Source organism: Solibacillus cecembensis, from assembly GCF_050272495.1.
Lineage (GTDB): Bacteria > Bacillota > Bacilli > Bacillales_A > Planococcaceae > Solibacillus > Solibacillus cecembensis.
In genome coordinates this window covers 57,672-115,342 of record NZ_JBNNMF010000005.1, presented here as the reverse complement: position 1 = coordinate 115,342, position 57,671 = coordinate 57,672, and the positions used below count along the sequence as shown (strand labels likewise).

Below are 57,671 nucleotides of genomic sequence, written 5' to 3'. Positions count from 1 at the left end.
GTGTAAAGCAAATCCGTTGTTGTGACGATACCTACGAGCTCACCTGCTGTCACAATCGGCATGCAACTGATTTTGGACTCATAAAAAGTCAAAGCAATTTCCTCGACAAAATCTAAAGGATGCCCAACAATTGGATTTTTTGTCATTATGCTGTCAATTGGTGCATCAAATAATGAAGAATTTGGCTCCTCACGAGTGGGTAAAACATTTTTAATATCGCGTTCTGTAATAATACCGATTACGCATTTTTTCTCGTCAATAATCGGTAAATGGCGGATTTTGTGCTCTCGCATTAATTGAGATGCTTCTCGAATTGTATTGTTAGGCGATAGTGTATGTATTTCAGTGTTCATAATTTCTTCGACAATCATTTTTCAATCCCCTTTGTGATAAGAATTAATACATGAAACGACTTTTAAAACGCAGTCTGTCAAAACGTTCAAGCGTATCTGTTTGAACGCGTGAACCTGTTCGTGCCATCAAGCAGTTCGCTGGATGGGAGGTGATTTCAGGATCATCTGTTGCATAATATTCAAATTTGGCAGAGCTCATCATACGCTCCATCATTTTGCGGTAATCCCAAACAGATAAACCAGTGCCTTTCATATCCCAATGCCAGTAATATTCTGTTGTAATGACTAAATAATCTTCTAAAGCATCGTCCATAAACGACACTTCAAGTAATTTCTTTCCAGAGCCTGTTCCACGGAAGGATGGGATTACTTCGATTGCCCCAAGCTCAATCATATTTGGAATACGGTCTTCTGCCCAACGTTCGAGTGGGTCGGGATAAAGATAAGTAACGTAGCCAACAACAAGATGATCTTGCCGAATGACGATAATTCGCCCTTCTTCAAGTTGGGCAATTCCTACGAGTGCTTCATGCTGTTGTTTGGAAGGTCTAAATGCTTTGAGGTCTTCATGTAATTCATAGGTTGCTAATTGCTCAGAGGGAACAGGACCTTCAACTAAAACTTGACCATTTTTTGTATTCATTTCAATGCTGTAAAATTTTTTTATATGCTTCATTTTCACACCACCTGTGCGTTATGTTTTTATTATACAGGATTTAATGCGAAAATACGCTTAAATCTGTAATAAATAACTAAATTGTCACAATATTAGAAATGTTTTGCTAATTTAAATTACTTTCATGTAAAATAACATTATGTTTCAAAATGAAAGGGGATTTTTCATGGGGATGAAAACATTGGAGAAACTAGTTGCACTTCCAGGGGAGCATAGTTTAATAAACTATGAGGATACGGCAGCGACGCATGATTGGGCGAATACGGAGAAAGCATTTTCTTGGTACGAAACGGGGAAGTTGAATATTGCGTATGAAGCAATTGACCGACATGTCACAACGCATCGTAAAAATAAAGTCGCACTTTATTATAATGATGGTGCACGTAAAGAGACGTACTCGTTTTATGATATGAAACGCAACTCAAACAAAGCAGCAAATGTTTTTAAAGAAAAAGCGAATATACAAAAGGGTGACCGCGTATTCATTTTTATGCCACGCACACCAGAATTATATTTTAGTTTGCTGGGCGCTTTAAAAATAGGCGCCATTGTGGGTCCGTTATTCGAGGCGTTTATGGAAGGTGCGGTTCATGATCGTTTGGCAGATAGTGAGGCGGTCTCGATTGTGACGACACCTACATTGCTCAGTCGTATTCCAATGGATAAATTACCAAACTTAAGAACGGTTTTCATTGTCGGGGAGAACATCGAAGAAACGGATATAATTTTTGACTTTAATCGCCATTTTAAAGAGGCTTCTTCAAACTTTGAAATCGAATGGATGGATAAGGAAGATGGCTCTATTTTACATTATACATCGGGTTCTACAGGGGCACCAAAAGGCGTTTTACATGTTCATTATGCAATGGTACAGCAATACCAAACTGCGCAGTGGGTACTCGATTTAAAAGAGGATGATATTTACTGGTGTACAGCAGATCCAGGTTGGGTTACGGGTACAGCATACGGTATTTTTGGACCGTGGTTAAATGGTATTACAAATGTTATTATTGGCGGTCGCTTTAGTCCACAAGCGTGGTATGGAGCGATTGAAGAATACGGGGTTACGGTATGGTATAGCGCACCGACTGCATTCCGTATGCTAATGGGTGCAGGCCCAAGCATACTTGAACAATTTGACCTTTCTACGTTACGCCATGTTTTATCGGTTGGGGAACCGTTAAATCCAGAGGTTGTACGATGGGGGATGGAAACACTTAATCATCGTATACATGACACGTGGTGGATGACAGAAACGGGCGGGCACATGATTTGTAATTACCCATCTATGGATATTAAACCGGGTTCAATGGGGAAACCCGTACCAGGTATTTTTGCAACAATTGTAGATGACCAAGGCAATGAAGTGCCGCCTAATACAATGGGGAACTTAGCGATTCGCAGAGGATGGCCGGCAATGATGCGTCAAATTTGGGGCAATCCGGAACGTTATGAATCGTACTTCTTAAAAGGTGAATGGTATGTTTCTGGCGACTCTGCTTATATGGATGAGGAAGGGTATTTTTGGTTCCAAGGTCGAGTGGATGATGTCATTATGACTGCGGGTGAACGTGTAGGTCCATTTGAAGTGGAAAGCAAATTACTGGAGCACCCAGATGTTGTAGAGGCGGGTGTTATTGGAAAACCTGACCCAGTGCGCGGGGAAATTATTAAGGCATTCGTTTCATTACGAGAAGGGGTAGGGCCTTCAGAAGCATTAGAAGCAGATATTCGTGAATTTGTTAAAAGGGGATTGTCTGCACATGCGGCACCGAGAGAAATCGAATTTAAGGACAAGCTACCAAAAACACGTAGCGGAAAAATTATGCGTCGTGTATTAAAGGCATGGGAATTAGATCTGCCAACAGGTGATCTTTCTACGATGGAAGATTAATAACAGAGGAAGTCTTATGTGACAGCATAAGGCTTCTTTTTTAACTTAATTCAACAGAAGTCTCCTACTTCTGCTGAATCAAGTTAAGCCCCGGCGGATGTCACAGATTTTTTAAGGGAGTTTTTCGAGCAAGCTCGAAAAAAATCTGGACGCAATTACGCCAAGGTGTAGTTGATTATGTCGGTCTTGAAAATTTAGAATTATTAATATTTATATAAAAATACAGTTGACTAAATAAATATACATAACTTATACTTACTTTTATCCTTAATAAAAGCACAAGAAAAACTATTTTGATTGATTATAACGATGATGAAATATAGGAGTGACGTGATGAAAGTTGGAATTATTGGCGCTACTGGTTACGGTGGCTTAGAATTATTACGTTTTTTGCATAATCATAAAGAAGTAGAAGACATAGCATTATTTACATCTTCAGAGGAAGGAACCATTTTTTCAGCAAAGTTTCCTCATTTAACAGATTTATATAATCAGCCATTACAAAAAATCGATTATGATGCATTGGCTAAGTTCGATGTCGTGTTTGCAAGTACCCCATCTGGCGTATCTAGCAATCTATTTCCACCATTAGTAGGCACAGGTCCAAAGCTGATTGATTTATCCGGAGATTTTCGTTTGAAAGATGTTGCTAGCTATGAAACATGGTATAAAAAGCCGGCAGCACCGGGGGAAGTTATTCAACAAAGTGTATACGGCTTAACAGAATGGAATGAACAGGAGATTAGGCAAGCAGAGCTCATCGCCAATCCAGGATGTTATCCGACGGCTGTATTACTATCGCTTTTGCCGTTAATTAAATCGAATTTGATTGATCCAAGCTTTTTGGTAATTGATGCAAAGAGCGGGATTTCAGGGGCAGGGAATAAGCCTTCTCAATTGACGCATTTTAGTGAAGCGAATGAAAACTTATCTATTTATAAAATTAATGAACATCAGCATATTCCAGAAATCGAGCAGGCAATATCAATGTTTGCGCATGTGGATACAAAAATTACATTTAACACCCATTTAGTCCCAATGACGCGCGGAATTTTAGCGACATCTTATGCACAAGTTCAAGCGGGCGTTACACAACAGCAATTGGTGAATTGTTTAAAAGAAACATATGCTAACCACCTATTTGTTCGAGTAATTGAGGACGCATCTTCTATCGGAACGAACCGAGTAAAAGGGTCTAACTTCTGTGATATTTCAGTAAAGCTTGATGAACGAACTAATCGGGCAACAATTGTAGGCGTCATTGACAACTTAGTTAAAGGGGCAGCGGGGCAAGCGATTCAAAATATGAATGTTCAGTTTGGATACCCACAAAAAACAGGATTAGATCTCATTCCCTATTTTATCTAGGTATTCAAATCGTTAATCAAAAAGCACATTATCCTGAGGAGGAATTTTATATGGTATCAACAATTGAAATGAAAAAACTATCGAGTAAAAATATCGTTTCACCGAAAGGCTTCAAAGCAGCTGGAATTCATTGTGGATTAAAGCATAAGAAAAAAGATTTAGCGATTTTAGTAAGTGAGGTTCCAGCAAGTGTTGCGGGTGTGTTTACAACAAATGCTGTGCAGGCGGCTCCGATTAAAGTAACGAAGGAAGTTGTTTATAATACGAAAAAAATGCAAGCGATGATTGTGAACTCAGGTAATGCGAATGCTTGTACAGGGAAGCAAGGTGTGGCAGACGCGTATGAAATGCAACAGTTGGCAGCACAACAGCTAGGTATTGAACATTATTTAGTTGGTGTTGCTTCTACAGGTGTTATTGGTGAAATTATGAAAATGGAGCCAATCCAAAAAGGTGTAGAGCTATTAAAACCGGACTCAAAATTAGAAAATGGTATTGATTTTGCACAGGCCATTATGACGACGGATACCGTTATGAAAAATACGACATACGCAACGGTCATTGATGGCAAAGAAGTCCTTGTTTCAGGTGCTGCAAAAGGTTCAGGGATGATTGAACCAAATATGGCAACGATGCTAGGCTTTATTACAACGGATGCCAATATTGAATCAGATGAATTACAAAAAGCATTATCAAGCGTAACGGATTGCACATTTAATTCCATCACGGTGGACGGGGATACATCAACGAATGATACGGTTATTGTGATGGCAAATGGCTTAGCGGGAAATGACACATTAACACCTGCACATCCAGATTGGGAAAACTTTTATACGGCACTTCGTCTAGTAGCAGAAGATTTAGCAAAATCGATTGCTCGTGACGGTGAAGGTGCGACGAAATTGATTGAAGTTGAAGTAGACGGGGCATTTTCAGATGAAGAAGCAAGAAAAATTGCCAAAACAGTCGTAGGTTCACCACTTGTTAAAACAGCGGTCTTTGGCTGTGATGCAAACTGGGGACGCATTATTTGCGCAGTAGGATACTCAGGTGCACACGTAGATCCTGAAAAAATTACGATTAAAATTGGCGGGGCAACAATGGTCGAAAAGGGCGAGCCAATTAAATTTTCAGAAGAACAATTAATTGAAATTTTAAAGCAGCATGAAGTAAAAATTTACGTGTCACTGGAAGTAGGAGAAGGGCACGGCTTTGCATGGGGGTGTGATTTAACTTATGACTACGTTCAAATCAACGCATCATACCGCTCGTAAAATGGTCATCAAGCTCGGTGGTAGTACATTAGAAGGTCTTAACGAGGCCTTCTTTCGTAATTTTAAAGCATTGCAGCAGCAAGGGATTCAACTCATTATTACCCATGGTGGGGGACCTGCGATTAATCGTGAGCTTGAGGCAGTAGGAATTGAATCGCACACGGTGAACGGCTTACGTGTTACGAGTGAAGACATGATTGGCATTGTTCAATCAACGTTAATCGGAAAAGTGAATCCAGCACTTGTGCACGAGTTAACAGCGGCTGGAATTGCTGCCGTTGGATTAAATGGCTTTGATGGAAATTTATTAGAATGTAATTTTCTTGATGAAGCGACATATGGTTATGTAGGCGAGGTTAAATCCGTTCATACACGAATATTGAATGCATTATCAGCAGCGGGAATCGTCCCAGTCATCGCTTGTATTGGTACGACAGAAGACGGCCAAGCATTAAACATCAATGGTGATACGGTTGCAAGTGAGATTGCACTTGCTGTTGGGGCAGATCGCTTATTACTCGTAACGGATGTTGCAGGAATCCGCATTCAAGACGAATACCAAAAGGAAGTAACGCCAGCACGCATCGAACAATGGATTGCGGAAGGTCATATTTATGGTGGGATGATTCCAAAAGTACAAGGGGCATTAAACTGCTTAACGGCTGGAATTCCATCTGTACAAATTGTCAATGAAACATTAACAGGTACAACAATATTAAGTGAGGAGCTAGTAAAATGAGTGCATTATTTCAAAATTACGCAAGAAGACCAATCGCGATAGTTGAAGGCAAAGGAACTGAAGTTTTTGATAGTAATGGAAAACGTTATTTAGATTTTACGAGCGGGATTGCTGTATGTAGTTTAGGTCATGCGCACCCAGCAATTGTTGAAACGGTTCAAATACAAAGTGAAAAGCTTTGGCATATTAGTAATTTATTCGAAAGTCCAGGGCAAGAAAAATTAGCAGCTAGCCTTGTGAAAGATTTGCATTTATCGTATGCCTTTTTCTGTAATAGTGGTGCAGAGGCGAATGAAGCAGCGATTAAGCTCGTTCGTAAGCATACAGGAAAGCATAAAATAATCGTATTCGAACAAAGTTTCCACGGTCGTACATTTGGGGCAATGAGTGCAACAGGGCAAGATAAAGTGCGCAATGGCTTTGGTCCACTTGTCAGCGAATTTATTACATTGCCATTTAATGATGTAGAAGCATTAAAGGCAGCAGTAGACGGTGAAACGGCTGCAATTATGCTCGAAATGATTCAGGGTGAGGGCGGCGTAAATGCGGTATCAGCTGAATTTGCGCATGCGATTCATGACATTCATCAGTCGACGGATATTTTATTAATTATTGATGAAGTACAGACGGGGATTGGTCGAACAGGGACACGTTTTGCATTCGAACAAACGGTTCTGAAGCCGAATATCGTTTCTATGGCAAAAGGTTTAGGTGGCGGTTTCCCAGTTGGTGGTATTTTAGGAACAGCCGATTTATTCGATACGTTTAATGCAGGGACGCACGGTACGACATTCGGTGGAAATCCATTAGCTGTAGCTGTAGCGCAAACCGTGATTGATCACGTATTTGATGAGGCATTTTTAGCAACGGTGCAGAAAAAATCAGCCTACTTAACTGCGAAGCTAAAAGAGGCTTTCCCAGAGGAAAAATATTCAGTGCTAGGAAAAGGTTTAATGCTTGGTTTTGGCTTTGGTGAAGAAGTAGCGCCCTATGTAACGGCACTTGATGAAGCAGGGTTATTAACAGTTGCAGCAGGTCCAAAAGTTATTCGTTTATTGCCACCACTTACTGTTTCAGAACAGGAAATAGATGAGGCGGTAGCTATTTTAAAATCAGTTATTAAAAAGGCATAAAATCAATTACTCCTTGGCGTAATTGAGTTCAGATTTTTTTCGAGCGCGCTCGAAAAGCTCCCTTAAAAAATCTGTAACATCCGCCGGGGCTTTAATTTGATTCAGCATGTGTTTAAACCCAGATTGAAGTCAGTGTATATTTTTCATTCCACCCCTTCTAAAAGAAGTGGAGAACTTCTGCTGAAACAAATTAAAAAATCATCATTTTAGGTAGATGCCTAAAATGATGATTTTTTATTAATAGGATAAACCTGTCTTAACTCACATACAGTATAAGCTAGTTCGTAACAGAATCATCAACAGGTTCTTCGATGCCTGGTTCTGATGGTATGATATCAACCTCAATCATGTCACCTGGATTCGTATCTTCTATAGGATCTGGAGGGAGTTCGATCATTTCGCTAACTTCATTTGAATGACTCGATTCAAACCCTGTAATATCTACTGCTACAACGACATAACGTACACCTGGTGTAGTTTTAATGCTGTTACTTTCAGAAGATTTGAGTGAAGCCACGAATGCTCGTCCACCACTTGTCATGCTATATACACGATAGCCAACGATATCATTTGAACCAGAATTCGTCCAAGATAATACGCCATTGTTCAATGTTGCCGAGACAGGGCTTGGAGAGACACTATCAGCTAGGAATGTTGAACCGGAAACGATTGAATTACCCGCTCGATTCGGTAATAGTTTCGACGCATCTCCACCTAATTTACCTAACATGCGATCAGCTACTGCTTGGTTTAAACCAAAGCCACCTTTTCCAACGAACTCTGGTGGTGTTTTTGCAAGTGCTGCATAAGACTTCCCATTTATGACAACCGAAGAAGCAGATATAAAACTATCATCAGGTTGCGATGGTAAAAACATATTTTTATTAAATAAGTCGGACATAACAAGCCCTGCATTGGCACAAGAAGTGGATGGGGCTAAGCCGGAAATTCCGCAAAATGAAGCGGAAACGACATTTTCTGGTTTTTTAAATGTCTCTTTTGTTCCAATTAATTCTGAATCTACTTTGTATAAGCTATTCATATATTTGGCCCATAGCGTGTTGACACGGGCACTTGGATGTTGGTACGTATTATTGAAAGCATATAAAGTACGCGGCTGGTCATAACCTAACCAAACACCGAGCGTAACATTTGGATTATAACCAACTAACCAAACATCTTTATGGTCTTGGGTTGTCCCTGTTTTAGCTGCAAAATCAGATGAGAAGTTTAATAAGCTCTTCGCTTTTTTTGCTGTCCCGCCATCTTTTAAAACGTCGCGCAGCATGTCTGTCATCATATAAGCTGTTTCTTCAGAGAATACGTCTACTGCCTCTGTTTTCTGTTCAAAAACAATATTGCCATCTAAATCTTCAATGCGTTCAATCATATAGCCATCGATAAATTGGCCATTATTTGCAAATGTTGCAAAGGCATTCGTATTTTCTTCAATGGAAGCCCCGTGCGTAATCCCACCAATTGAAGTAGAAAGATTGACAAAATCGCCTTCAGTTAATCTAGAAAAGCCCATTTTCTCTAAAAATGTTGCAGGGCGTCGATCTAAAATCGAATCATATAAACGAAGCACTGCTAAGTTTTGAGATGTTTTAACAGCTTGGCGAGCTGGAATAATCCCAAGCTCTTGAGTTGGATTGTAGTTGACTGGTTCATACTTCTCATTACCATAGATACGTGAAAATTTCACATCAACGACAGGGCTACCTGCACCGATCACACCGTATTCTAAAGCGGGTGCATACGCAAGTAGTGGCTTCATCGTAGAACCATTTGAACGATATGCTTTTGTCGCATGATTTAACTGTTCTAATTTATGGTCACGTCCACCAACAAAGCTTAAAATTTTGCCCGTCTTATTTTCAATGACCATACTTCCCGTTTGCACCGGTACATCTACTTCAACCTCTTCACCAGTTTCAGGATCTTTTTCTTTCTTCTTATACGTATGGCCATATAATTTAAATTCATCTGTTACTTGCTGCATGGCATCATACATATCTTGATTAATTGTTGAGTAAATACGATAACCACCTGAACGAATCGTGCGGTCAGCTAAAATCATGTATTTATCTAGAAGATTTTTTTCTTCTTTTAGTCGTGCAGGGTCAATCCCGTCTTTTTCAGCGATGATCTTAGCGAAAATTTCTTTAGCGCGTTCCTCTAGCTCAGCTGTTAACCACGGGTATTTATCTTCTGGACGTTCTTCATACGCTCTAAAATCTTGCGTAATATCGTAAGCAACTGCATTATCATACTCGTTTTTCGTAATGTATCCCGCTTCATTCATGCGATACAAAACAGTACTCATTCGGTCAATGCCGTGCTGCATCCCTTCCTTACTTTTACGCTCACCTTTATTTGTGAAAGGCGTATATTTAAAAGGAGCTTGTGGAATCCCGGCAATATAAGCAGCTTGTGGCAGTGATAATTCAGCAGCAGAAACGCCGAAAATCCCTTGTGCCGCTGTTTCAATCCCAGCGATATTCCGACCAGATGCATTTCGACCATAAGGAATAATATTTAAGTAAGCCTCTAAAATTTCTTCCTTTGTCATGAAATATTCTAAACGTAATGCAAGTAAAATTTCTTTTGCTTTACGCTCGTAAGATACTTCGTTTGTTAATATTTGGTTTTTAATTAATTGCTGTGTTAACGTTGAACCACCTGTTTGTGTGGAGGAGTTCGATACGTCCTGTAACAGACCACGAATAACTGCTTTTGGTACAATTCCGTTATGCTCCCGGAAATATTCGTCCTCCGTTGCAAGGACGGCATTAATAACATTCGGTGATATTTTGGCAAGTGATGTTTCACGGCGGTCTAAATCAGTACGAATTTTTCCGATGTAAATATCATTTGCGAAATAAAGCTCACTGGTTTCTTCATAGCTAAATATTTCTTCGCGCATTTCTTCTTTTGAACGGAGTGGCTCCTCCTTAACGAGCGATGCAAAATAACCAGCTCCAACGCTCACCATAAAAATGGCTGAGGCAGATAGGAATATAAACGTTAAAAGAGTGAGGTTCCAAAAAACACCCCCTGCGATACGGAAATGACGCATCCATTTTGAAGAAGTAAGATGCTCTATTTTTTTATTTAATTGTTCGAGCCATTCTTTCACTTGATCTAACCTCCTAAAATCATGTTTATCTTTATTCAAGTAAGAACGTATTTACTGAATAGAGGAACGCCTGGCGAATGTCACAGTTTTTGAAAAGAGCTAATTTTATTGAGTCTAACAACCTAAATTAGCTTAGGTTAAAAAGCTGAACGAAAGTGAGCCTAGGTGTAATTGATTATAGCATATTTGTTACTTGAACGAATATAGTTATTGACATCGCAAGGATATTGAGTAGAATAAGGTATATAAAATTTCAAACAATGAAGAGTTTGCAGTAATGAATCCATTCCCTGATTTAGAGAGCTAGCGGTTGGTGAAAGCTAGACACAGTGTATTCATGAAGTACGTGCTCAGAGTTTGAACGGGTCGTTTCGATATAAACGCTTAAAGTGGAAGGAAGTTTTTTCCTTCAAGCCGGGTGGTACCGCGTTAAATAATACATATTTGACGTCCCTGCATGCAGTTTGCGTGTAGGGACGTTTTTTCATGCCCTTACATGCAAAAAAACACATGTAAAAGGAGAGATTTTTATGAACGAATTAATTCAAGACTTACAATGGCGCGGGTTATTATACCAACAAACAGATGCAGAAGGTATGGAAAAATTATTAAACGAGCAAAAAGTGTCGTTATATGTTGGGGTAGATCCAACGGCTGATTCGATGCATATCGGTCATATTGTTCCATTATTGACATTACGCCGTTTCCAACAAGCAGGGCATACACCTGTTTTATTAGTAGGTGGAGCAACAGGAACAGTTGGAGATCCATCTGGCCGTTCAGAAGAGCGTCAATTACAAACGATGGAGCAAATCGATCAAAACGTTCAAGGCTTAAAGAAACAAATGGAGCGTTTATTTGATTTTACTTCGGGTTCTGAAAACGCAGCGAAACTTGTAAATAACCATGACTGGGTTGGTCCATTGTCATTAATTGATTTCCTACGTGATTACGGAAAGCTAATTAACGTCAACTACATTTTAAATAAAGATACAGTAGCATCACGTCTTGATTCAGGTATTTCATTTACGGAATTTGCGTACACATTAATTCAAGGGATTGACTTCAATCATTTATACGATCACCACAATGTTCGCATTCAAGTAGGTGGTTCTGACCAGTGGGGGAATATTACGACTGGCTTAGAAATGATTCGTAAAACACATGATGAGCAGGCGAAAGCTTTCGGTATTACAATTCCTTTAGTAACAAAATCAGATGGTACAAAATTCGGTAAAACAGCGGGTGGCGCGGTTTGGTTAGATGCTGAAAAAACATCACCTTATGAGTTTTACCAATTTTGGATTAATGCAGCCGATGCAGATGTAGTGAAATACTTGAAAATCTTCACATTCTTATCGCATGAAGAAATCGATAGCTTAGCAGTAAGTGTGCAAGATGAGCCGCATTTACGTAAAGCACAAAAAGCATTAGCAGAAGAAATGACACGTTTAATTCACGGAGAAGCGGGCTTAGAAGCAGCAGAGCGTATTACAAAAGCATTGTTCTCAGGCGATTTAAAAGCATTATCTGTTGATGAAATGAAAGTTGCTTTTGCGGGTATCCCTTCTGTTGAAGTAGCAAAAGCCGATCAAAACATCGTAGAATTAATCGTGGAAGCGAGCATTTCATCATCAAAGCGTCAAGCACGTGAAGATGTAACAAATGGTGCGATTAGTATTAACGGTGAAAAAGTGACGGATTTAGAATATGTTGTGGATGGCAAAGATCGTTTAGAAGATGCTTTTGCAATTATCCGCCGCGGTAAGAAAAAATACCATATGGTGAAATTCGTATAACTTGATTCAGCAGAATCAAGTTAAGCCCCAGCGGATGTCACAGATTTTTAAGGGAAGTTTTTCAAGCGAGCTCGAAAAAAATCTGGACACAATTCCGCCGAGGCGTAATTGATATTCATACAATAGTAACGTCTCAGAAATTACTCTGGGGCGTTTTATTTTATATGTTAAAAAAGGATATTTTTGTTAAAGTAGGGGTTATTAACAAGGAGGGTGAAGAATGGAAAAGAAATCATATTTTATACCAATTGTTAATGCGATTATCGGATTGATAGCGGGCAGTTTTTTAACATTCATAATCGTATTCATTGCTGCATTTAGCGGTTCGATTCATTATATCCCATTTATAATTGCGCTGGCAGCTGTGCTTTATATTGCGTATGTATTGCATAATTTTGAGTTTTTCACTAGAAAGAAAGCCGCAAAATTTTTTTGGACGTTCGCGCTAGGTGTGTTGGCCATTACTGCAATACAACCAATTTATCACTGGTTTGATAACCGAATCCCAACGGTAGATGCCGAAGTGAATATTTATCAATACGAGCCATTTATCGAAGGGAATCAAGTTGAAAAACTGTCGGAAGATGCATCGTTAAAATTACAAGAACCGTTACCGAAAATGGATGGTGCAACGGTATTGTATCCGTTATATGCGGCTTTTGTTCAAGCGGTATATCCTGAAAAAATGTATAATCCGTATTCAAGTGAAGTGATGGTCAATCAAACACCTGATGCGTATACAAATTTGCTAGAAGGAAACGTAGATATGATTTTTGTAGCAGGTCCTTCAGAGAAGCAGTTACAACGTTCACAGGAAAAAGGTATGAAGCTTAAGCTAACACCAATTGGAAAAGAAGCCTTCGTGTTTTTTGTAAACGCAAAGAACAATATTGATAATTTAACGTTGGATCAAATTAAAGGTATTTATGCAGGAGAACTTACGAATTGGTCTCAAGTTGGAGGCAAAAATGATGACATACGTGCTTTTCAAAGACCACAAGATAGTGGATCACAAACAGCTTTACAAAGGCTAATGGGTGAGAAACCGATTGTGGAAGCTCCTACTGAAAATATCGCTTCGGGCATGGGAGGGATAATTAATGAAGTATCAAAATACAAAAACTATAAAAATGCCATTGGTTATACTTTCCGCTACTATTCGAATGAAATGGTACGGAGTAAAGAGATTAAATTATTGGAAATTGATGGTGTCGCACCTACGAAAGAAACAATACGCGCAAATACGTATCCAATTACTTCGGATTTTTATATCGTAACGATGGGTAATGAGGCAGCGCATGTTCAAGCATTTATTGACTGGATTTTATCAGAAGAAGGTCAAAGATTAGTTGAGCAAGCGGGATATGTCCCTGTGACTGAATACGAGTAAAATGAACGAAATACCTTTTGACCGTTCGATAACTTTGAATCCCTTTAAAAATACCAGTATAATAGATTTTGTATTATTATTTTTAGGAGGTTCTATTTTGGTTGAGCAACAAATGCATCAAGTTGATGATCGGCATACTATTTTGAGTATTGCGGTTAAACCGCGCGATACGATTCAGTATGTATTAAAAACAAAAAATTTACCGTACTTTATTTTTGTCGGGCTAATCGGGATGTTTAGTAGCAATATAATGGGCTTTTTAGGGACGTCATTTTACGGGCAAAATACATTAGGCGATATCGTTTCGGCTTCGTTTATGTCGAGTTTTTTACTGTATTTTTTATCGACTTTCATTGTAGCTGGTGTATTACTAGTGTCCGCGAAAATATTAGGTGGTCAAGGTAACTTTAAGCAAATGTTCCGTGTTATTAGTATCACGATGATTCCGTATATTTGGATTTTACCACTGCTATTATTTTGGATGCAATTTGCACCGCAATCCTTTTTCGTCATTACGTATATCGAAATGAGTTTAGGTGATATGATTTTACAATTCGTTGGTGGTGTTTTTATTATCATCGCAAGTATTTGGACATATGTAATAATGATTATCGGTATTTCTGAAGTACATAAAATTACGAAATGGCGTGCTTTTTTTGCATCAATTGTTGTCCTCATTGTTCTATGTGTGATTTTAGTGTTTACAAAAATTTTATAGTGAAATGAATTTAAAAAACAGTCACTTCATATTTACAATGGGGTGGCTGTTTTTTTCATAGCTCAAGTAATTTAAATAAAAAAACTCCCAAACACTTGATAAACAAGGTTTGAGAGTTTTGTTTGAATCTCGAAACGATTAACGAGAGTAGAACTCTACGATAAGTTGTTCGTTGATTTCAGCAGATAATTCAGAACGCTCTGGTAAACGTACAAATGTACCAACTTTAGAGTCAGCATCAAATGATACGTACTCAGGTACGAAGTTGTTTACTTCGATTGCTTCAGCGATAACTGTTAAGTTAGCTGATTTTTCACGTAATGAAATAGTTTGACCAGGTTTTACTGAGTAAGATGGGATGTCAACGCGACTACCATTTACTAATACGTGACCGTGGTTAACTAATTGGCGAGCTGCACGACGAGTACGAGCTAAACCTAAACGGTAAACTAAGTTGTCAAGGCGAGTTTCTAATAAGATCATGAAGTTTTCACCGTGTAGACCTTGTAATTTACCAGCTTTAAGGTAAACGTTTTTGAATTGACGTTCAGTCATACCGTACATATGACGTAATTTTTGTTTTTCAGTTAATTGTAGACCATACTCTGATTTCTTAGTGCGAGAGTTTGGACCGTGTTGACCTGGTGCGTAAGGGCGTTTAGCGATTTCTTTACCTGTTCCGCTTAATGAAATACCAAGACGACGAGAAAGTTTCCAAGATGGACCTGTATAACGAGACATAATTTTGTCTCCTCCTTTAAATTTGGTTTTTGTTGTAAAAGAAAAAACCAGCTGTACCCAACAAAAATGGTATTCTATTTTCACGTATCTTCGCCCATGCAGCCGAGAGGGTTACGCAATACACCATCCTATTTTAAAAATAGAAGGAATAAAATACAAACAATTAAGTCATACAACTACTGCATTCATTTTACACAAGTAGTATTGTAACTTTTATTATAATTTTAGTCAATGAAGAAGTATAGCAAAGAAAATATAAGCATATAAATATAGTAGAACTTTCTTTGGTTAAAATGACCTATAAGTTATGCTGGAATAATTTAATTTTAAATAAGTTGTGAAAAATGTCCAATAAATTAGAAAAAAAAGCCATATTTTTATAGTCAAATAGACACGAAAAGTGTATACTTGGAATTAAGTGAAATAGTATCTGATTCGGTAAATGTGAAAGAAAAAGGTGATTTAATGATAGTGCATCAAAAGATGATAGAAAAATTTAAATCTGATATCCTGAGTCTTTGTATTAATTCAAACAAGGATTTGAATAATTTTGAAGATTACTTCTCATTACTTAATAAATGCTTGACTAAATTTTTTGGTGTAGAAGAGTGCTTTCTTTTCATAATAGAAGGTGAAATTTTAAAACCATTACAAAAAGAACATATAGAACAAAATTTCAAATTGCCTTTAGCTTTAAATTTATTTGAGGCTTATTTTAATGATAGTAAAGTCGTTGAATTGCCTGCTTTTTTTAAAGAAAAGAGTCCATTTACTGATTATACTTCCATGATGCTCATACAATTGGCAGAAAGTAAACCAGAAGGAATCTTATTGTTTAAATGCAATCACGAGCATCCGGAATGTTTATGTTTTAATCATACAAATGAAACAGTAACGGAACTTGCTTCCGTTTTTAAGTATTTATATCAAACCTTTGAGATGCAAGTGAATGAGCAACAATATCGTAAATTATATAATATGACGGATTTATTCCATTCTACAATGGATATCGATATTATTTTAGAAAATGTGCTCGTAACAATTGAAGAAAATTTTCAAGATTTAGAAGTAGAACTTATTTTATCAAATGATCAGGACCGACAAACACGAGTTCGTATTAAGCCATTCGATTATTTATCGGAAAGGCCAGCTACAGTAGAAGCGTTTGTCTCAGGTGAATTGAAGGAAGAAAAAGCAGAGGATTTGAATTGTCGCTTGCTGAATGCGCCTATTAAAGGACGCCAAGCAATATACGGTATACTGCAAGTGAAAGCACCTCTGACATATACTTTCTCCGATGCACAAAAAGAATTTATTAGCATGTTAGCACAAGCGTCAGGGAACTCTCTTGAAAATGCAAAACTGTATCATCAATCACATCGCTTAATAAGTGATTTACAATTAATTAATGAAACGTCACATCGTTTAAATATGAAGCTGAACATTAATGAAATGCTCACGTTTTTACAGAAACAGTTAATTAAATCATTCCAACCTATGGAAATGGGTTTCCTATTTAAAGAGGAAGATTCTTATGAAGTATCAAATGCGTGTACACCTTTGTTCCAATCGATAGAAGGGAGTAATTATATTCAGCATGTAGAGAAACATTTTGAAAATACGCAGGACCCTCTCTTTATTGCCGATTTTAGTCGTTTGCTTGAAGTGGATATCGAGTATAAATCGTTAATGGCGATTCCGATGATTGTGGAAGAAAAAATTAGTGGGTTTAGTATTGTCCTTCACAAAGAACCTTATTTCTTTTCATTTGATAGCTTTAAATTAATGCAGTCACTCATTCATCACTCATCATTAGCCATTTCTAATTCCATTTTAAGAGATCAATTGCAGGAAATGGTGGATCGCGATCATTTAACAAAACTTTTTACACGTAATTATTCAGATAAATATATCGTAAATTCATTAGAACAAGATGATTCAGGAATGTTCTTATTAGTTGATATTGATAATTTTAAAAAGGTTAATGATACGCATGGCCATCAAGTTGGAGATGATGTTCTCGTGCAAATTAGTTCAGAAATTTTAAACTTTATCGGAACGAGGGGAATTTGTTCGCGTTGGGGTGGAGAAGAGCTGTCGATTTATATTCCGAATATACTAGAAAGTGAAGCATTGATACTCTCAAAGAAAATTGTTGAAGTCGTACCAAAAGTGACGAGTCCAACTGTGACTATTTCTGCGGGAATGATGGCGTGGAGGAAAGAAAATCGTCCTCAATTCCAACAATTTTTTCAACAGGCCGATGTTGCGCTTTATAGTGCAAAAAATAGCGGGAAAAATAATGTTCGTGTATTTGAAGATTCGATGCAGTTACAACTATAAAAAAGAGACTTATTCGTTTAAACTAACGGACAAGTCTCCTTTTTTATTTCCGAGCAAAAGCATTACTGGAGGGGGTTACAAATGTCTGATAAGTGTTTGTACGAATTGCTCAAGCCCTAATTGATCCTCTTTTGAAAATCGCGCTTCAATGGGGCTGTCAATATCTAACACGCCAATCACTGTATTATTTTTAATTAATGGAATGACAATTTCTGATTTAGATGCTGCATCACAAGCGATATGACCAGGAAATGCATGAACATCATCAACAAGCAATGTGTGTTTTTGTTCAACAGCCGAACCACATACGCCACGTCCAACAGGGATACGTACGCAGGCAGGTAAACCTTGGAATGGTCCAAGCACAAGCTCGCCGTCGTTCATTATATAGAAACCGACCCAGTTGATACGGTCTAAAAATTGATTTAAAACTGCGGATGCATTACTTAAATTTGCAATACGGTCTTGTTCACCATCTAATAACGTGTGTAATTGTCGAGACAGTGTTGCATATTGCTCGGCAAGCGGACCTTCATAATTAATGCGAGAAAACATAATAAGCCTCCATTTATAAATTAAATTTTTGAGAAATTTCATTGTAATGTTGATGTAAGTCATTTGCAGTATGAGCATCAGAGCCAAAAACAATAGGTAGCTTGATTACTTGTGCGAATGCAACGAAGTCCAATGGTGGATAAGGTTCTTTACATAATGGTTTACTTAAACCAGCACTATTTAAATCGAGTTCATAACCGTTTTCTACCATTTGAATGAACAATGCTTCGATTTGAGTTTTGTCATCGATTTGGAGCGCATGTGCCAATTGGAATTTATGGATCAATGTAGGGTGGCCAATCCTTTTTGGCTTAAATGGACCTAAATCTGCTTGGATAGACATTTGTACGGTTTGATAATATTGATTATACATAGCTTGAATGCCCCCAACTTGCTTGGCGAAGTATAAGTAAACTTCTTCAGAGAAATCGATGCAATAATAATTGTCGCCATGTTTTAAAAAGTGGACCGACAAAATGGCATCGTCGAGAAATGTCCCGAATTCATTCAAAAATTGGCGCGTTTCTGTTTCATATCCGACAATATAATCAATTTCTAAACCGATATTAATTTTAATTTGTGCTTTATAGGTTTCTTTTAGGCGCTGTAGCTGTTCAAAATAATTATGTAATTGCGCCGTATTCATCCCACTGTCTTGCTCAGGTGTAAGGTCGACAAAGCTTGCCGGTAGTGGTGCATGTTCTGTAAATGTGATTTCTTCAAAGCCATTAGCAATTGCTTTTTCAATATATAATTCGAATGGATCAGAAGAACCGTGTGGACAAAATGGTGTATGGATGTGGCCGTCTCTTTTCATTCAAATGCCCTCCTTTTGTACTAGGTTTTAAGAAGTTAGAAAAAACAGTGAAATAGTTCAACAAAACTATGAAAACATGGTATTATTAAAGATACGTATATAGCCATTTTATTGATTTAAATTTGGAGTAGGGGGCTTACAATGATAAAGTATATCATCATTGTCGTCGTCATACTATTAGCATTATTAATTACAGGATTAGTAGTAAGGCGCAAGCATAATGCAGAAATAGGACGATTAGAAAAAGAGAAGATGCAAATTCAGCATTATCCGATATTTGAGGAGCTTGCGAAAGTAAAGGCTTTAAATATGAATGGACAAACCGAAGAACTTTTTGAAAACTGGCGTAATCGCTGGTTAGATGTTGTGGACGTTCAAGTGACAAAGTTAGACGAAATGCTTTTTGATGCCGAAGAGTATATCGATCGCTTTAAATTTAAAAAAGCGACACATATTGAGCGCGAAATCGAACAAGAGATTACAAAATGTGAGCAAGTGCGCGTTGAAATTATTACGGAGCTCGATGAATTAATAGGCAGTGAAGAAAAAAATCGTATCGAAATGGAACAACTGAAGGAATATTACCGTTCTGCACGAAAAACGATTTTAGCTCATCAGCATTCATTTGGACCTGCGTTGCAACAACTAGAGAAAAAAATTGAAGATTTCACACCGAAATTTGAAGAATTTGATGTATTAACGAAAGATGGTAATTATTTACAAGCGCGTGAAATCGTTTTGCAACTTAACAGTGAAGCGCAAAATATTTTTAGTTTATTAAGTGAAGTTCCTACATTACTGACGGATATTCAAGCGAAAATCCCAACTGCGATTCATGAGTTGCGTAACGGACAACGCGAGATGGAAGAGCAAAATTATTATTTACGCCACTTAGAGTTAACACAGTATTTAGATAATCTTGAAAAAGAATTAGATACATTAAAAACGGCAATTGCTGAATTAAATTTACAAACAGTTGCACCACGTATCCAAGAAATTAATGATGAGATTGATAATTTTTATGACCTACTGGAAAAAGAAGTACTTGCAAGGAATTATGTAGATCGTCATTGTTCTGCTATGTATAGTACGATTTCAGAAGTGATGCGTTTAACAAAAGAAATCAGTGATGAGGCTGCCTATGTTCAACATAGTTATCGATTGCAAGATAGGGAAGCTGAAATTCCGAGAGCGGGTTTAAAGCATTTAGAAGTTTTACAAAAGCGATACGAATTATTGTCGATTCGTGTGCAAGAGGAACAATCCGCCTATTCTAGCTTGCAAGAAGAGCTTCGAGAAATTACTGAAGAAATTGAGCGAATTGCGGATGAGCAAGAAAGCTTCTCAAATAACCTGAAAAATTTACGTATCGATGAAAATCAAGCGCGTGCCGATTTAGAGGGTTTAAAGCGTTTATTACAAAATACTGATCGCATGATAAATCGTGCAAACATTCCAGGAATTCCTAGTGAAATGGATGCACGTATTGAAGAGGCAGAAGAGAAGATTTTTGTTGTGATGCAAAGTTTGCAAGAAGTACCGCTAAATATTGTACAAGTAAACCAAAATTTATTAAGTGCTAAGCAATGCATTGAAGAAGTAAATGATCGCGCGCAAGAAATGATTGAAAATGTGATGATTATTGAACGACTTATTCAATTTGGCAATCGTTATCGTGCTACCAATGGACAAGTACATGAGCGTTTATTGGAAGCGGAGGAAGCATTTACACAATTCCGCTATGTAAAAGCATTAGAGGATGCGGCAAAAGCAGTAGAGATGATTGATCCAAGCGCAATTAAACGAATTGGCGAGCTTGTTCAAGAGGAATTACTTATAAAATCATAAGCATAACGGTTACATGTTCAGCCGTTACGCGTTATAATTATAAAGCAAAAAATGAAGGCCACCTTGCATAATTTGTGCAGGTGGTTTTCTTAGTGAAATGAAGTAAAAACTCCGTAAACAGAAAGGATTCCACGTAAAATTTTTGCGGGAGTCGTATTTTTTTAGGCGGAAAAAACGTAAATGAAAAAGAAGGTAAATAGTCATGATTTATTTAGATAACAGCGCCACAACAAGGCCGTATAAAGAAGTGCTTACTACATTTATGCAAGTCAATGAATTGTATTATGCGAACCCTGCGTCCATCCATATTGCAGGAGTCGAAGCGAATACGTTACTCGTAAAAGCGCGCGAACAAATTGCCCAATTATTAAAAACTGAAGCCAATCATGTGCTCTTTACAGCGGGTGGAACAGAGTCCAATAATTTTGCATTTTATGGGGTGGCGAAAAAAGGGAATTTCAGAGGGAAACATATTATTACGACTGAAATAGAGCATCCGTCCATTTTAGAAGCTGCTAAACGTTTAGAATCGGAAGGCTATGAAATTGATTATTTAAAACCGGATAAAAACGGTGTTATTTCATTAGATGAACTGCAAGAAAAATTACGTAAAGAGACAATCTTAGTCAGTATCATGCATGTAAATAATGAAATGGGCGCGATTCAACCGATTGCAGAAGCGGCAACAATTATCCATGAAAACAGTCGAGCAATGTTTCATGTAGATGCCATTCAAAGCTTTGGTAAACTATCTATTGCATTTAATGATGAGGCAGGTCCTGATATTTTATCTCTCTCTGGTCATAAAATTCATGCATTAAAAGGTTCAGGGGTCATCGCTTTCCGTAAAAAACCAATGCTTGAGCCACTTCTTGTCGGAGGCGGCCAAGAATTTGGATTAAGAAGCGGTACAGTAGCTGTTCCTCAGGCAGTTGCATTTGCTAAGGCAGCTCGTTTAGCAATAGAAGCACTACCGCTTCAGCTTGAAAAATATAAAAAATGGTCTGCTAATTTACACGCGTATTTTGCCCAATTTGGAACGGATGTATTTGTCCTCTCACCAAAAAATGGAGCAGCGCATATTTTATCATTCAGTGTACGCGGTTTAAAAGGTGAAATATTAATTAACGCATTGCAAAAACGAAACATTATTATATCGACTTCAAGTGCTTGCTCATCGAAACAGACGAAAACGAGCCATGTGGTGGAAGCATTAAACGTCGACAGTCAGTTTAAAAATGGTGTTTTAAGATTAAGTTTTGGTGCTTTTACAACAGATGAAGAAATACAAGCATTTAAAGAAGTATTTACAGCAATAATGAAAGAGCTAAAAGGAGCTAATGAACGATGAAATTTAAAGAAATTTTAGTTCGCTATGGCGAATTATCTACAAAAGGGCGCAATAAAAAGGATTTTATCAATCGATTACGTGATAATGTTCGTTATTCATTTAATGATATTATGCCATTAAAAATTCGTGCGGAACGTGATCGCATGTTTATCGAGATTGAAAATGATGAGAAATCAAAAGTGTTAATGGAAAGATTGCCGCATGTATTTGGTATTCAATCGTTTAGCCCAGTCGCTTCATGTGGAAAAGATTTAGATGAAATGAAGGAACTGGCGATAGAAATTTTAGAAGATTACCGTGACGCAGGTGATATTACATTTAAAGTAGAAGTGCATCGTACAGATAAAACATTCCCGTTAAATACACATGAATTACAACGTGAAATGGGCGCAACGATTTTACCTCAGTTTTCGAATTTTACAGTGCAAGTTAAAAAACCAGATGTTGCATTGCGTATTGAGGTGCGTGATGATGCGATTTATATGATGGCACAAGTAATTCAAGGCGCTGGTGGCATGCCAGTTGGTTCGAATGGGAAATCACTTTTAATGTTGTCAGGCGGTATTGATAGCCCAGTTGCTGGTTATTTAATGATGAAGCGCGGCGTTCGCCTTGATGCGATTCATTTCTTTAGCCCGCCATACACAAGTGATAATGCGCTACAAAAAGTAAAAGAATTAGCAAATGGATTAACAAAATTCGGTGCCAATGTGCGTCTTCACGTTATTCCATTTACTGAATTACAAGTAGCAGTCAAAGATAATGTTCCAGATAATATGTCGATGACTTCGACGCGACGCATGATGATGATGGTGGCAGATAAAGTGCGTGAAGAAGTTGGCGCGCTTGGTATTGTTACAGGAGAAAGCTTAGGACAAGTAGCTTCACAAACACTTGAAAGCTTAACTGCTATTAATGATGTAACGAGCACACCGATTTTACGTCCATTAATTTCGGCAGATAAATTAGATATCATTAAAATTGCAATGGAAATTGGCACATATGAGACATCGATTCAACCATTTGAAGATTGCTGTACTGTATTCACGCCAGCAAGTCCAAAAACAAAGCCAAGACTTGATAAAGTGCAGCATTTTGAAAGCTTTACGCAATTTGATGAGCTAATTGAACGTGCAGTTAAGAACCGTGAAACATACATTTTCCCACAAAAGGAAGTAAAAGAAGATAAATTCGCGGATTTATTATAGAATTTTACGTAATTGATAGTACTTACCTAATACAAGAACATATTACCTATTATTGTTGACGTATGTTTTTTCTCATCCTGCACATTCTAATGTCACAAGGAGGTGAGAGAGACATGACAAACAACAACAACGGTAGTTCAAACAAATTAAACGTACCTGGTGCAAAACAAGCACTTGACCAAATGAAATATGAAATTGCTCAAGAGTTTGGCGTACAATTAGGTGCAGAAGCTTCATCACGTGCAAACGGTTCAGTTGGTGGCGAAATTACAAAACGCTTAGTACAAATGGCTGAACAACAACTTAAAGGTAAACAATAACAAATCTTTAAAAAAGAAAGCTGCAACTCTTTAATGAGTTGCAGTTCTTTTTTTATTTTGTTTCAAATAGGTGTAAATTATTCGATTGACTAAAAAAAGAATAGCCCATAGAATATTTTTGGTAATATGCCGAAATATTAGTATAATGAAAAGGTAAGTATCATTTTTACAATCAAAGGGGGATTCAGAAATGATTCATAACGAACTAATTGCACCGAAGTTTTATAATATTATTAATGAATTTGAAAAGCATGAAAAATTAGAGCAAAAACTGGCACTTATTATTCAAGAGGAAGATGGTATTCAAGAAAGCTTTACATATAAACAGCTTTTGCAAATGGCCAACCAAGTTGCCAATACATTTCAAGCTAGAGGGTTAATAAAAGGTGATGTTGTATTAATTATGCTTCCTCGTAGTTTAGAAGCATACGTCACATACATCGCGGCACTTAAAGCGGGACTTGTTATTATTCCTAGCTCAGAATTATTGCGCAGTAAGGATATTGATTATCGTATTGCACATTCAAATGCTAAAGCTGTTATTGCGATGGAACAATATGTGACTGAGTTTGAACAAGCTGAAAATTTAAATGGTCTTCATTTATTTATTGTCGGCAATGCAAAGGATTCTTGGACTGCTTTAATGGAAGAGGCCAAGCAGCAATCAACTGAATTTCAAGGGCAAGCAACAGAATCTTCAGATTTAGCTTTCTTAGCCTATACATCTGGAACAACGGGGAATCCAAAAGGCGTTATGCATACTCATGGTTGGGGCTTTGCGCATTTAAGAACAGCGGCACCTAAATGGTTAGGTGTACAAGATGGAGACGTAGTTTGGGCAACAGCAGCACCAGGTTGGCAAAAGTGGATTTGGAGTCCATTTGTAGCTGTATTAGGTAGTGGTGCAACAGCCTTTGTTTATAAAGGAAAGTTTGACGCACAAATGTATTTACAAAGGATTGAACAGCAACAGGTGAATGTATTATGCTGTACACCGACAGAATATCGAATGATGGCGAAGTTGGATAATTTATCGACATTTAATTTGTCGTCTTTACGTAGCGCTGTTTCTGCGGGCGAGCCATTAAATCGAGAAGTCATTGAAACGTTTGAGCGTGAATATAATATTGTTGTACGTGACGGCTATGGTCAAACAGAAAATACATTGCTTGTTGGTACATTAATTGATATGGAACTACGACCTGGATCGATGGGGAAACCGACACCAGGTAACTTAGTGGACGTAATCGATGAGTTTGGACAACCATTGCCGGTAGGAGAAGTAGGTGATATCGCGGTTCATAAATCAACGCCAGCCTTATTTAAGGGCTATTTCAATGATGTAGAGCGAACAGCGATGCAATACCGCGGGGATTGGTATGTTACAGGAGATCAAGCTAAAAAAGATGAGGATGGTTACTTTTGGTTTGAAGGTCGCAACGATGATATCATCATTTCTTCTGGCTATACAATTGGACCATTTGAAGTAGAAGATGCATTAGTAAAGCATCCAGCTGTAAATGAATGTGCAGTTGTAGCAAGTCCTGACGAAATTCGTGGAAATGTTGTGAAGGCGTATGTTGTTTTAAAAAATTCAGCATTAAAAGATTCGCCAACACTGGTAGCAGAGTTACAAAATCATGTGAAGGAATTAACGGCACCATATAAATATCCAAGAATTATTGAATTTATTGATGAATTGCCGAAAACAATTTCGGGTAAAATTCGTCGTGTCGAATTACGGTTAGTAGAGCAGAAATAATCGGATTTTCGGAATTATTTCCTGGGGAATGAAAAGATGGTCGAATTTTGGCCATCTTTTTTCTGTGTGATAGGTCAATGGTTGAAAAAAGTGAAACTTAATGTAAAATACTTTCGTATGAAGGTATAGGAGGTAATGAAAATGAATACAAAACGATGGGTAGCACTTGGCATTGCGGCAGTGCTCATGTTTTTCTCACTGGGGATTAACACAATTATTACGATTTTTAAAACAGATTTCTTTAGTAGCTTCGATAATTTAATGGGAACTGAAACACTGTCATTTGAACAGGTGATTGAAAGTGGCGATTTTGATAAACGAATTGCTCATCTAACAGTTAACGGAGTAATCCAAGATGTTGGAGAACCGAGCGTTTGGGAAACGGTTGACTATAATCATCAACTATTTATGGATCAATTGGAAGCCGTGCTAAATGATGAATCGGTTAAAGGTGTTGTTTTAACTGTTAATACACCTGGTGGCGGTGTCATTGAATCCGCTGAAATTTATGAGAAAATTATTCAAATAAAAGAACAGAGCCAAATCCCAATTTACGTTTCAATGGGAACAATGGCTGCTTCTGGTGGTTATTATATTGCTGCACCAGCAGATAAAATTTTTGCGCAACGTGAAACAATTACAGGATCGATTGGTGTCATTATGCAGTCGATTAATTATGGGAAATTAGCAGAAAAAGTAGGAATTGAATTTGAAACAATCAAATCTGGTGAACATAAGGATATGTTTGGTGGGGTACGTCCATCAACGCCAGAAGAATTAGCGATGCTTCAAGAAATGATTGATGAGTCGTATGAGCAATTTGTCGATATTATTGAAGTAGGTCGCGGTATGTCTGAAGCACAGGTGAAAAAAGTTGCGGATGGCCGAATTTTAGGTGGTACACAAGCAGTAAAAGCAGGACTTGTAGATGAAATTGGGAATGAAGATGCAGTTATTGCAGCGATGCGTGCCGATTTTGGACTTGAGGATGCGGAACTGTTTGAATATGCGATAAATACGGATAGCTGGGCATCATTACTTGGTGTAAAGTTGGGCTCGATGTTCACTCCATCTGCCGAATCTCAATATCTTTCTAAAATTATTTCATCAACAAACTCACCGCGCATGATGTATTTATATGGTGAATATTAAGAGGGGGGAACGACATGACTGAGGTAATCGAAACGTTTGAAACGACACCGACTGTAGAGTACCCTCTAATTCAACAAAAAACAGCAGGATTTTGGATGCGCTTTTGGGCATTTGTATTAGATTCAATAATCATTGCTGCGATTGTAGGCGTAACAATACGTCCGCTTTTTTCCGTAATGGATTGGGATTTAGTTGGTATTAATTGGTATGCACCGTTTTCTATGTTATCTGTAGCGATTTACTATGCGTATTTCGTTCTTTTAACAAAGTATTTTAAGCAAACATTAGGTAAAATGGTATTTGGCCTACGTGTAGAAAAAGATAATGGTGAGCCATTAGATTGGTCGACTATTTTATTCCGCGAAGGTGTAGGTCGATTTATTAATAGTACGTTTTTCCATGCACCTTATTTAATCGTAGCTTTTTCACCAAAAAATAAAAGTGTAGCGGATTATTTTTCTGATACGGTCGTAGTACATGAAAAAATGTTTATCGAAAAAGTTTAAAAAGATTTAAGGGGGGGATCGTTATATATCGACACCTTCTTAATATGAAAAGTCGCCTATTATTGGGCGGCTTTTTATTTGGCAATGATGTTCCATAGGTTAAGACTAGTTAGTTGCATTATGTAATTTATATCTAGTAATATAAGGGAATAACAAGGAGGCGGTTATTTATGGTACAAGTAACATTTAAAAATGGTCCAATAACATTAATTGGTAATGAAGTGAAAGTAGGAGATTTTGCGCCTAGTTTTAATGTATTAGCAAATGATTTATCAGCGGTAACATTAAATGATTCTGAAGGTAAAATTCGTTTATTCTCAGTTGTTCCTTCTTTAGATACGGGCGTTTGTGATCAACAAACACGTAAATTTAATGAAGCTGCTGCTGAATTAGGCGACAATGTTATTGTTTATACAGTGTCGATGGATTTACCATTTGCTCAAAAGCGTTGGTGCGGTGCTGCAGGAATTGACCAAGTTGTAACAGTATCGGATCACCGTGATGCATCATTTGGTGAAGCATTTGGCGTACATATTAAAGAATTACGCCTACTTACTCGTGCTGTTTTTGTAGTAGATGCAGCGGGCAAAGTTGCGTATGTAGAATACGTACCTGAAGCAACAGATCATCCAAACTACGAAGCGGCAATTGAAGCCGTAAAAGCCCTTTCAAAATAATTATTATTTCGTTGTAAATGAAATATGAAAACGGACACCCACTCAACTGAATTTGAGTGGGTTGTTCATTTTAGAAGGAAAATACTCGAAGTTCGAGTATAGTAGGGAAGTGCGGAATGTACAGATTTTGAAGGAGAACCGTATGATGTAGGTTAGTTAGCCATTGTTGCAAGGATAGGCTGATATCCTAGATTAGGACAAATCAAACTCTGAACGCAATTGAACGAAGACGTAAGCGAATAGAAGGAGCAATAATGATGGATAAATTTGAACAAATCTTTGGGTTTTTAAATGAATATGCAGAAAAGATTGCGAAAGAGCAAGACATTGAGTATTTAGATGCCCTTTTACAAACAGTAGAAGACACATTAGATGGGAAATATGATTGGCAAGTAGAAGATACGACGAAAGAAGATATGCGAAAAGCGATTCAAATTGCCATTTTAAAAGGTATGCGTAAAAGTGCACAGCCAAATCATCAAATGACACCGGATACACTTGGGTTACTCGTAAGCCATTTTGTGGAGCAATGCTTTGAAGAAGAGTTGAAAAATGGCCCTATTACAGTTTTAGATCCAGCGCTAGGAACAGGTAATTTACTATATACCGTGATGAATGCTATGGATGGGAAAATTCAAGCTACCGGTGTAGAAGTGGATGAGTTACTTATCCGTTTAGCAGCAGCGACAGGGGATTTAATTGAACAGCCTGTCACATTATTCCGTCAAGATTCATTAGAAAAATTATTAGTAGATCCAGCCGATGCTGTTATTTGTGATTTACCTGTGGGATATTATCCGAATGAAGAGGTTGCACTAGATTATGAACTTTGTGCCGCTGAAGGGATGAGTTATGCGCATCATTTGTTCATTGAACAGTCGTTGAACCATACAAAAGAGGGTGGCTACGCGTTTTTCTTAATTCCTACAAATTTATTTGAGTCTGAGCAAGCGAAGCAATTACACAAATTTATTAAAGGGAATGTTTGGATTCAAGCGGTTATTCAATTGCCTGAGAACCTATTTTCTTCACGTGCCCATGAGAAGAGCATTTTAATTTTACAAAAGCAAAGTCCTTCCCTAAAAGCGCCAAGCGAAGTATTACTTGCAAAGGTGCCAAATATGTCGAATAAACAGGCACTTGCTATGTTCTTTGAAAAAGTGCGTATGTGGAAAGAAGGAAAATAAATAAAAAGCACGGAAATTCATTATGTAGAATTTCAGTGCTTTTTTTTTAGTTGGAAATGATCATCACTCAGGTGTACGAATAACTAATACATCACAGTTTGCAGAACGTACAATCGCTTCTGAAACAGAGCCGATTAAGAAACGTTCAACAGCGTTTAAACCTGTTGCACCACAAATAATTAAGTCTGCTTCCACAACTTTAGAAAGCTCTTTTGTGATGATATTTTTTGGAGAACCGTACTCGATTACTAAGTTCACGTTTGCAACGCCAGCTTCTTCAGCTAGTTTTTTGTAACCGTTTAGTAATTCTTCAGAGTGCGATTGTGCGCGCTCAGCGATTGTGCGGTCATATGCTTCAATTGCAGCGAATGAACGTGTGTCGATCACATTTACAAGGTTAATTGTTGCACCTTCATTACGTTTTGCAACGTCAATTGATTTACGGAATGCATATTCTGCTTCTTTAGAACCGTCTACTGCTACTACAATACTTTTATAATGATTAGCCATTTTCATTTCCTCCTTATTTGTCTATACGTGTATTATATCAAATGTTTTACAGTTGGAAATACCTAACATTGAAAAAATGTAAATATTCCTCCTATTTATATAATAAAAGACAAACAATAGTCTAAAATGTAAGTTTTTTATTAGAAATAATAGTATTTCATACATTCAGAGAAAGCATAAATAATGTGTCAAGAATTATTGAAACTAATAATTTTAAAAATATAGTAAATTGAATAAATTTAGCTACTCTTTTTTTCGTAAAATTGGTAGAATGGATTTGAATTAACTTGCTTCAGCAAATTTTCCTCTACTTTTTAGGTGGGGCGGGTGTATGACAAATTTGCATCTGTTTCAGGAGGGTTTCAAAACTTAGCTGAAGCAAGTTAAGCCCCGGCGGATGCCACAGATTATTAAGGAGGCATGCGTGATGCAGGTCAGTTAGCCGTTGTCGCATGGACGCGACGAACTTAGGCTAACTTCCCTAGTGAGCGAGCTCGAAAAAAATCTGGGCGCAAATACGCCGAGGAGTATTTGATTAAATGTTCTTGGGGAGGAATAAACGATGAAAATTGGGGTACCGAAAGAAATTAAAAATAACGAAAACCGTGTGGCAATGACGCCAGCTGGAGTTTTATCATTAGTAACGTCTGGACATGAAGTATTAATCGAAACAGGAGCAGGCTTAGGTTCTGCATTTACTGACGCTGATTATTTATTGGCCGGAGCGAAAATTGTTGATAGCGCAGAAGAAGCTTGGACTGCTGAAATGGTTTTAAAGGTGAAGGAGCCTGTTGAAAGTGAGTACGGTTATTTCCGCGAGGGATTAATTTTGTTTACTTATTTGCACTTAGCGCCGGAACCAGCATTAACAAAAGCATTAATCGCCAAAAAAGTAGTGGGTATTGCATATGAAACAGTGCAATTACCAAATCGTTCATTACCATTATTAACACCAATGAGTGAAGTTGCTGGGAAGATGGCAACGCAAATCGGTGCACATTATTTAGAGAAATTACCAGGTGGAAAAGGGATTTTATTAGGTGGTGTATCAGGCGTACAGCGCGGTAAAGTAACGGTAATTGGTGGCGGGATTGCTGGTACGAACGCTGCGAAAATTGCTGTTGGTATGGGAGCAGACGTGACGATTATTGATTTAAGCCCAGAGCGTCTTCGTCAATTAGAGGATATTTTTGGTCGAGATGTGCAAACATTAATTTCAAATCCATATAATATTGCACAGGCTGTAAAAGAAGCTGATTTAGTCGTAGGATCTGTATTAATTCCAGGAGCAAAAGCACCAAAGCTTGTAACAGAGGATATGATTCGTTCGATGTCACCAGGTTCAGTTGTTGTGGATATTGCGATTGATCAAGGGGGCTGCTTCGAAACATCTGAAAAAGTCACAACACATGACAAACCAACATTCGAAAAGCATGGTGTCGTGCACTATACGGTTGCTAATATGCCGGGTGCAGTGCCACGTACTTCAACGGTTGCTTTAACGAATAATACAGTGCCATATGCATTACAAATTGCTAACAAAGGCTATGTGAAAGCATGTTTAGATAATCCAGCATTAAAATTAGGTCTTAACACATTAGAAGGTCATGTTGTGTATGAGGCAGTAGCAAATGCACAAGGAGTAACATGTGCTTCAGTAGATGAGCTATTAAGTGCATCGGCTAGTTTAACGAATTAAAAATTAAAATCAAAAAGCTGACGAATTCATTTCGTCAGCTTTTTATAGTGCGTCATGAATGATCCACTGCAATGAGCTCTGTTGATATATCGCCCTCATAATCGGTCATTTTAATGATGCCATAGCCTTTAGCAAGAAATAAAGTAGAACCATTTGGATAGTTTAACACAACCACATTTTTGAACGTGCCAGCTTTTGTATGGACTGTTTCGGTAGTGCTAACAACAACCACATCCGTATAATCGTTTTTTTCAACCCCATAATCCGTATCAAGAATTGTTGTTTTTGCCTTCATTGGATAAGCCAATGAAAAATAAAAAACATCTGAATATGCGACACCCATCGCAAAGCTTTTTGGGGATTCAATATACGTATAACCCGTGTATTCATCTTCTAATAAGTGAACAGCATTGTCGAAGTAGGGATTTTTTGTAGCCACATATGTTTTTTTCTCTGGTCCCTGAAAAGAAGGTTCATATGTGTAACTTTGTCCAATGTTAGGAAGGAGGCCAGTTGTAATTTTTGTGGTAGTGGTTGGATTTGTGGTAGTGGTTGGATTTGTAGTAGTTGTTTTTTTCGATTGTGCAGATGTATAAAAAGTGTTTTGACCTACTTGATATTCTAACGATGCCCATTTAGTTTTTCTAGCATGGACAATTTCTTTTGCACGATTTTGAAATAGCGCCATTTTTTCAGTATTCAATGAAGAGACATCCTGATAGAATAGCTCTTTTTTTTCTTGAAAATCGTGCGCAGATGCAGCCTGAATGAATTTGAATTTAGAGAAACTAAGAGGCAAGACGATTAATACGAATAAAATAAAAGAAATGTTTACTATTTTTTTCATGATGCACTTCCTTTCCTACTAAAATTTTTTCTGATTTACAAACATTATCGTTAAAAATGAAAGAAATAATGTAGAGAAACTAGATTTATAGTATAAAATGAATATATAAGAAAAAACCGATTTGAACTCTATCAAAACGGCTTTTTACAATTATATGAAAATCAATTTTATAAAATGACTAATTCTTTTGTGAATTTCGTTAAAATTTCTACACCATCCGCTGTAACAACCACATCATCCTCGATGCGAACACCCGCAACGTCTGTTTTATAAATTCCTGGTTCAATGGTAAATACAGTACCTGGGTTTAATACCATTTCGTTTGTCCCTGTAATCGATGGGAATTCGTGAACAGAGATGCCAAGGCCATGACCGAGACGGTGTGTGAAATATTGTCCGTAACCTGCCTCTGTAATGACATCACGCGCAATTTTATCTAAATCCATCGCAACGACACCTGGTTTGACAGCAGCAATCGCATCTTCATTTGCTTTGCGAACCGTATTGTAAATTTTTACTTGTTCTTCATTAGGCTGACCGAATGCCACGGTACGCGTTATATCCGAGCAATAGCCTTCATAAATGACCCCTAAATCAAATAAAATAAGGTCCCCTTTTTGAATTTTTCGATCCCCAGGTGTCCCGTGTGGAGAGGCTGCTTTTTCACCTGCAAGCACCATTGTATTAAAGCTCATCGTATAACCTTTTGCTTTAATTGCGGATTCAACCGTATTTAAAATGTCCATTTCCGTTTTGCCTTCAGCAATGGCATCACAGCCTACTTGAATTGCGAAGTCTGCTAGTTCTGCAGCTTTTCGCATTTTCACTAATTCGTCTTCGTCCTTTTGAATACGCAGTGCATTTATTTTCGTATCAATGCCAGCGAATTGAACTGCTGGATAACGCTCTTGTAACGCTTCCAAACGCTCAACCGTAAGATGTGCTTTTTCAATGGCAAGTGAAGAGAGCTGAACATTTTTGGAAGCAAACGTTTTTGCTAACACATCCCAAGCGTTTTCCGTATCTTCATGACCAACTACATCATATGCCCAACCTGCCGCTACAGCATCAGGTACTTCCATCTTTGGGCAAATTAAAAAAGGTTCTTGCTGTTTGAACACCATAATTCCTAGTAATCGTTCATGTGGATTACTTTTGAAACCTGAAAAATAAAAAACATTGTCTGGAGTTGTAATGAATGCAGCCTCTAAATTGTTTTCAATCAAATAATTTTGTAATTGTTGTAGTTTTGACATTTGTAAAACCCCTTTCATCTTATGAATCTATGGTGTAAAGTGAAATTTCTGACATCGATAGTATAACAAAAAAAAGGAATTTCTGCATTTCCCTCGAATAACGATATAATGGCTAGATTAGGAGGGGTTTTTTATGAGAATTTCATTTCATGGACATTCCGTTGTAAAAATTCAAACGAATAAACATATGATTTTAATTGATCCATTTATTAATGGGAATGGTCAAACGGATTTACAAGTTGAACAGGAAAATCCCGATGTCATTTTATTAACGCATGGGCATAATGATCATGTTGGGGATACTGTAGAACTGGCGAAGAAAAACGATGCGCTTGTTGTAGCACCGAATGAATTAGCGAATTACTTAGGTTGGCAAGGGTGTCGTGTACACAATATGCATATTGGCGGTGCTTACAACTTTGATTTTGGGAAGGTGAAATATACACAGGCCTTTCATGGATCATCGTATGTAACAGATAAAAATGAAATAATTTATACGGGCATGCCTGGTGGAATTTTATTTACTGCAGAGGATGTCACAATTTATCATGCAGGGGATACGGCGTTATTCGGGGATATGGAGCTGATTGGCAAACGTCATCCAATCGACGTTGCATTTTTACCGATTGGTGATAATTTTACGATGGGTCCTGAGGATGCGGCATATGCAGTGTCATTATTAAAACCGAAAATCGTTGTACCAATTCATTACAATACATTTCCTCCAATTGTTCAGGATCCAAACGACTTTGCGAAATTAGTAGAAGGTGCAGATGTTCAAATGTTAAAACCTGGTGAAGAAGTTAACTTTTGACCAATATATAGGTTCAACTAGAACGGAAAAAATTATTTCAGGGCTGGCCTGCTACATGCACATACAGATGAGTCATATAGATTTGTGCTAACTTTGTCTGTGTGCCTCATGTGCTTAGCAAGCCTAACCTAGCGCATACTTTATGAGAATCCCTAGTTAGAATTCGTACAATGAAAAGATAGAAAATTTTGTTGAACTTATACTGAAAAAAGTAGCGAAACCGGCTACTTTTTTTCTATGAGTACGATAATTTGGAGTTGGCATCATCATACGTCTGACCAATAGTGAAAATTGTATAATTGTAACAATCAAATATGGTACACTAGGGACAAGAACGAATGATGGGAAATAGGTGATAATATTGTCAACAAAACACGAAAAAATACTACAATATATCGAATCACTACCAGTTGGCGATAAAATTTCAGTGCGCCAAATTGCTAAGGAAATGCAAGTAAGTGAAGGAACAGCTTACCGTGCGATCAAGGAAGCAGAAAATCGCCGTTTAGTAAGCTCAATTGAACGAGTGGGTACGATTCGTATTGAGAAGAAAAAGAAAGAAAATATTGAACGCCTAACATTTGCAGAAATCGTCAATATTATAGATGGACAAGTTTTAGGTGGCAAAACAGGCTTACACAAAACATTAACTAAATTCGTAATTGGTGCCATGAAGCTCGATGATATGATGCGCTACACAGATGCGGGCAGCTTACTCATTGTTGGGAACCGTACACAGTCACATGAATATGCACTGAAAACTGGTGCAGCTGTGTTAATTACGGGTGGCTTCGATACAACCGATGAAAATAAACAACTTGCAGATGAATTAGATTTACCAATCATCTCGACAAGCTATGATACTTTTACAGTGGCAACAATGATTAACCGTGCCATTTATGACCAATTAATTAAAAAAGACATTTTATTAATTGAGGATATTTATGTCCCGATGGAAGATACAGCGGTGCTACGTAATACGCATTTAATTGCTGATTATCATAAACAAAATATGCGTACAACACATGGTGCGTTTCCAGTTGTCACGGTTCAAAATAAGCTAGTCGGTATGATTACAAGTAAAGACGTCATTGGACGAGATGAATCCGAAGCTATTGATAAAGTTATGACGAAAAATCCAATTGCCGCATCAATGAAAACGAGTGTTGCTACGGCAGGACACCGCATGATTTGGGAGGGGATTGATTTACTTCCGGTTATTAACGACGAGGGGTTATTGCAAGGTGTTATTACCCGTCAAGATGTATTGAAAGCGTTACAACTTGCGCAACGTCAACCACATCATGGTGAAACAATTGATGATTTAGTAAAAAATGAGATGCGTGTGTTAGGTGATGAGGATCTCGTTGTAGAATTTACTGTAACACCTCAAATGACGAACCAATTCGGCGCGATTTCTTATGGTGCCTTTACAACATTACTAACAGAGGTGGGCTCGTTTGCATTAAAGCGTCGAAAACGTGGGGATGCCATTGCAGAAAATATGACGATTTATTTCATTAAGCCCGTTCAAATGGAGAGTATATTAACGGTTCGACCACAAATTTTAGATATGAGCCGTAAGTTTGTAAAAATGGATTTTGAAGTATTTAACGGCACGCTGTTAGTAGGAAAAGCGTTAATGATGTTCCAATTATTGGAGAAATGATGATATTAGAAAGGGACAACCTTTAAAATAGGTGCCCCTTTTCATCAAAATTTATTGAGTTCGTATTCTTCAAGAATGTATTTACCTTCGTGACGCATACGCTTAAAGTTATTAAGACCAAGGCCTATACCAATAACGGCAAATATAGCCGCTACTATAAAGCCAACTGCATCAGGGTAAAGTATGAGGGCATTACAACTAAAGAAAATAAGAAACATACCTAATGAAACACCAGCTTTTGCTGTATACCATTTTTTACGAATGGGTAACGTAGCACGAAGTTGTTTCGTTTTGAAATAAAAATAAAAAACGAATGAAACTACAATGGCTGCGACAAAAATAAAGTTTAAATAAATCATAGTGAACCTCCCAAGTAGCATAGCTAATAAGTATTGTACCTATTTTTTAGCAAAATTGCGACTGGAATTCACTGACTATTAGGGGGACACGCTTGTGAAACGACAAATCATCGACACAATTCAGCAATACGAAACAATTATTGTACATCGCCATGTACGTCCCGATCCAGATGCCTATGGGTCGCAGTGTGGGTTAGCAGAGCTTATTCGAGTAAATTATCCGAATAAAACAGTGTATACGGTTGGGGAGCACGAGGAATCGCTCGCATTTTTAGCACAGCCACAGCAAATTCAAGACGAAATATTTGAAGGTGCGTTAATTTTAGTTACAGATACGGCCAATACAGAGCGCATTGATGACCAGCGCTATAAAAAGGGTGCCTATGTCATTAAAATTGATCACCATCCAAACGATGATGCATACGGAGAATTACTTTGGGTAGATACGAATGCGAGCTCTTGCAGTGAGATGATTTATGAACTATATGAAGAAGCAAAAAATCATGCGAACTGGACGATGTCAGATGAGGCAGCGCGTTTACTTTTCGCAGGAATTGTTGGCGATACAGGGCGCTTTTTATTCCCAAGTGCCAGCGAAAAAACATTCGAAACAGCGGGACATCTCGTTTCGTATAATTTTAACCGAAGTGAATTATTTGACGCGATGTACGAAATGGACCGAAAATTACTGCATTTACAAGGATATATAAATCAAAACTTTACGATGGATGAACATGGCGCGGCGCACATTAAAATTACAGAAGAAGTTTTACAGGAATTTGATGTTACCCCATCTGAAACATCTTTATTAGTAGGTTCTTTAGGAAATGTGAAAGGCATTTGTGCATGGATTATTTTTATTGAAGAAAATGATACCATTCGTGTGCGATTACGTTCAAAAGGACCCGTTATTAATACGTTAGCGAAAAAATATAATGGTGGCGGACATCCATTAGCATCAGGTGCCACAGCCTATTCTTGGGCAGAAGCGGACCAAGTAATTGAGGAATTAAAAGAAATTTGTAAAAACTATTAATAAAGTAAGGAGGGATGGATAGTGTCGATTGTTTATCCACAAATACGGACAAGTGCAGATTTATTGAAAAGTACGATTCGTATCGAAGAGCTCATCCCTTTTTTACAACACCAAGAGGCAGAAGCATGTGCAGTCGTGAATACGAAATTGTACGGGCTTTTGCCTTTTTGGCATCAAATGAAAAAAGCTGGGATTCATCCTGTCGTAGGATTAACGTTACAAATTGAAGTTGCGGAAAATCAGTTATTACCGTTAGTTCTCTATGCAAAAAATGATGTAGGCTATAAAAACTTATTGAAAATTTCAAGCAGCATTGCAATCCGTCCTCAAAATACATTGCCTTTACGATGGTTAGTTGCTTATGGAAAAGGACTTGCCCTCGTTGTACCAGCTCTCGAACAGCAAGCGATTTGGCTTCGTGATGCATATCAGACAGTAGCTCAAACAGTAAAAGAAAATTTTGCAGACGACTTTTTTGTTGCCATTTCAAGAGCAAATGGTATTTCTGAAGATGAGCCTATTGCAGTACAGTGGGCAGAAAAAATGAGCTCGACACTTCTTGCTACACATGAAAGTTTGTTTTTAAAGCGTGAAGATTCTTTTGCATTTAAAGTTGCACAAGCAATTGAGTCAGGTCACAAACTGAGTGAACCGACGCAAAATGATGAACCAAATGAAAGTTATGTGTTATCAAAAAATGAGTGGGAACAGCGTTTTGGGGATAAACCAGAGTGGCTTCATGCAACGAGAGAGTTATTAGTAAGCTGTCGTGTAACGGTGGAAAGTGATACTGTGCATATGCCAAAATTTCCTGTGGGACCAACTCAAACTGCAGAGCAATTATTGTATGACGAAGTAAAAAAAGGACTGCAACAACGTCTCCATACAGAAGTACTTCCTGAACAGTACGAAAAGCGTATGCACTATGAGCTGCAAGTCATTCAAACAATGGGTTATTCTGATTATTTTTTAATCGTCGCAGATTTTATGCGTTTTGCGAGAGAACAGCAAATTTTAACAGGCCCCGGACGTGGATCTTCGTCTTCATCACTTATTGCTTATGCACTACGAATTACGCAAGTGGACCCGCTCCAATATGATTTATTATTCGAACGATTTTTAAATCCTGAGCGCGTCTCTTTACCCGATATTGATATCGATTTTCTTGATACGCGTCGCCATGAAGTCATTCAATATGTCGCGCAAAAATACGGAAAACAATATGTCGCACAAATTATTACATTTGGTACGCTGTCTGCGAAAGCCGTAGCCAGAGATGTTGCACGGATGTTTAATTTCGACAGTGAGACACTTGAAATGATTTCTAGAATGATTCCGAATAAACCAGGTATTACGTTAAACGAAGCATATGCCCAATCAGAAAAGCTAAGACAGTGGATCATGTCAGAAGCGATTCACCAAAAATGGTATGAAGCAGCATGTCGTTTAGAAGGGTTACCACGAAATTCCTCTACGCATGCGGCAGGTGTTGTATTAAGTCCAGTGCCATTAGTCGACGTTGTACCGATTGAAGAAGGACATGAAGGCATTTATTTAACGCAGTGGCCGATGAATGAAGTGGAGCAAACGGGCTTATTGAAAATTGACTTTTTAGGGTTACGAAATTTAACGATTATTGAACAAATTCGTCGTTCTATTCAATTTTCACATCAAATACAACTTGTGTTAAATGATATTCCATTAACGGACGCTGCAACGTTTACATTATTACAGCACGGGGATACGGCTGGGATTTTCCAGTTGGAATCAGATGGAATGAAAAATGCGTTGCGCGAAATCCAGCCGACTCATTTTTTAGATATCGTAGCCGTCAATGCTTTGTATCGCCCGGGTCCTATGGAGTTCATTTCTAATTATGCGCGCCGTAAGCATGGTCAAGAGCAAGTGTTCATGCCTCATCCCGCGCTAGAGCCAATATTACGTGAAACATACGGGGTTATTATTTACCAAGAGCAAATTATGCGCATCGCCAATGTGATGGCCGGCTTTTCGATTGGAGAAGCAGACTTATTGCGCCGCGCAGTGAGTAAGAAAAAACGTGAAGTACTTGAGCAGCAACGTACGGCTTTTGTACAAGGGGCCCGTAATCAAGGTTTTACAGAGCAAGTAGCAGACGAGGTATATGAGTTAATTGTGCGCTTTGCAGACTATGGTTTTCCGAAAAGTCATGCTGTTGCATACAGTATCATTTCGTATCAAATGGCGTATTTAAAAGCGAATTTCCCTGTGAATTTTTATGCGGCATTATTAACAAATGCTACAGGAAATACAGATAAACTAGCGCAAATTATGGCGGAAGCAAAGTTGCGCGGCATTGAATTTTTACCGCCATCGATTAATCGTAGTGTGCGCCATTTTAAAGTGGAAAGCGGTAAAATTCGTTTTAGTTTCTCGGCAATTAAAGGGGTTCCACAACCATTTTTACAGAAATTAATGGCGATACGAGAGGACAAAGAACAAGCATTTCAGGATATTTTTGATTTGGCGATTTCACTAAGTGCCGCGAATTTTTCAAGAAAAGTGATGGAGCCTTTAATTAAAGCGGGTGCGTTGGATGAGTTTGGCAAGGAACGAGCGACGTTATTGGCGACAATTGATGGTGCTCAAAAACAAGCAGAACTCGTGCGTCCAAATGAGGCAGAAACGTTATTTGCCAATTCCATGTTTGTTTTTGGAAAACCGAAACATAATGAAGTGCCACCACTTTCAGAGAAAATAAAATTGCAATTTGAAAAAGAAGTGCTTGGCTTTTATTTATCAGATCATCCGCTTGTCAAAATGCGCTCTCAGTATCCTCAAGCGACGACAACGGTGCAAATGTTAGCCTCATTAAAAGATAATACGTTTGTAAAAATGATCGGCTTTGTAAATGAAATGCGTCAGTTGCGTACAAAAAAAGGTGAGCTAATGGCTTTTGTTCAAATAGAAGATGAGTTCGGTAGTGTGTCATTAACGTTATTCCCGAAAGAATATGAACTCGTTGCTGGAAAATTAGTAGAAGGAACATTTGTAGCCGTAGAAGGTTTTTTTGAACAACGATTTAATAAACAGCAAGTGAAAGTGAAACAAATTATTATTCTATAAATAGTAAAAGAGGTTGTTCTAAGTGTTAAAACTAGAGCAATCTCTTTTCTTATTGAGAAAAATTTTGTAGAAAAAGTAAGTTTATTAGTTATAAAAGGTGAAAAATTCTTATATATAATAAGAGCCCATTCTATTTTTTACTTTACATTTCTAAAAACATTTTGTATTCTATGGTAAGAAAATGGTCAGACCACTTTTGATTGGATTAAGCAAAAACGCCCATTAATAAAGAGGTGAAAATAGATGGAGCAAAAGCATACGAAAAAAATGTTTCTCCAAATTGTAAAGCAGCTACGTGATTTAATTGCTGACCAAAATATTCAAGAAGGAGAAAAATTGCCTTCTGAACGTGTATTAAGTGAGCAATTAAATGTAGGGCGGTCTTCTGTAAGGGAAGCTTTGCGAAGTCTAGAACTACTTGGGTTAATTGAAACCAAGCATGGAGATGGCACTTATTTAACGAGTATGAAGCAACATCATTTAGTGGAAATTGTTGGATCATTTATTTTACAAGATGCAAGATCAGTTGCGGATGTACATGCAACACGTGAGATGCATGAAAAAGAAGCGATTAAAATCATTTGTCAATCAGAAACACTGAGGAAATTACCAGTTTGGGAAAGTATTTTTGTGAAAGTTGAATTAGAGCAATCGTTGCAACGTGAAGCAATATTGCGTGAATGCATGATTGTAACAGAAAACCGGCTTGCGTTTAAAATATGGCTCCAATTATCGGCGTATAGTAATAGTGCATTAGTGAATGACGTGACATTCGAGGAAAAACCACACTTACAAATTATGCTTGCTTCAATGCAGATGGGTTACTTACCAGAAGCGATTGAAGCCTATGAAAAATGGATAAAAACGATGAAGTAATAATACTATTAGCAGTGAAAACAAAGGGGGATTCTCATGGCAATTCGTGATTTATTTTCGATAAACCGTAAGAAAAATGCAGGGAGCATCATTAAAAAATCGGATGAAAAGCACTTTCCAGAAGGAATTGTGACAAAATGTCCGAAATGCAAAACGATTCATGTAACGAAGGAAGTTGAAAAAAATCTGAAGGTATGCCCGAAATGTGTGTACCATTTTAATATGACAGCGCATGAACGAATTAACTGTTTTTTAGATAAAGATTCGTTTACATCAATGGATGACCATCTACAAACAATGAATCCATTAAATTTCCCAGCTTATATCGAAAAAGTAAATTCAGATATGGAAAAAACGGGATTGAATGAAGCGGTTTTAACAGGGGTTGGCACGTTAAAGGGGAATCCGATTGCAATTGCTGTAATGGACTCTCATTTCCGTATGGGTTCTATGGGCTCAGTTGTTGGGGAAAAAATAACACGAGCGGTTGAAAAAGCGACAGAATTACGTATCCCATTCATTATTTTTACGGCAAGCGGTGGTGCACGAATGCAAGAAGGTGTGCTGTCATTAATGCAAATGGCTAAAACGAGTGTTGCATTGAAGCGTCATAGTGAAGCGGGTTTATTATATATTTCGATTATGACACATCCAACGACGGGTGGCGTATCGGCTAGCTTTGCGTCGATTGGTGATTTAAATATTGCGGAACCACAAAGTTTAATTGGCTTTGCAGGTAGACGTGTAATCGAGCAAACGGTACGCGAGAAGTTACCAGAAGATTTCCAAACGGCGGAATTTTTACTCGATCATGGTCAATTAGATGCCATTATTAGTCGTTTAGATATGCGCGATAAAATAGCAACGATTGTGAAATTACATGTACAAGGAGGCGTATCACATGTCTAAACTAATGGCGTTTGAAGAACCTGTTGTAAAGCTACGTGAAAAAATAGATGAGTTAAAGACGATTGCAGTAGAAGCAGATGTGGACATGAGCGGTGAGATTGAAAAGCTTGAAACGCGTTTAACTCAGCTAGAGCAAAGTCTTTATGCCAATATGGAACCATGGAATCGTGTCCAAGTAGCGCGTCATCCACAACGACCAACAACGCTCGATTATATTGAACGAATTTTTGATGATTTTATCGAATTACATGGCGATCGTAGTTTTAAGGATGACGAGGCCATTGTTGGTGGAATCGCGTCATTTAATGGACAGCCTATTACGATTATTGGACATCAGCGAGGAAAAACAACAAAGGAAAATATTCGCCGTAATTTTGGTATGCCTCATCCAGAAGGCTACCGAAAAGCACTACGGTTAATGCAGCAAGCCGAAAAATTTAAACGACCAATTATTTGCTTTATCGATACGAAAGGCGCATATCCAGGGAAAGCCGCAGAAGAGCGAGGTCAAAGTGAAGCCATTGCGCGTAATTTATTTGAGATGGCAGGCTTTAAAGTGCCAATTATTAGTATTGTAATCGGTGAAGGTGGAAGTGGTGGCGCATTAGCACTTGGTGTGGCAAATAAGATTTTTATGCTTGAAAACTCAACGTATTCGGTTATTTCGCCTGAAGGGGCAGCATCGATTTTATGGAAAGATGCAAGCTATGCAAAACAGGCAGCAGAAGCGATGAAAATTACTGCACCGGATTTAAAGCAATTGGGTGTGATTGATGGCATCATCCCTGAAGTTGCAGGTGGTGCACATAAAAATGTTGATCAGCAAGCAAGTACGATGAAAGAATATATTGTAGACACATTAGTTCATTTAAATAGCTTATCCGTAGAACAATTAATTGATGAGCGTTATGCTAAATATAAAAACATTGGTCAATTTATCGAATAAGTGATTGAATAGCAATTTCCATAAAAAATCAATTACGCAAAGGTGTAATTGATTTTTTTGTTAAGATTTCGATAATTGTTACTCAGAATAGTTACATAACGACCGTTTTTCTGTTAATGTGAATAATAGCATAGGAGGAGAACATTTGATGAAAAAGATAGCAGTTTTAACGAGTGGAGGAGACGCTCCAGGGATGAATGCTGCCATCCGTGCTGTTGTTCGTAAAGCACGATATCATGGCGTAGAAGTCGTTGGCGTTTATCATGGCTATGAAGGGCTTTATAATGAAAATTATAAACCTCTAGATATAGGCTCAGTTGGAGACATTATTCAGCGTGGTGGTACAATCTTATATTCTGCTCGTTTCCCAGAGTTTAAAGAGGGAGATTATCAGGAACAAGCAATTGAACGCATGAAAAAAGCAGGCATTGAAGGATTAGTCGTTATTGGTGGTGACGGTTCTTACCGTGGTGCGATGCAGTTAACTGAAAAAGGTTTTCCATGCGTTGGAATTCCAGGGACGATTGATAATGACGTTCCTGGGACAGAATATACAATAGGTTTTGATACAGCATTAAATACAGTGGTAGATTCCATAGATAAAATTCGTGATACGGCAACAAGTCATGAAAATACTTTTGTAATCGAAGTTATGGGGCGTGATGCGGGGGATATCGCATTATGGGCTGGACTTGCTGGAGGGGCAGAATCAATTTTAATCCCAGAAGAAAAGTTTGAAATTGAAGATATCGTGACACGTTTAGAGCGAGGTGCTTCACGAGGGAAACGTCACAGTATTATCATTGTTGCTGAAGGTGTAATGAAAGGCCATAAGCTCGCAAAACAATTAGAAGAACGTACAGGGGTTAAAATACGTACTTCTGTACTTGGTCATATTCAGCGTGGCGGCTCACCATCTGCGCGTGATCGAGTGTTAGCCGGTTTATTTGGAGCGCGAGCAGTCGAACTTTTAATAGAAGGTAAGGGCGGACGTGCTGTAGGGATTAAAAATCATAATGTCGTTGATTATGATTTTAAAGTGGCGTTTGAACAAAAGCATCAAGCAGATTTAAGTTTATACACATTATCAAAAGAACTATCAATTTAACAAAAAATTTACCACTATTATAAGTAGTGGAATGAATGTCTACTATTTATTTCATTCAGGGGTATAAACCTCGGCGTATTTGATATTACACAAACGGAGATGACATAAGATGAGAAAAACGAAAATTGTATGTACGATTGGACCAGCAAGTGAATCACCAGAAATGTTAGAAAAATTAATTACAGCAGGGATGAATGTTGCACGATTAAACTTTTCACATGGGGGTCATGAAGACCATGCGATTCGAATTGCGGCAATCCGCGATGCATCCGTGCGTATGAAGAAGCCTGTCGGAATTTTATTGGATACGAAAGGTCCTGAAATTCGTACACATACGATGGAAAATGACGAGCTTCATTTAGTAGCCGGACAAGTTATTGATATTTCAATGTCAGAAGTAATCGGAAATGAATCTTGTTTTTCTGTAACATATGATCGCCTCATTGAAGATGTAGAGCAAAACGACCGAATTTTATTAGATGACGGCTTAATTGAACTACGTGTTTTAGCAAAAGATATGGAACAAGGTCGCATCCATACGATTGTAGAAAATTCAGGCGTTTTGAAAAATAAAAAAGGTGTAAACGTGCCAGGTGTTTCAGTGAAATTACCAGGTATTACTGATAAAGACGCGTCAGATATTTTATTTGGTATTGAGCAAGGTGTCGATTTTATTGCGGCATCATTCGTTCGAACTGCCAAAGATGTTTTAGAAATTCGTGAATTACTAGAACAAAATGAAGGCGGACATATTCAAATTATTCCTAAAATCGAAAACCAAGAGGGCGTTGATAATATTGACGCAATTATCGAAGTTTCAGATGGCTTAATGGTTGCTCGTGGAGATTTAGGTGTAGAAATTCCAGCAGAAGAAGTACCACTCGTACAAAAAAACTTAATTAAAAAATGTAACCAAGTAGGGAAACCTGTTATTACAGCAACACAAATGTTAGATTCCATGCAACGTTTCCCACGTCCAACACGCGCGGAAGCATCAGACGTTGCCAATGCGATTATTGACGGTACAGATGCCATCATGTTATCAGGTGAGACTGCTGCTGGATTATACCCAGTAGAATCAGTAGCAACGATGAATAAAATTGCAGAACGTACAGAAGACTCTTTAGATTATCGTGCAATCGTTTCACAACGTAGCCGTGAAAGACAAGCGAATATGACAGAAGCAATTTCTCAGGCGGTAGCATTCACATCTATTAACCTAGGTGTAAAAGCAGTGTTAGCACCAACTGAAAGCGGAAATACGGCACGCATGATCGCTAAATATCGCCCAGGCGTTTCAGTGATTGCTGTTACAAGTCAGCCAACAACTGCCCAAAAGTTAACATTAGTTTGGGGCGTAAAGCCAATCGTTACTTCTCGCGTCTCGACAACAGATGAAATTTTAGAGCTATCTGTTGATGAAGCGTTAAAGCATGAGTTTGTAAATCACGGAGATGTTGTCGTAATTACAGCAGGCGTACCGGTTGGCGAAGCAGGTACAACGAACTTAATGAAAGTTCACGTGATTGGGGACTTATTAGCGCGCGGACAAGGAATCGGTAAAGCATCGGTTGTAGCAAAAGCAGTAGTCGCGAAAAATGCAGGTGAAGCATTAGCGTATGATACTGAAGGTGTAATTATTGTAACGGTTGGTTCGGACCGTGAAATGATGCCTGCAATTGAAAACTGTGTAGGGATTATTACAGAAGAAGGTGGGTTAACAAGTCATGCGGCAGTAGTCGGCTTGAGCTTAGGAATCCCCGTTATTGTTGGTGTAAAAGAAGCAACAACATTAATCCGTCATGGTCAAGAAATTACAATGGATGCAGAAACTGGTGTCATCTATAAAGGACATGCCAGCGTACTATAGTAAAATACACTTATAAACAAAAAAACATCATTAGATTTTTATCTAAATGATGTTTTTTTGTTGAGAGGAAATGAAACTTTTTTGTCTAGCAAACGTATATAAAAGTAACAATAGGAGGAATATGCATGAAAAAGTTACTAGTAGGACTACTCGTTTTAGTATTTGCTGAAATTGCGACTTTCATCATTGTCGGCAAAGCGATCGGCGTTTTATATACATTATTATTAATTATCGTGACATCGGTTGTTGGTGTGTTAATTGCTAAAAAACGTGGCACAAAATCTTTCCAAGCCATTCAAAACAGTGCTGCACAAGGTCAGCCGCCTGGTGTACCAATGATTGAAACTTTTATGATTTTTATCGGAGGAATTTTATTAGCTTTACCAGGTTTTTTAACAGATATTATCGGTCTGTTATTTGTATTAGGCATTACAAGAAACTTATTTAAGCCACTTATTTTCTTGTGGTTACGTAAAAAGATGAAGCACGGACAAGTCGTTATTTTGCAAAAATAGTACTTTGTTTAACTTTTACTGCAAGCATTAATAAAATAGGGCTTAACAGGATGCCATAAAATCCAAACAGTAAAATCGAGGCAGCACTGATTAAAAAAGTATGGACCATGCGTAAATGTAGCGTATGTGACCATAATTTTGACTCAGCTAGCTGCCTTGTTATTTGGACGAAAACATAAAGCAGGATGAGCGCGATTGCTAATGTTAGCTTGTTTACAAAAAAGAAATAGGCAGCGAGTGGCAGTAAAAAAATGCCGATTCCTAAAAAAGGAAGCATATCAGCTAATGATATTAAAAATGCTTTGCTTATAGGCGCATCGAATTGTAAAAAATAAAAGCCTGTACAAAGTAAAATAAATGTCAGTGTAAATAGCTGAAGCTCGACAAAAATAAAATAGCTAATGAGTTCCATTGATTTTGAGAAGTAATGGGACCAAACTTTTCGAAAAGATTTTGGTGTGTAAGTGAAAAACCAAAGTCTATTTTTTTTACTCTCAAAAATAGAAAAGTAGAAAACGATAAAGAAAATAAATAATTCAAAAATAGAGTTGAGTAAACCTTTTACAAAACTAACAAAGAATAGCATAGCATCATTCAGAAGTGTAGAAACTTTCTCAAGGAAAAAGGGCAGTAAGGGATGTGTACTGTAGTGACTTGAAAATGTTTGAAGTGCGTTTTGTATCGTAGGGAGTAGTTGTAATGTACTTTGTAGAAATAAAAAAAATAATGTCGCTATAAATGCAAGGAAAAGTAAGGTGACAAAGATGACCGCAATAAAAAAGGGAATCTTCAATCGCTCTTTTAAAAAGGCAATAACCGGATAGATGATATAGGCGGCAAAAATACCTAGTACGATTGGAAAAGTGAAAAAAAGTAAGGCGATATAGATCAATAAGATGACGTATTTCCAGGTACGTTCCAAAAAGTTGCTAAAATTATACATTTCCCTCAATTTATTCACTCCTATTTTATGCCTGATATATCTCGTTCTAAACTTATTATTCTCTTTAAAACAGTAAATCGATTAGATTTACTTTTATTTACTAAAATATACGTAATACATTCACAAAGCCGTCAAAATTGATTATAATGAATTATGTAAGCGATTTACTTATAGGTTCATTGAGCAGAACGAAAATGAGTGTACTTCTATATTATTAAGAAAGCACTTACAAAACTAATTTATCTAGTGAAGGAGAGATTTTTTATGTCAGCAACTAAAGGTTTAGAAGGTATCGTTGCAGCGGAATCAAAGATTAGTTCTATCATCGATGATACACTTACTTATGTAGGTTATAACATTGACGACCTTACTAATAATGCAACGTTTGAAGAAATCATTTACTTATTATGGCACACTCGTTTACCAAAAGCGGACGAGCTAGCTGAATTAAAACAACAACTTGCTGAGAACATGTCTATCCCGGCGGCAATTACAGACCTATTCAAATCTATGCCAATCGAAACAGTACACCCAATGGCTGCTTTACGTACAGCAGTATCAATGTTAGGGGCATTTGATGAAGAAGCAGACGTAATGGAAACTGAAGCTAACTACCGTAAAGCAATTCGTTTACAAGCGAAAATTGCTACAGTAGTAACAACTTTTGCTCGTGTTCGTCAAGGTAAAGAGCCAATTGCTCCGAAGCCAGAGTTAGGCTATGCAGCAAACTTCTTATATATGCTATCTGGTAATGAGCCAGAAGCAATTGCAATCGAAGCATTCGACAAAGCGTTAGTATTACACGCTGACCACGAATTAAATGCTTCTACATTTACAGCTCGTGTATGTGTAGCGACATTATCAGATGTATATTCTGGTGTAACTGCTGCAATCGGCGCTTTAAAAGGTCCATTACATGGTGGTGCAAATGAACAAGTTATGAAAATGTTAACTGAAATTGGTTCACTTGATAAAGTTGAATCATGGGTTCAAAACAAACTTGATAACAAAGAAAAAATCATGGGCTTCGGTCACCGCGTATACCGCAAAGGCGACCCACGTGCACCACACTTGCGCGTAATGTCTGAGAAATTAACGAAATTAACTGGTAAACCAGAATTATATGATATGTCAGTGAAAATTCACGATATGATCGTAGAACAAAAGAATTTACCAGCTAACGTAGATTTCTTCTCAGCATCAGTATATGACTCTTTAGGTATCGAGCATGACTTATTTACACCAATCTTCGCAGTATCTCGTACTTCAGGTTGGGTAGCTCATATCCTTGAACAATATGCAAACAACCGTTTAATCCGTCCACGTGCAGAGTATGTTGGACCAGGTATGCAAAAATACATTCCAATTAACGAGCGTTAATCAGAAAAGTATGATAACATATCTAGGACTGTGCAGATGCCAGTCCTAGATTTACGATTATTAGGAGGCAATTTCCAATGACTAACAAAATAGTAGTAGATAATGGTAATTTAATCGTTCCAAACAATCCAGTGATCCCTTTCATCGAGGGTGACGGTATCGGTCCAGATATCTGGGCAGCAGCTTCTCGCGTAATCGACGCGGCTGTAGCAAAAGCTTACAACAACGAAAAGAAAATCGAATGGTTAGAAGTTTTAGCTGGTGAAAAAGCATTCAACAAAACTGGCGAATGGTTACCACAAGAAACTTTAGACAAAATCAATGAATATTTAATCGCTATTAAAGGTCCTTTAACAACTCCAATCGGTGGCGGTATTCGTTCCCTAAACGTAGCATTACGCCAACAACTTGACCTTTATGTTTGCTTACGTCCAGTACGTCACTTTGAGGGTGTTCCTTCACCAGTTAAACGTCCTGAAGATGTAAAAATGGTTATTTTCCGTGAAAACACTGAAGATATCTATGCTGGAATCGAGTTTGAAGCTGGTTCAGACCAAGCTAAAAAAATCATCGACTTCCTACAAACAGAATTCGGTACAAAAAACATCCGTTTCCCAGAAACTTCAGGTATTGGTATTAAACCAGTATCTCAAGAAGGTACACACCGTTTAGTACGTTCTGCTATTGAGTATGCAATCAAGCACAACGAACCAACTGTTACTTTAGTACACAAAGGTAACATCATGAAGTACACTGAGGGTGGATTCAAAAAATGGGGTTACGAATTAGCAGAAACAGAATTTGCTGATCAAACTTTCACTTGGAACCAATACGATGCAATTAAAGCTGAACAAGGTGAAGCTGCTGCAAACGCTGCACAAGATGCTGCATTAGCTGCTGGTAAAATCTTAGTTAAAGATTCAATTGCTGATATCTTCTTACAACAAATCTTAACTCGTCCAAATGAGTTCGACGTAGTAGCTACTATGAACTTAAACGGTGACTACATCTCTGACGCATTAGCTGCTCAAGTTGGTGGTATCGGTATCGCTCCTGGAGCTAACATTAACTATGTAACTGGTCACGCAATCTTTGAAGCTACTCACGGTACAGCTCCAAAATATGCTGGTCAAGACAAAGTTAACCCATCTTCAGTATTACTTTCAGGCGTATTAATGCTTGAGCACTTAGGATGGCAAGAAGCTGCAGACATGATTACAAACTCAGTTGAGAAAACAATCTCTTCTAAAGTTGTAACTTATGACTTTGCACGTTTAATGGATGGCGCTACTGAAGTAAAATGTTCAGAGTTTGCTAGCGAATTAATCAAAAACCTTTAATTTGTAATCGACTTTGCTCATATATGTGAAATAGTGCACAAATTATTAATCGTATAATTAGAAAAGGGAGAGACTTTTAAGTTTCTCCCTTTTTGTTCGATAGAAACGCATTTATTTGTTATTTAGGCTGAATCAAGTTAATGCCCCGGCGGATGTCACAGATTTTTTAGGGGAGTTTTTCGAGCGGTCTCGAAAAAAATCTGGACGCAATTACGCCAAGGCGTAATTGATATACGAACAATCGTAAAACAAATGAAGAGGAGTGGATTGGACATGTCATTGAATCGAAAAAAAATCTCAGTAATTGGCGGTGGCTTCACTGGAGCGACTGCTGCGTTTTTAGTAGCACAAAAAGAATTAGGTGATGTTGTTTTGGTAGATATTCCGGAAGTAGAAAATCCAACTAAAGGTAAAGCACTTGATATGTGGGAAGCTGCACCTGTGCAAGGCTTCGACTCTTATGTAAAAGGAACAGCAAAATATGAAGATACGGCAGATTCAGACATTGTTTTAATCACTGCGGGTATAGCGCGTAAACCAGGCATGAGTCGTGATGATTTAGTACAAATCAATCAAGGGGTCATGAAGTCTGTATCGAAGCAAATCGCAAAATATTCTCCTAATGCAACAATAATCGTATTAACAAATCCAGTTGATGCGATGACGTATACGGTGTTTAAAGAAACAGGGTTCCCTAAAAATCGTGTTATTGGACAATCAGGTGTGTTAGATACAGCGCGTTTTAGAGCTTTCATTGCAGAAGAGCTTAACATTTCGGTCAAAGATATTACAGGTTTTGTATTAGGTGGACATGGGGATACGATGGTTCCGCTCACACGTTATTCATTTGCAGGTGGGATTCCACTTGAAACGCTTATTTCGGCGGAGCGTTTAGAAGAAATTGTCCAGCGTACGCGTGGTGGTGGCGGTGAAATCGTGAATCTATTAGGAAATGGTTCCGCTTATTATGCCCCAGCTGCTGCAATGGTTGAAATGACCGAGGCGATTCTAAAAGATCAGAAACGTATATTACCGTCAATTGCCTATTTAGAAGGTGAATTTGGTTATGAGGGGATTTATTTAGGTGTCCCGACATTATTAGGTGCAAATGGCATTGAAAGAATCTTTGAATTAGAGCTTACAGTAGAAGAAAAGGCCGCATTAGATCACTCAGCCGAAGCGGTTAAAGAAGTAATGAATGCGTTAATCTAATTTGTGAATGACCTAAGTGAGAAATGAATTCTTGCTTGGGTTTTTTGTATAAACTTGAGGCATGTAAAATTTTAGCTCACCTGTATTTGTACTTTGTGGTCAAAGTTGATACTATGAAGATAATCTCAAGATGAAGGGGTTGCGCATATTTGTTGAAACCGAATGGAAAAGTAGGCAGGAAAATTGATGAACTAGAAATTGGTGAGCGGTTACACATTACAGAAACGATAGAGGATAAGGATTTATTATTATACTTAGGTTTAACGAATGACAGTAATCCGTTATATATTCAGCATGATTATGCAGCAGACACACCGTTTGGTAAACCAATTGTACCGACGATTATGCTAAATGGTATTATTACTTCTGCTATTTCTAAACATATGCCAGGACCGGGTTCAAATATTGTAGAGCAACATTTAATTTATTCACATCCCGTCTTTCATTATGAAACGATTGAATTCACATTACAATTGGAACAAATTGATGAGTTGAAAAATCAGGTTGAAATAAGTGTGCAAGGATATAATGCACAAAAGCAATCGATTGTTGAGGGGATTTTAAAAGTTTCACCACCATATTAATTGATTTGAGATGGGGGTTTCAAATCGATTTTGGAGGAAGTAGAAAATGACAAAGACAATTTTAGTGGTAGAAGATGAAGTATCGATTGCAACGTTATTAAAATATAACTTAGAACAAGCTGGTTTTGAAGTACTGCTCGCACATGATGGACAAGCAGGGTTAGATATTGCGGTTGAGCAGTCACCAGATTTAATGCTGCTCGATTTAATGTTGCCTAAATTAGATGGCGTGGAAGTATGTAAAGAACTTCGCAGATTACGTATCAATATTCCGATTATCATGCTTACGGCGAGGGATGATGAATTTGATAAAGTGCTGGGGCTTGAGCTAGGTGCCGATGATTATATGACGAAGCCTTTTAGTCCGAGGGAAGTCATTGCACGCGTGAAGGCTGTATTACGACGCTTTTCAGCTCCAATCGTAGAAGAAGTAAGTGAGCCAGGTGAAATTGTGTATTCCTATGGGAAATTACAAGTCTATCCAGAGCGCTTTGAAGCATTTATCGATGAAAAATCATTGGAATTTACGCCAAAGGAATTTGAGTTGTTAGTCTATTTACTTGAAAATAAAAACCGAGTATTAACGCGCGATCAATTGCTAAGTGCTGTATGGAACTATGATTTTGCAGGAGACACGCGAATCGTCGATGTACATATTAGCCACTTACGAGATAAAATTGAAGAAAATAGTCGAAAGCCAATTTATATTAAAACGATAAGAGGGTTAGGCTATAAGTTTGAGGAGCCTAAAAAATAATGAGTGCCATGACAAATCGCTTATTTCATACGTTAATATTTGTTTTTGGTTCCATATTAGCTGTTCTAGCATTATTTATAGGGCAGCTTTTCCCTTTTTTTGCTCTAGATTATGTAGAAACAACAGCAAGCTTAAATCAACAGCAATTTGAGCAAGTATTAAATGAACAGCAAATACAGCTCACAGCTACTGAAAAAGAAGCATTACTGAAAACGTATGAAATTGATAAAAATATAGATGATTTCGATCCAATTCATAAACGACTGTACTTATTTCTTGGCGTATTAATGTTTGTTTCATTCGTATTAATGGTGATGATGTCGCTTCGTGTAGCGAATAATTTTATTCATCCGATTATTAATATTACGAGGACTGCTATGGAATTATCGAAAGGCAATTACCGAGCAAGAGCGTTTGCAAATGGACCGAAAACGGTAGTAGAGCTGCGAAATTCGATTAATATATTAGCAAGAAATTTACAAGATATTACAAAGTCGAGAAAGATTGAAGAAGAACGTTTGAAAACATTAATTGAAAATATGGGAAGTGCCCTTATGATGATCGATCGTGAGGGCAATGTTTCAATCGTTAATCGAAAGTTTCAGAAGCATTTTGAATTGGATAAAAATGAATTAATTGGGAAAAACTTTTTAAACCTTGGATTGCCAAATGTATTAGAAGAATTTATCGATCATGTATTTTTAACGGAAATGCCTTATCGTCAGCAATTGGAAATGGAAATCGAACACGAAAGTTATGTTGAACAAGTATATGGTGCACCTGTTGTAGGGGAGCATGGACGCTGGTTAGGTGTCGTAATCGTCATGCATGATATAAGTGAACTAATACGTTTAGAGCAAATTCGAAAAGATTTTGTTGCCAATGTATCACATGAACTGCGTACACCAATTACGTCCATTAAAGGTTTTTCAGAAACGCTACTTGATGGTGCTTTTAAAGATGAGCAAATGATGCTGTCGTTTTTAGGAATCATTAATGAGGAAAGTAATCGTATTCAAGCGCTTGTAAATGAATTATTGGAACTATCTAAAATTGAACAGCATGGCTTTACAGTAAATGCTTTACCAACCCGCTTACAAGATATCTTAGTTCGTGTTGTAGACATAACTAGTGCGCAGTTGGAAAGCAAAAATATGCAGTTTGAAGTGGAAATTGAACAAGATGCGATAATTTTAGGCGATACCAATCGATTAATTCAAGTGTTCACGAACTTAATTAATAACGCAATTGCTTATTCAAAAGAAGATACCATGGTGACAATACGAATTAGTACTAATGATCAATATGGAATATTTGAAGTGAAGGATCAAGGGATTGGTATTGAAAAGGCTGAAATTGCCCGCATTTTTGAACGTTTTTACCGAGTAGACCGCGCACGTAGCCGAAATTCTGGTGGCACAGGATTAGGATTATCCATCGTGAAGCATTTAATCGAGGCCCATCATGGGAAAATTCAAGTAACGAGTGAAGTAGGTAGTGGAACGAGCATGAAGGTGTATTTACCACTTGCTCCGAAAATTTAACAATGTCTTTACAAATCGTTTATATGCACTTTATATTTCGGTGCTAAAGTTATATTTAGAAACCCCCGTTTCGAATATAGCGAAAAACAACTCACCCCAAAACAAAGCACAGCCTGTCCAATTGTAAATGGATGGCTGTGTTTTGTTTTTTGTTTCTTTTGTTGTAAAAACTTCACTAAAATAATATTTTTGCATAAATATGAAACTTATTAGTTGTTATTTCCGTAAATGGTATAGAAATGAAAATATGGATAGGGGGTTTTTGCGATGGGTGTAAAACGTACATTATCATTTATTGGCCTTGGTCTTTTCTCGCTTATTGCGCTGCTTGCTGTAACGACGTCTTGGTATACGGTAGATGAATCGGAGCAGGCAGTTATCATTACATTTGGTCAGGCAGATGAAACGGTGCAAGATTCAGGGTTACATTTTAAATTGCCTTGGCCGATTCAAACGGTGGAAGTTTTATCGAAAGAAACATATAGTTTACAATTTGGTTATAAGCAAAATGCAGAGGGCGTATTAGAATCATTTGATAAAGAAACAAAAATGATTACAGGAGATGAGTACATCGTATTAACGGATTTAGTTGTACAATGGCGTATCATTGATCCAAAGAAATATTTATTTAATTCACAAGAACCAGAAAAGATCTTACATAGTGCGACATCGAGTGCAATACGATCGGTTATTAGTAGCTCAACAATTGATGCCGCACTAACAGATGGAAAAGCGGATATTGAAGCGAAAACGCGTGATATACTCGTGTCACTTATTGAAAACTATGATATTGGTATTGGCATTATGGGGGTCAAACTACAAGATGTTGATGTTCCGAATGAAGAAGTTCGTGCTGCCTTTACAGCCGTGACCGATGCACGTGAAATGCAGCGAACAAAAAATAATGAGGCAGATAAGTATCGAAATCAGCGTATAAGTGAAGCGGAAGGCGAAAAAGATGCGATTATTTCAAAAGCAAATGGTGAAAAAACAGCCCGCATTGAACAGGCAAGTGGTGAAGTGGCAATCTTTAATAAATTATATGAACAGTACCGATTAAATAAAGAAATTACTCGTGAACGTTTAGTGCTTGAAACGTTGGAAGCGGTGTTACCGAATGCCCAAATGTATATTATGAATGATGATGCGAATGGGACGATGAAGTATTTGCCAATCCAACCTGTTCAAAAAACACCTCCAGCTGAAAAACCAACAGAAGGGAGTTCAAACTGATGAGCAATAATAAAAATAATTTTGATGGAGATTTAGATAAATTTGTAAAGAAACTATTTGGCAATAAAAATTCATCGAAAGTTGTAAAAGATGTGACACCTGATGAGCAAAAGGAGTCCAATCATTCTAGCGGTCCAACACCTATCAAAAAGAATAAAAAACCAGCGAATGTTCGTCAGTGGCTCGCATCTACAATTATTGTGACGGGGGTATTTGCCGCACTTGTTGTTGTATTAGCAAATTTATATGTTGTAAAAGAAAATGAGTTTAAAGTTGTTCGTCAGTTTGGGGAAGTCATGAAATACGAAAAAGAGCCTGGCCTTCATATGAAAATTCCATTTATTCAAAGTGTCACAACATTACCTCGTAATTTAATGACGCATGATATGACGGAAGAAGAAATTAGTACGAAAGATAAAAAACGGATTATTATTGATAACTATACCGTTTGGCGTGTGACCGATCCGAAAGCATTGATTTCTAATGCAGGTCAGTTGTTAAATGCAGAAAGTCGTATGGAAGAGTTTATATACTCCGCATTGCGTACGGAATTTGGTCAAACAATGTATAATGATATTATAAACGAAAAAAAGTCATCGCGTGGGGATATTAATGACCGCGTGACAGAGCGTGTCAATGAATTAATTACGGATGCGAATTTCGGGATTGAAGTGATGGACGTGCGAATTCGTCGTACAGATTTACCAGCAGAAAATGAGCAATCTGTTTATACGCGTATGGTTTCTGAACGTCAATCCATCGCCCAAAAGTATCTATCTGAAGGGGACGCGGAAAAACGTAGTAAGGAAGCGAACACAGATCAAGAAGTGCAAGAGATGTTGGCAACTGCGAAAAAAGACGCGGCACTTATTCAGGCTGAGGGAGAATCACAAGCAGCACAAATTTATAATAATGCGTATTCCAAGGATCCTGAGTTTTATAGCTTATTCCGTACGCTAGAATCGTATAAGAAAACAATTAATGAGGAAACGATGATTATCATTCCATCTGATTCACCGTATGCGAAATTATTATCAGGCTCTTTGAAATAAATGAAAACACCTTCAAATGACGATTAATTTGTCGCTTGAAGGTGTTTTTTGCAATTTATAATTTTTGAATAAAGTTCGATAAAAAGTAAGTTACAAACGCGGATTTTATATAGAAAGAAACCAATCGTTATGAAATGAAATTTGATCAAAACAGTTGGTTCGTTATTTATCAAGTTTGGTTTTTATAATAAAGGATGATTATTTCGGGATACGTATTTTCAATTAAAGCCTCCTTTAGTTGAAGAAGAATAGAGACGCTCATTAATCAATCGCACCCTATTAAAGAATAAAGGAATTAGAAACACGAATGCAAATTAGCTTATTTTTCTTAAACTAACGTCAACCTCACTTAAGATAGGAGGGCAAAGTAAAATTAACTCTTTTTCCCATAAGGAATAATCATTTCGTTCAGTAATCAGTGTCATTTTTCTGGCGAAATGAAATTACTTTATTATTATTCAGCGGAAACCCTCTTCATTAAACGCTTTAATTTATTTTCTGTTTCTGTTTCCTCTACTGGTGTATAGATGCTACACCGTAAATCCATATCGCCTTGAACTTGAAGAGAAGTTAAATTAAACAACATTTTCCCTGCTTTTGCATGTCTGAATTCAATTATCATTTCTGGAGCCTTACTCACTTGACTTTCTTGCCATAAATCCTGGAATTCTGAATGTGAATGACTCATTTCTTCAATAAATTGGTTATACCATTCATCCCCTAAATAGTGTCCATAATAGGAACGGAAAATAGAAAGAAAACCTTTAGCAAAATGTTCCCAATTGACGGCCAATGCTTTAAATTCTTTTCTAATGAAAACTAAACGAATCAAATTTCTTTGACTATTCGGTATTTGTTCAAAATCTAAAAAAACATGAGCAGCTGCAGGATTCCAACCTACAATATGGCAATGCCGATCCGTAATGATAGTCGGACAATATGTTAATTCAGCTAAAATTCGTTTTAGAGAAGGGTTTAGCTCTGATTGATTCTTTTTTAGATTTGTAATTTCCGATTTTCCTTCTAATGCCAGGTCGTATAAGTAGTCTGTTTCATCTTTACTTAGTTGCAATGCTGTAGAAATACAATCAAGTACGCTTGAAGATACTTTTATATCTCTTCCTTGCTCTAGCCATGTATACCAAGTGGTACTTACA

Annotated in this window: 49 protein-coding genes and 1 other annotated feature (2 of these 50 cut by a window edge); of the genes, 37 read left to right on the top strand and 12 right to left on the bottom strand. The window is 37.6% G+C overall.

Going from position 1 to position 57,671, the window contains the following annotated elements; translation table 11 throughout:
- Both ACQKIH_RS06315 and ACQKIH_RS06310 read right to left on the bottom strand, forming a co-directional pair.
- A protein-coding gene (locus tag ACQKIH_RS06315) for an acetoin utilization AcuB family protein (RefSeq protein ID WP_057989242.1) crosses the window boundary here: on the bottom strand, positions 1-371 show its 5' portion. It extends 271 nt beyond the left edge of the window; 371 of the gene's 642 nt are visible here — the first part of the coding sequence; its start codon is at positions 369-371; its stop codon lies off the left edge, out of view.
- A gap of 25 nt (positions 372-396) precedes the next feature.
- Positions 397-1,029, bottom strand: coding sequence for a GNAT family N-acetyltransferase (locus ACQKIH_RS06310; RefSeq protein WP_057989244.1), 633 nt, complete (start codon positions 1,027-1,029; stop codon positions 397-399).
- Between the two features lie 166 nt (positions 1,030-1,195).
- Here ACQKIH_RS06310 and acsA point away from each other — a divergent pair, with 166 nt between their 5' ends.
- The 5 genes from acsA (at position 1,196) to argD (ending at position 7,437) form a co-directional block, all read left to right on the top strand.
- On the top strand, positions 1,196-2,923 hold the full coding sequence (gene acsA, locus ACQKIH_RS06305; protein WP_083493773.1) for an acetate--CoA ligase: 1,728 nt from the start codon (positions 1,196-1,198) through the stop codon (positions 2,921-2,923).
- Between the two features lie 333 nt (positions 2,924-3,256).
- Entirely contained in the window at positions 3,257-4,291 is a 1,035-nt protein-coding gene (gene argC / locus ACQKIH_RS06300) for an N-acetyl-gamma-glutamyl-phosphate reductase (RefSeq protein ID WP_057989246.1), read from the top strand.
- A gap of 50 nt (positions 4,292-4,341) precedes the next feature.
- Positions 4,342-5,565: a bifunctional ornithine acetyltransferase/N-acetylglutamate synthase gene (gene argJ, locus ACQKIH_RS06295; protein WP_057989248.1), complete on the top strand. Its 1,224-nt coding sequence runs from the start codon at positions 4,342-4,344 to the stop codon at positions 5,563-5,565.
- Positions 5,528-6,304: an acetylglutamate kinase gene (gene argB / locus ACQKIH_RS06290; RefSeq protein ID WP_057989250.1), complete on the top strand. Its 777-nt coding sequence runs from the start codon at positions 5,528-5,530 to the stop codon at positions 6,302-6,304. Before argJ ends, argB begins: the two co-directional genes overlap by 38 nt.
- Complete coding sequence (gene argD, locus ACQKIH_RS06285) at positions 6,301-7,437, top strand: acetylornithine transaminase (protein ID WP_057989253.1); 1,137 nt, start codon at positions 6,301-6,303, stop codon at positions 7,435-7,437. The genes argB and argD overlap by 4 nt, the downstream gene beginning before the upstream one ends.
- A 277-nt stretch (positions 7,438-7,714) precedes the next feature.
- Here the strand turns inward: argD and ACQKIH_RS06280 are convergent, their stop codons facing one another.
- Complete coding sequence (locus ACQKIH_RS06280) at positions 7,715-10,576, bottom strand: transglycosylase domain-containing protein (RefSeq protein WP_427764197.1); 2,862 nt, start codon at positions 10,574-10,576, stop codon at positions 7,715-7,717.
- A 251-nt stretch (positions 10,577-10,827) separates the two neighbouring features.
- Positions 10,828-11,034 (top strand) — a binding site (T-box leader).
- Positions 11,035-11,106: 72 nt separating this feature from the next.
- Here ACQKIH_RS06280 and tyrS point away from each other — a divergent pair.
- The 3 genes from tyrS (at position 11,107) to ACQKIH_RS06265 (ending at position 14,483) form a co-directional block, all read left to right on the top strand.
- Positions 11,107-12,375: a tyrosine--tRNA ligase gene (gene tyrS / locus ACQKIH_RS06275; RefSeq protein WP_057989259.1), complete on the top strand. Its 1,269-nt coding sequence runs from the start codon at positions 11,107-11,109 to the stop codon at positions 12,373-12,375.
- A 220-nt stretch (positions 12,376-12,595) separates the two neighbouring features.
- On the top strand, positions 12,596-13,765 hold the full coding sequence (locus ACQKIH_RS06270) for a PstS family phosphate ABC transporter substrate-binding protein (protein ID WP_427764194.1): 1,170 nt from the start codon (positions 12,596-12,598) through the stop codon (positions 13,763-13,765).
- A 97-nt stretch (positions 13,766-13,862) separates the two neighbouring features.
- Positions 13,863-14,483, top strand: a complete 621-nt coding sequence (locus ACQKIH_RS06265) for a YIP1 family protein (RefSeq protein WP_236706902.1) — start codon at positions 13,863-13,865, stop codon at positions 14,481-14,483.
- A 138-nt stretch (positions 14,484-14,621) separates the two neighbouring features.
- Here the strand turns inward: ACQKIH_RS06265 and rpsD are convergent, their stop codons facing one another.
- Positions 14,622-15,224: a 30S ribosomal protein S4 gene (rpsD, locus tag ACQKIH_RS06260; RefSeq protein ID WP_057989263.1), complete on the bottom strand. Its 603-nt coding sequence runs from the start codon at positions 15,222-15,224 to the stop codon at positions 14,622-14,624.
- A gap of 582 nt (positions 15,225-15,806) precedes the next feature.
- On the opposite strand from rpsD, the gene ACQKIH_RS06255 reads away from it, so the two are divergent.
- The gene (locus tag ACQKIH_RS06255) at positions 15,807-17,567 is read left to right on the top strand and encodes a sensor domain-containing diguanylate cyclase (RefSeq protein ID WP_427764190.1); all 1,761 of its coding nucleotides are present in this window, start codon (positions 15,807-15,809) and stop codon (positions 17,565-17,567) included.
- A gap of 75 nt (positions 17,568-17,642) precedes the next feature.
- Here ACQKIH_RS06255 and ACQKIH_RS06250 read toward each other — a convergent pair whose 3' ends face one another.
- Both ACQKIH_RS06250 and hisJ read right to left on the bottom strand, forming a co-directional pair.
- The gene (locus ACQKIH_RS06250) at positions 17,643-18,122 is read right to left on the bottom strand and encodes a GAF domain-containing protein (protein ID WP_057989265.1); all 480 of its coding nucleotides are present in this window, start codon (positions 18,120-18,122) and stop codon (positions 17,643-17,645) included.
- A 13-nt stretch (positions 18,123-18,135) separates the two neighbouring features.
- A complete protein-coding gene (hisJ, locus tag ACQKIH_RS06245; protein WP_427764188.1) occupies positions 18,136-18,939 on the bottom strand; it encodes a histidinol-phosphatase HisJ in 804 nt (267 codons plus the stop codon).
- 141 nt (positions 18,940-19,080) lie between these two features.
- On the opposite strand from hisJ, the gene ezrA reads away from it, so the two are divergent.
- From ezrA to ACQKIH_RS06200, 9 genes are all read left to right on the top strand, one after another.
- A complete protein-coding gene (gene ezrA, locus ACQKIH_RS06240) occupies positions 19,081-20,787 on the top strand; it encodes a septation ring formation regulator EzrA (RefSeq protein ID WP_427764185.1) in 1,707 nt (568 codons plus the stop codon).
- A 202-nt stretch (positions 20,788-20,989) separates the two neighbouring features.
- Positions 20,990-22,138 carry a cysteine desulfurase family protein gene (locus ACQKIH_RS06235; protein WP_427764182.1) on the top strand — a complete coding sequence of 383 codons (1,149 nt, stop codon included), beginning with the start codon at positions 20,990-20,992 and terminating at the stop codon, positions 22,136-22,138.
- A complete protein-coding gene (thiI, locus tag ACQKIH_RS06230; RefSeq protein ID WP_057989274.1) occupies positions 22,135-23,346 on the top strand; it encodes a tRNA uracil 4-sulfurtransferase ThiI in 1,212 nt (403 codons plus the stop codon). Before ACQKIH_RS06235 ends, thiI begins: the two co-directional genes overlap by 4 nt.
- 113 nt (positions 23,347-23,459) lie before the next feature.
- On the top strand, positions 23,460-23,666 hold the full coding sequence (locus tag ACQKIH_RS06225) for an alpha/beta-type small acid-soluble spore protein (protein ID WP_057989275.1): 207 nt from the start codon (positions 23,460-23,462) through the stop codon (positions 23,664-23,666).
- A gap of 190 nt (positions 23,667-23,856) precedes the next feature.
- Entirely contained in the window at positions 23,857-25,428 is a 1,572-nt protein-coding gene (mbcS, locus tag ACQKIH_RS06220; RefSeq protein WP_427764178.1) for an acyl-CoA synthetase MbcS, read from the top strand.
- Positions 25,429-25,569: 141 nt separating this feature from the next.
- Positions 25,570-26,580 carry a signal peptide peptidase SppA gene (gene sppA, locus ACQKIH_RS06215; protein WP_057989279.1) on the top strand — a complete coding sequence of 337 codons (1,011 nt, stop codon included), beginning with the start codon at positions 25,570-25,572 and terminating at the stop codon, positions 26,578-26,580.
- A 14-nt stretch (positions 26,581-26,594) separates the two neighbouring features.
- Positions 26,595-27,086 carry an RDD family protein gene (locus ACQKIH_RS06210; RefSeq protein WP_427764176.1) on the top strand — a complete coding sequence of 164 codons (492 nt, stop codon included), beginning with the start codon at positions 26,595-26,597 and terminating at the stop codon, positions 27,084-27,086.
- A 170-nt stretch (positions 27,087-27,256) separates the two neighbouring features.
- Positions 27,257-27,763: a thiol peroxidase gene (gene tpx, locus ACQKIH_RS06205; RefSeq protein WP_057989283.1), complete on the top strand. Its 507-nt coding sequence runs from the start codon at positions 27,257-27,259 to the stop codon at positions 27,761-27,763.
- A 257-nt stretch (positions 27,764-28,020) separates the two neighbouring features.
- Positions 28,021-28,950: a class I SAM-dependent methyltransferase gene (locus ACQKIH_RS06200; RefSeq protein ID WP_427764173.1), complete on the top strand. Its 930-nt coding sequence runs from the start codon at positions 28,021-28,023 to the stop codon at positions 28,948-28,950.
- Between the two features lie 63 nt (positions 28,951-29,013).
- Here ACQKIH_RS06200 and ACQKIH_RS06195 read toward each other — a convergent pair whose 3' ends face one another.
- Positions 29,014-29,460: a universal stress protein gene (locus ACQKIH_RS06195; RefSeq protein WP_057989286.1), complete on the bottom strand. Its 447-nt coding sequence runs from the start codon at positions 29,458-29,460 to the stop codon at positions 29,014-29,016.
- Between the two features lie 562 nt (positions 29,461-30,022).
- Here ACQKIH_RS06195 and ald point away from each other — a divergent pair.
- On the top strand, positions 30,023-31,159 hold the full coding sequence (gene ald, locus ACQKIH_RS06190) for an alanine dehydrogenase (protein ID WP_057989287.1): 1,137 nt from the start codon (positions 30,023-30,025) through the stop codon (positions 31,157-31,159).
- A gap of 52 nt (positions 31,160-31,211) precedes the next feature.
- Here ald and ACQKIH_RS06185 read toward each other — a convergent pair whose 3' ends face one another.
- Both ACQKIH_RS06185 and ACQKIH_RS06180 read right to left on the bottom strand, forming a co-directional pair.
- Complete coding sequence (locus ACQKIH_RS06185) at positions 31,212-32,006, bottom strand: hypothetical protein (protein ID WP_427764170.1); 795 nt, start codon at positions 32,004-32,006, stop codon at positions 31,212-31,214.
- Positions 32,007-32,173: 167 nt separating this feature from the next.
- The gene (locus ACQKIH_RS06180; RefSeq protein ID WP_427764168.1) at positions 32,174-33,262 is read right to left on the bottom strand and encodes a M24 family metallopeptidase; all 1,089 of its coding nucleotides are present in this window, start codon (positions 33,260-33,262) and stop codon (positions 32,174-32,176) included.
- A gap of 133 nt (positions 33,263-33,395) precedes the next feature.
- Between ACQKIH_RS06180 and ACQKIH_RS06175 the strand changes: the two genes are divergently transcribed.
- Together ACQKIH_RS06175 and ACQKIH_RS06170 are read left to right on the top strand one after the other, a co-directional pair.
- A complete protein-coding gene (locus ACQKIH_RS06175) occupies positions 33,396-34,076 on the top strand; it encodes a metal-dependent hydrolase (protein ID WP_427764165.1) in 681 nt (226 codons plus the stop codon).
- 361 nt (positions 34,077-34,437) lie between these two features.
- Positions 34,438-35,745, top strand: a complete 1,308-nt coding sequence (locus tag ACQKIH_RS06170) for a DRTGG domain-containing protein (RefSeq protein WP_427764163.1) — start codon at positions 34,438-34,440, stop codon at positions 35,743-35,745.
- A gap of 44 nt (positions 35,746-35,789) precedes the next feature.
- Here ACQKIH_RS06170 and ACQKIH_RS06165 read toward each other — a convergent pair whose 3' ends face one another.
- Positions 35,790-36,104, bottom strand: a complete 315-nt coding sequence (locus ACQKIH_RS06165) for a YtpI family protein (protein WP_057989291.1) — start codon at positions 36,102-36,104, stop codon at positions 35,790-35,792.
- A gap of 94 nt (positions 36,105-36,198) precedes the next feature.
- Between ACQKIH_RS06165 and ACQKIH_RS06160 the strand changes: the two genes are divergently transcribed.
- The 8 genes from ACQKIH_RS06160 to ACQKIH_RS06125 all read left to right on the top strand — a co-directional run bounded on the left by ACQKIH_RS06160 (position 36,199) and on the right by ACQKIH_RS06125 (position 46,469).
- Positions 36,199-37,140 carry a DHH family phosphoesterase gene (locus ACQKIH_RS06160; RefSeq protein ID WP_427764161.1) on the top strand — a complete coding sequence of 314 codons (942 nt, stop codon included), beginning with the start codon at positions 36,199-36,201 and terminating at the stop codon, positions 37,138-37,140.
- Positions 37,141-37,161: 21 nt separating this feature from the next.
- Positions 37,162-40,245: a DNA polymerase III subunit alpha gene (gene dnaE, locus ACQKIH_RS06155; protein ID WP_427764158.1), complete on the top strand. Its 3,084-nt coding sequence runs from the start codon at positions 37,162-37,164 to the stop codon at positions 40,243-40,245.
- Between the two features lie 243 nt (positions 40,246-40,488).
- The gene (locus ACQKIH_RS06150) at positions 40,489-41,121 is read left to right on the top strand and encodes a FadR/GntR family transcriptional regulator (protein WP_427764155.1); all 633 of its coding nucleotides are present in this window, start codon (positions 40,489-40,491) and stop codon (positions 41,119-41,121) included.
- A gap of 36 nt (positions 41,122-41,157) precedes the next feature.
- Positions 41,158-42,030 carry an acetyl-CoA carboxylase, carboxyltransferase subunit beta gene (accD, locus tag ACQKIH_RS06145; protein WP_057989302.1) on the top strand — a complete coding sequence of 291 codons (873 nt, stop codon included), beginning with the start codon at positions 41,158-41,160 and terminating at the stop codon, positions 42,028-42,030.
- A complete protein-coding gene (accA, locus tag ACQKIH_RS06140; RefSeq protein ID WP_057989304.1) occupies positions 42,023-42,976 on the top strand; it encodes an acetyl-CoA carboxylase carboxyl transferase subunit alpha in 954 nt (317 codons plus the stop codon). Before accD ends, accA begins: the two co-directional genes overlap by 8 nt.
- Positions 42,977-43,124: 148 nt before the next feature.
- A complete protein-coding gene (pfkA, locus tag ACQKIH_RS06135; RefSeq protein WP_057989307.1) occupies positions 43,125-44,084 on the top strand; it encodes a 6-phosphofructokinase in 960 nt (319 codons plus the stop codon).
- Positions 44,085-44,193: 109 nt separating this feature from the next.
- On the top strand, positions 44,194-45,954 hold the full coding sequence (gene pyk / locus ACQKIH_RS06130) for a pyruvate kinase (RefSeq protein ID WP_057989309.1): 1,761 nt from the start codon (positions 44,194-44,196) through the stop codon (positions 45,952-45,954).
- A 125-nt stretch (positions 45,955-46,079) separates the two neighbouring features.
- Entirely contained in the window at positions 46,080-46,469 is a 390-nt protein-coding gene (locus ACQKIH_RS06125; protein ID WP_427764149.1) for an FxsA family protein, read from the top strand.
- Here the strand turns inward: ACQKIH_RS06125 and ACQKIH_RS06120 are convergent.
- On the bottom strand, positions 46,453-47,391 hold the full coding sequence (locus ACQKIH_RS06120) for an AI-2E family transporter (RefSeq protein WP_427764146.1): 939 nt from the start codon (positions 47,389-47,391) through the stop codon (positions 46,453-46,455). The two genes, ACQKIH_RS06125 and ACQKIH_RS06120, sit on opposite strands and share 17 nt — an antisense overlap.
- A 285-nt stretch (positions 47,392-47,676) precedes the next feature.
- Here ACQKIH_RS06120 and citZ point away from each other — a divergent pair, with 285 nt between their 5' ends.
- The 8 genes from citZ to hflC all read left to right on the top strand — a co-directional run bounded on the left by citZ (position 47,677) and on the right by hflC (position 56,514).
- A complete protein-coding gene (citZ, locus tag ACQKIH_RS06115; RefSeq protein WP_057989312.1) occupies positions 47,677-48,792 on the top strand; it encodes a citrate synthase in 1,116 nt (371 codons plus the stop codon).
- Between the two features lie 77 nt (positions 48,793-48,869).
- Positions 48,870-50,132: an NADP-dependent isocitrate dehydrogenase gene (gene icd / locus ACQKIH_RS06110; RefSeq protein WP_057989314.1), complete on the top strand. Its 1,263-nt coding sequence runs from the start codon at positions 48,870-48,872 to the stop codon at positions 50,130-50,132.
- A gap of 273 nt (positions 50,133-50,405) precedes the next feature.
- The gene (mdh, locus tag ACQKIH_RS06105; protein WP_057989316.1) at positions 50,406-51,344 is read left to right on the top strand and encodes a malate dehydrogenase; all 939 of its coding nucleotides are present in this window, start codon (positions 50,406-50,408) and stop codon (positions 51,342-51,344) included.
- Positions 51,345-51,493: 149 nt separating this feature from the next.
- Entirely contained in the window at positions 51,494-51,928 is a 435-nt protein-coding gene (locus tag ACQKIH_RS06100) for a MaoC/PaaZ C-terminal domain-containing protein (RefSeq protein ID WP_057989318.1), read from the top strand.
- 46 nt (positions 51,929-51,974) lie between these two features.
- Positions 51,975-52,685 (top strand): winged helix-turn-helix domain-containing protein, encoded by a 711-nt coding sequence (locus ACQKIH_RS06095; protein ID WP_057989320.1) that lies wholly within the window; start codon positions 51,975-51,977, stop codon positions 52,683-52,685.
- A complete protein-coding gene (gene pnpS / locus ACQKIH_RS06090; protein WP_427764140.1) occupies positions 52,685-54,229 on the top strand; it encodes a two-component system histidine kinase PnpS in 1,545 nt (514 codons plus the stop codon). The genes ACQKIH_RS06095 and pnpS overlap by 1 nt, the downstream gene beginning before the upstream one ends.
- A 267-nt stretch (positions 54,230-54,496) precedes the next feature.
- On the top strand, positions 54,497-55,462 hold the full coding sequence (hflK, locus tag ACQKIH_RS06085; protein WP_057989324.1) for an FtsH protease activity modulator HflK: 966 nt from the start codon (positions 54,497-54,499) through the stop codon (positions 55,460-55,462).
- A complete protein-coding gene (gene hflC, locus ACQKIH_RS06080) occupies positions 55,462-56,514 on the top strand; it encodes a protease modulator HflC (protein WP_057989325.1) in 1,053 nt (350 codons plus the stop codon). Before hflK ends, hflC begins: the two co-directional genes overlap by 1 nt.
- A 454-nt stretch (positions 56,515-56,968) precedes the next feature.
- Here hflC and ACQKIH_RS06075 read toward each other — a convergent pair whose 3' ends face one another.
- Positions 56,969-57,671, bottom strand: partial view of a helix-turn-helix transcriptional regulator gene (locus ACQKIH_RS06075; protein ID WP_057989327.1) — the 3' portion only. Its footprint extends 146 nt past the window's final position; only the last 703 of its 849 coding nucleotides appear in the window; the start codon falls outside the window, past its right edge; the stop codon is at positions 56,969-56,971.

What these genes read in the sequence shown, in the direction of transcription:
- ACQKIH_RS06310 (WP_057989244.1), bottom strand. Translation starts at nt 1,029, where the DNA reads ATGAAGCATATAAAAAAATTTTACAGCATTGAAATGAATACAAAAAAT.
- acsA (WP_083493773.1), top strand. Translation starts at nt 1,196, where the DNA reads ATGGGGATGAAAACATTGGAGAAACTAGTTGCACTTCCAGGGGAGCAT.
- argC (WP_057989246.1), top strand. Translation starts at nt 3,257, where the DNA reads ATGAAAGTTGGAATTATTGGCGCTACTGGTTACGGTGGCTTAGAATTA.
- argJ (WP_057989248.1), top strand. Translation starts at nt 4,342, where the DNA reads ATGGTATCAACAATTGAAATGAAAAAACTATCGAGTAAAAATATCGTT.
- argB (WP_057989250.1), top strand. Translation starts at nt 5,528, where the DNA reads ATGACTACGTTCAAATCAACGCATCATACCGCTCGTAAAATGGTCATC.
- argD (WP_057989253.1), top strand. Translation starts at nt 6,301, where the DNA reads ATGAGTGCATTATTTCAAAATTACGCAAGAAGACCAATCGCGATAGTT.
- tyrS (WP_057989259.1), top strand. Translation starts at nt 11,107, where the DNA reads ATGAACGAATTAATTCAAGACTTACAATGGCGCGGGTTATTATACCAA.
- ACQKIH_RS06270 (WP_427764194.1), top strand. Translation starts at nt 12,596, where the DNA reads ATGGAAAAGAAATCATATTTTATACCAATTGTTAATGCGATTATCGGA.
- rpsD (WP_057989263.1), bottom strand. Translation starts at nt 15,224, where the DNA reads ATGTCTCGTTATACAGGTCCATCTTGGAAACTTTCTCGTCGTCTTGGT.
- ACQKIH_RS06250 (WP_057989265.1), bottom strand. Translation starts at nt 18,122, where the DNA reads ATGTTTTCTCGCATTAATTATGAAGGTCCGCTTGCCGAGCAATATGCA.
- hisJ (WP_427764188.1), bottom strand. Translation starts at nt 18,939, where the DNA reads ATGAAAAGAGACGGCCACATCCATACACCATTTTGTCCACACGGTTCT.
- ezrA (WP_427764185.1), top strand. Translation starts at nt 19,081, where the DNA reads ATGATAAAGTATATCATCATTGTCGTCGTCATACTATTAGCATTATTA.
- ACQKIH_RS06235 (WP_427764182.1), top strand. Translation starts at nt 20,990, where the DNA reads ATGATTTATTTAGATAACAGCGCCACAACAAGGCCGTATAAAGAAGTG.
- thiI (WP_057989274.1), top strand. Translation starts at nt 22,135, where the DNA reads ATGAAATTTAAAGAAATTTTAGTTCGCTATGGCGAATTATCTACAAAA.
- ACQKIH_RS06225 (WP_057989275.1), top strand. Translation starts at nt 23,460, where the DNA reads ATGACAAACAACAACAACGGTAGTTCAAACAAATTAAACGTACCTGGT.
- mbcS (WP_427764178.1), top strand. Translation starts at nt 23,857, where the DNA reads ATGATTCATAACGAACTAATTGCACCGAAGTTTTATAATATTATTAAT.
- sppA (WP_057989279.1), top strand. Translation starts at nt 25,570, where the DNA reads ATGAATACAAAACGATGGGTAGCACTTGGCATTGCGGCAGTGCTCATG.
- ACQKIH_RS06210 (WP_427764176.1), top strand. Translation starts at nt 26,595, where the DNA reads ATGACTGAGGTAATCGAAACGTTTGAAACGACACCGACTGTAGAGTAC.
- tpx (WP_057989283.1), top strand. Translation starts at nt 27,257, where the DNA reads ATGGTACAAGTAACATTTAAAAATGGTCCAATAACATTAATTGGTAAT.
- ACQKIH_RS06200 (WP_427764173.1), top strand. Translation starts at nt 28,021, where the DNA reads ATGGATAAATTTGAACAAATCTTTGGGTTTTTAAATGAATATGCAGAA.
- ACQKIH_RS06195 (WP_057989286.1), bottom strand. Translation starts at nt 29,460, where the DNA reads ATGGCTAATCATTATAAAAGTATTGTAGTAGCAGTAGACGGTTCTAAA.
- ald (WP_057989287.1), top strand. Translation starts at nt 30,023, where the DNA reads ATGAAAATTGGGGTACCGAAAGAAATTAAAAATAACGAAAACCGTGTG.
- ACQKIH_RS06185 (WP_427764170.1), bottom strand. Translation starts at nt 32,006, where the DNA reads ATGAAAAAAATAGTAAACATTTCTTTTATTTTATTCGTATTAATCGTC.
- ACQKIH_RS06180 (WP_427764168.1), bottom strand. Translation starts at nt 33,262, where the DNA reads ATGTCAAAACTACAACAATTACAAAATTATTTGATTGAAAACAATTTA.
- ACQKIH_RS06175 (WP_427764165.1), top strand. Translation starts at nt 33,396, where the DNA reads ATGAGAATTTCATTTCATGGACATTCCGTTGTAAAAATTCAAACGAAT.
- ACQKIH_RS06165 (WP_057989291.1), bottom strand. Translation starts at nt 36,104, where the DNA reads ATGATTTATTTAAACTTTATTTTTGTCGCAGCCATTGTAGTTTCATTC.
- ACQKIH_RS06150 (WP_427764155.1), top strand. Translation starts at nt 40,489, where the DNA reads ATGGAGCAAAAGCATACGAAAAAAATGTTTCTCCAAATTGTAAAGCAG.
- accD (WP_057989302.1), top strand. Translation starts at nt 41,158, where the DNA reads ATGGCAATTCGTGATTTATTTTCGATAAACCGTAAGAAAAATGCAGGG.
- accA (WP_057989304.1), top strand. Translation starts at nt 42,023, where the DNA reads ATGTCTAAACTAATGGCGTTTGAAGAACCTGTTGTAAAGCTACGTGAA.
- pfkA (WP_057989307.1), top strand. Translation starts at nt 43,125, where the DNA reads ATGAAAAAGATAGCAGTTTTAACGAGTGGAGGAGACGCTCCAGGGATG.
- pyk (WP_057989309.1), top strand. Translation starts at nt 44,194, where the DNA reads ATGAGAAAAACGAAAATTGTATGTACGATTGGACCAGCAAGTGAATCA.
- ACQKIH_RS06125 (WP_427764149.1), top strand. Translation starts at nt 46,080, where the DNA reads ATGAAAAAGTTACTAGTAGGACTACTCGTTTTAGTATTTGCTGAAATT.
- citZ (WP_057989312.1), top strand. Translation starts at nt 47,677, where the DNA reads ATGTCAGCAACTAAAGGTTTAGAAGGTATCGTTGCAGCGGAATCAAAG.
- icd (WP_057989314.1), top strand. Translation starts at nt 48,870, where the DNA reads ATGACTAACAAAATAGTAGTAGATAATGGTAATTTAATCGTTCCAAAC.
- mdh (WP_057989316.1), top strand. Translation starts at nt 50,406, where the DNA reads ATGTCATTGAATCGAAAAAAAATCTCAGTAATTGGCGGTGGCTTCACT.
- ACQKIH_RS06095 (WP_057989320.1), top strand. Translation starts at nt 51,975, where the DNA reads ATGACAAAGACAATTTTAGTGGTAGAAGATGAAGTATCGATTGCAACG.
- pnpS (WP_427764140.1), top strand. Translation starts at nt 52,685, where the DNA reads ATGAGTGCCATGACAAATCGCTTATTTCATACGTTAATATTTGTTTTT.
- hflK (WP_057989324.1), top strand. Translation starts at nt 54,497, where the DNA reads ATGGGTGTAAAACGTACATTATCATTTATTGGCCTTGGTCTTTTCTCG.
- hflC (WP_057989325.1), top strand. Translation starts at nt 55,462, where the DNA reads ATGAGCAATAATAAAAATAATTTTGATGGAGATTTAGATAAATTTGTA.